This is a genomic window from Mycobacterium sp. DL (assembly GCF_039729195.1).
Lineage (GTDB): Bacteria > Actinomycetota > Actinomycetes > Mycobacteriales > Mycobacteriaceae > Mycobacterium > Mycobacterium hippocampi_A.
In genome coordinates this window covers 6,166,254-6,223,924 of sequence record NZ_CP155796.1, presented here as the reverse complement: position 1 = coordinate 6,223,924, position 57,671 = coordinate 6,166,254, and the positions used below count along the sequence as shown (strand labels likewise).

The following is a 57,671-nucleotide window of genomic DNA, read 5'->3' as shown; positions in this document are numbered from 1 at the left end:
GGCCGATGTCGAGGCGGCACTGGAACGGCTGTTGCAGAGCGCCCAGCTCCAGCAACCGGTGGGTGCCGGGGCGAACCCCTGCAGTTAGGCCTGGCGGGCCTGCTCGACGGAGAGCTCGTGGGCCAGCAGCTCGGCGAAAGTGAAAGTGCCGGTTGGCCGGTCGTTCTTGCCCAGCAGATACAACCGTTTGACCGCGGCGAGCATGCCCTCGGCGATCGAGTCGCGGGAAGCCGAGGACAGCAGCGTGGCGCGGTCCTTCGGGTTGGTGATGTAGCCGACGTCGACCTGAACAGTCGGCATCCGGGTCAACCGCAGCAGGTCCCAGGTCCGGCCGTGCACGCGGCAGTCCTGCAATCCGGTGCGTGCCACCACTTCTCGCTGGATGAAGTCGGCCAGATTGCGCCCGATGGTGGACACCGACCCGTGCGAGTTCCCGAAATGGAACGACGCGACGCCGTCGGCGGACGGTGTCGGGTGGGTCGCGCAGCGCAGGCTGATCATCAGGTCGGCGCCAACGGAATTGGCGGTCGCCGCGCGCTCGGCGTCCGAGGGCGCGCGGTTGGCCGGGCGGGACAAGAAGGTCTCCATGCCGATCGCCGTCATGCGCCCTTCAAGCCGACTTGCCAAGTCCCACAGGATGTCCGCTTCGCTGATCGGGCCGGCGGGACCGTTCATGATCAGGCCGTGATCACCGCCACCGCGGCCCGGGTCAATGATGATCCGCTTGCCGGACAGTCGGGGGCCGGAACTGCGGACCAACTCCTCCTCGCGGATCGCGTGTGGGGAGCCGCCGGTGACCCGGGACCCGAGAAAGTACAAGGAGCGCAACGTCTCCGGACCGCAGATACCGTCCGGGTACAGGCCGTACTCCCGCTGATAGGACGACAGCGCGTTGTGGGTCTGCATGCCGAAATGACCGTCGACGAGATTGGTGTAGAACCCGAGATCCTGAAGCCGCGCCTGCAGCGTGGCGACGTCGTCGCCGTACATCGGTGCGCCGAACTGGTGATTGAGCGTTCGGGCGCCCAGTCGGTAGGAGGCTTCCTTGAGTGCCCGGTAGGTGGCCTCGCCGACGACACCGTCGACCAACAGACCGCGGTGCTGCTGGAATGCGCGCACGGCGTGGTCGAGCTCACCGTCGAACATGTCCACCGCCACATGCTTGCCGGTGGTCAGGTCCTCGTCCGGGTTGTCGATCATGCCCAGCGCGGCCAACGCGGCCCGGATCTCGGTGACCGCACTTCCGCGGTCACCGCGACGCACACTCGACATAGGCAGCATTCTCTCAGACCCGATGGGGAATCGGGAAAACCCCAGGCTGGTGTCAGCGCCGCGAAATGCGGCGTCAGACCATGTCAGAGATTTTCTGAGAGCTCCCGCAGCAACGCGGCCTTGCCCTTGGCTCCGACGATGCGTTTGACCGGTGCACCGTCCTTGAACAGGATCATCGTCGGGATCGACACCACCTGGAAGTCCCGGGCAGTCCCCGGATTCTCGTCGACGTCGATCTTGGCGACGGTCAACGAACCGGCCTTCTCGGCGGCGATCTCCTCGAGCACCGGGGCGACCATCTTGCACGGGCCGCACCAGGTGGCCCAGAAGTCCACCAGTACCGGCGTGCTGCTCGACAGCACATCCTGGGAGAACGAATCGTCGGTCACCGCCACCGTGGATTTTTCAGCGGATCCGGAATCGCTCATTGCTGTGCTCCTATCAGGTCAGTGTCTTCCGTTGTGGTGGAAGTTCTCTCGCCGGGCTCAGCGTGGTCGGCGAGCCAGCGTTCCGCGTCGATCGATGCGGCGCAACCACTTCCGGCCGCTGTGATGGCCTGCCGGTAGGTGTGGTCGACGAGATCGCCTGCGGCGAAGACGCCTTCGACGGAGGTGTAGGTCGTACGGCCCTGCACCGTCACGTAGCCCGCATCGTCCAGGTCGACCTGGCCACGGACCAGCTCCGAACGGGGGTCGTGGCCGATGGCCACGAACACGCCCGTGACCGCCAGCTCCGACTCCTCGCCGGTGACCGAATTGCGCAACCGGATCCCGGTCACCTTGGGGTCACCCACGATGGACGTCACATCGGTGTTGGTCAGGAAGCGGATCTTCTCGTTGGTCTGGGCCCGTTCGAGCATGATCTTCGACGCGCGGAACTCCTCGCGCCGGTGGATCAGCGTGACGCTGCGGGCGAAGCGGGTCAGGAAGGTCGCTTCCTCCATCGCCGAGTCACCACCACCGACGACCGCGATGTCCTGGTCCCGGAAGAAGAAGCCGTCACAGGTGGCACACGTACTCACACCCATGCCGAGCATCTCGGCCTCCCCGGGAACGCCGAGGTGGCGGGCGGCGGCGCCCATGGCGAGGATCACCGCGCGGGCGTGATGGACCTCGTCGCCGACGGTGACGGTCTTGACCGGTCCGGACAGATCGACGGAGTCGACGTCCTCCATGCGCAGGTCCGCGCCGAAGCGCAGCGCCTGCTCCCGCATCTGGTCCATCAGCTCGGGTCCGGTGATGCCGTCACGGAATCCGGGGTAGTTCTCCACCTCAGTGGTGGTCATCAGCGCTCCACCGAACTGGGTGCCTTCGAACACCAGCGGTTCGAGCTGGGCACGGGCTGCATACACGGCCGCGGTGTAGCCGGCCGGACCGGAACCGATGACGATGACGTCATGGACGGTGGGTGAGGTCATGAGAGCCTTTCTGCCTGCGGCGAGAGTCCAAACAACCGCGCTGTTAGAACACCAGGGTAAGCCGAGGTGTTCCCGTCGACGATCCCGGCGCGGGTCACGGCGCGGCCGGCACGGTTTCGACCAGCAACCCCGGGTGGGTGGTTGTGCAGGTCGGCTCGACCACCACGGCCCGGATCTGCTGAGGCGCGGCGGCGGCGATCAGCAGCAGCACGATGACGGCGGCCACCACGCAGATCCCGGCGATGACGCCCGCCCGCTTCCCACGGGACAGCGTCGGACGCGCCGGCGCATGCCCGCCAGGTCCGGGTGAGGGCGGTGGTGGTGCCGCACGCAGTGCGGCACCGACACGGGCGGTGACCGCCGCCGGTACCTCGGGCGCGGACCGCTCGTCGGAGGCCAGGCGCGCCAGGTCGCGGCGCACCGCGTCGAGGTCGGCGAGGGTCCGCGCCGCATCGGGGTCCGAGCGGGCGTGTCTGCGGACCCGCGCCGCGGTGGCGTCGTCGAGGAGTCCGGCCTGCAGGTCGGCGAGCAGTTCGGGCGTGACGTGCAGTTCGGGCTCGGGACGGGATTCAGGTCCGCGGCCCGCACCGCTGTCCATCGCTGCCTCCGCCGGTCGATGCCCGCACGATCGGTTCGAGGCTAACCGACTCTCACTCGGCGGTCGCGTTGCCCGCGGCGAAGGAGGCCAGGGATTCGGCGAGTTTGCCCCGTGCGCGCGAGCATCGACTCTTCACCGTGCCCTCGGCGACCCCCAGCATCCGCGCGGTCTCGGCCACCGAATACCCCTGCATGTCCACGGCGACGACGGCGGCGCGCTGCTCCACGGGAAGGCGCATCAGCGCGCGTTCCACCATGATCGCCGTGTCGACGCGGGCGGTCGGGTCGACTACCCCGCAGCGCTCCTCGACGAGCTCGTCGCACGCGCGGGACTTGTTGCGGCGCAACCGGTCCAGGCAAGCATTGACCACGATCCGATGCAGCCAGCTGCTGACGGCCGAGTCGTGCCGAAACGCGCGGGCCGTGCGGTGCGCCGCCAGTAGCGCGTCCTGCAGCGCGTCGGCGGCGTCGTCGCGGTCACGACTGGTGAGCAGTGCCAGCCGATAGAGCTGGCGGTGGTGCCGGTAGAACAGCTCCTCGAACGCGTACCGGTCTCCGCTGACGTGTGCGGTGAGCAACTCGGCGTCGGTGCGCGCCTGTCCGGGTTGCCCCCGTGTTCCCCCGAATATCCCCACAGGCGAACACTAAGCGGCGCCCGGGGTGGCTCCCCGCACCAGTTTTCGGACCGCACCGCGACATGCGAAGACACCGGGCGGTGGCTGGGGAGAGGGTGTCAGGACGCGGCCCGGAGAGTGATCTCCGAGATGTCGGTGCGGCTCTCACCGCTCACCGAGCCGAGGGTCGAGATCCAGACGAGGACGTACGACGTCGGTGACGCGTCGTCCACCTCGATGGTGTTGGACCCCGGCCGCATCGTGGCGGGCTGGGTGAGAGCCGTGGTGTCCTCCAGCGAGGACGGCGACGCCGTATCCGACGACCGGATCTGCACGGCGGTGCCGGTGCTGTTGAGGTTCACGGTGACCGAGCCGACGGTGGCCGGCTCCGACAGCTGCAACATCAGGCCGACCCCGTTCTTGAACCCGGGGAAGGGCACCGCGTCCGAGTAGGTGTCGCTGGCCCACACCGTCGACGGGTTGCCGTCGATCGCCAAGTCGGCCAGTTCCGGAGCGTCGGCTTCACCTTCGGGTGAGAACACGGTCACGGCAACGGGTTCGAGGACCCCACCGGCAGCTCCCGGCGCGGCGGACTCCGAAGTGGTGGGCGCGTTCAGGCCGAGTTCGTCGCCACCGAGTCCGCTGCCGACATCGCCGAAGATGCGGCCCAGCACGGATGCCAGCAGAACCACAGCGACAACCACGATGACCGCCGCGACCGCCAACCCGATGATGAGGCCTCTGCGTCGTCGCGTGTCCGATTCGGCGTCGTCGGAGGGCGTACCGAGCCAGCCCCCGGACCGTGTCTCGGGCACCGCGTCCGCGACCGGCGCGATGTGATCGGTGCGGTCGGCGATGGCGGTGGCCTGCTGAAGCAGGTTGAGCAGCGTTGGCGCGCTGCGGATTCCGCCGCCCTCCTGGACGGCGTGTGATGCGGCAGCCGAGATCTGGAAGGGGATGTCGCGGTCGATGGCCCGGGGTTCGACGGGCTGGCCGGCCGCGTCGAGATCCGCCGGTGCCAGGCCGCTGGACTCGCCCGATTCGGGCAGCGGCCACCGATCGATCAGCAGCGCGTAGAGCGCTGCGCCGATTCCACGGATGTCGTCCTCGGGCGTGGCGTCGCGCAGTGTCGCCGGGAATGCCAGCGCCACATCACCTTCGATGCTGACCCGGATCCGGCCGGGATGGTCCACCGACAGTGCCACCCCGTTGCGATGGGCGACCTCGGCGGCCGCGGCGAGCGACTGGATGGCGCGGGCGCCGCCGATCGGTGACGGTGTGGTGTCGGCGACTTCGGCCAGCGAGCCGCCACGAATCCACTCCGAGACCACCAGACCGCTGGTTCCGGTGGCCACGACGTCGAGCACGCGCGCCACGCCGGGCATGTCGATGCGGCTGAGCTTCTGGGTGCGCGACAGGATGTCCTGCACCTCGCGCTCGGTCATCGTCCCGTCGGGGCTGACGAAGGTCAGTGCCACCTGACGGTCGAGTGCGGTGTCGAGCGCCTGCCAGAACTGCAGATGCGGGGGACCGCCGTGGAAGACCAGCAGCCGGTAACGCCCGTTGGAGATCATCGCACCGGGTATCAGGTGCACGTTCTCGGTCGCGGTCGCCGTCTCCAGCGGCGGCTCCCGCGGCGGGTCGAACGCCAGGGGTTCGCGGGAGGGGTCGCCGCCGTACTCCGAGGGCGGCCGGGTCGACTCGGAGGTCGGCGGGCGGCCGGTGCTCGACGACGGCAGCACCGCGGTCTCGGAATCGGGCTGCGGCGGGTGCGCGGACGTGTCGGGAACGTCCGGCTGGAAGTCGTCGGCCGACGGCCGGTCGATCCGGGTGGTGGAATCAGCGTCCGAGGGGGAACCGCCGGCGGGTTTGTCGCTCACCGCTGATCCTTTCCCCCTCCAGTCGTCGGCAACCTTCGCCGGCGGAATTCTGGGTTCAGGGTACGTGAGGCCGCCGCTGCGACGTGGCGGGACGGACGGCGAAGCCGCTGATGCGGCCACCTGAGCGCCGGGCCGCAGGCGCCTGCGCACCGCGGCGAGTGCAGCCTGGGCTTCGGGCACCTTCGCGCCGAGTAGCACCGCGCCGATGATCGGCACCATGACCGCGCCCAGCACCGCCAACCGCAGCAGCGACCCGCCGCCGCCCCAGTGGGCGGTCAGTTCCTCGAGCCCGAGCAGCTGGTCGACGACGTGGGCGGTCAGGCCGGCGGCCAGCGACGCCGTGATCGTCACCAGGATGGTGCGGACCACGTCGAGGCCGACCAGGCGACCGCCCGGGGGATCGAGGCGGGCGCGCAGCAGCAGATGGCCGACGGTGGCCCCGGCGAGGAACCCCAGCCCGTTGGCCAGCCCCAGGTAGCCGGCCACAAGGTCCGGGTCGTCGGTGAGGTGCGGCGCCGCCAGCGACGCAGCGATCTTGACCGCGGTGATGACGATGATCAGCACGATCGGTGTCCACGGCTCCTGGCGCGCATAGAACACCCGCAACTGCAGCAGCACCAGCGTGTAGGGGATCAGCGTGAACGCCGACAGCGTGATCGCCATGCCGAGATAACCGGCGTCGACCGAGCCGAAGTTGCCGTAGGCGAACAGCGCGCTGCCGATCGCCGGACCGCCGACCGTCATGATCGCCACGATCGGGATGAGCGTGACCATGGTCAGCCGGGTGGCAAGCGACAGATCGGCGAGCACGGCGGGGCCGTCCTCGGCGGCGGCGTTGCGGGACAGCCGCGGCATCACCACGGTCAGCACCGTGACGCCGATGATGCCGAACGGCAGTTGCAGCACCAGCCAGGTGTAGTTGTAGATGGCGGGCCCGGATGCCGATGCGGCGCTGGCGATCTGGTTGCCCACGATCATGCCCACCTGGCTGACGAGAACGTAGAGCACCATCGCCAGGGCCATCATGCCGAACTTCTTCAGGCGATCGTCGATACCCCACAGCGGGCGCAGGCTGATCCGTTCGGCCCGGATCGCGACGAACAGCACCGTAGCCTGCGCGACGACGCCGAGGGTGGTCCCGATCCCGAGCACCAGCAGCTTGGCGTTGCCCATCTCGACGGGGTTGATCGAGAGTTCGCCCGGGACAAGGACATACAACCCGAGCGTGAGGATCGCGACCACGTTGTTCACCACCGGGGCCCACGCGGGCGGCCCGAAGATGTTGCGGGTGTTCAGGATTGCCATGAAGACCGAGGACAAGCCGTAGAAGATGATCTGCGGCAGCAGCAGGAACGCGAACGCCGTGGTCAGTGGCCGGTTCACCAGGGGCTCGGATCCCAGCATCAGGTCGACCAGCAGCGGCGCCGCCAGCGTGGAGACGATGGTGACCACCAGCAGCAACGTCACGGCGAGCGTGAGCAGCCGCCGGATGAAAGCGGACCCGCCGTCGGGGTCGTCGCGCTCGGCACGGGCGAGCACCGGGACGAAGATCGCGGTGAACGTCGCCTCCAGAACCAGTGCGGCGATCATGTTGGGCAGCTGGTTGGCCACGGTGAACGCGCTCGACAGCGCGGCCCCGAGGATCGTGGCGAGCAGTACGATCCGGGCGAACCCGGTGAGCCGGCTGACCAGCGTGGCCACGGCCATTCCCCACGACCGGGAGACGACGGCGGCGTCCGACAGTTCCGGGCGCGTGGTCGGTTGGTGCGGCACGGGCTGGGGTGGCACCCGCGGTGCCGGATGCGGGGTGCGCGCACGCTGACGCGGTGGTTCGGTCGGGCGAGGCTTCGTTCGGCCCCGCCGACCGGGGTCACTCACTGCGGCCGCCGGTGACCGGACCCGCCGGTCGCGGCTGGACACTGTCGCGCTCCTGTTGGTGTGCGGGGTCGTCATGGCCGTACGCCAGCGCGACTTCGATGGGGTCGGGACGGTCCAGGTCGGCCCGGTCAGGCTGACCGCGGAAGCGGTGCCACAGCCGTCGGCCCGCCAACAGGACCAGCACCGCGCCTGCGGACAGCGTGATGAAGAACAGCACCTGTCCGTAGGCGTTGGAGTGCACCGAGAGCCGCACCGGTTCGCCCAGCGGCAACCCCTCGGCGGTGCTCAGCGCGACGTCGACGGCGACCCGCTGGGTGAAGTGCACCTCGATCGGCACCTTGAGCGGCAGGAAGCCCGGCGGCAACACGATCTCTCCCATGTCGGTGACGGTCATGCCGGGCGGCGCGTCGATGTCCAGGCGCACCCGGATCGGCACCGGAAGGTCGTTGCGCAGCGCCAGGGGAAGCGGGCTGCGTTCGGTGGCCAGCGTGTAGGAGCCGCCCGGGTTGACGATCGACACCGCGTTGAACAGATCCTCGACGGTGCGGCCCACCGTGGTCAGTCGCTGCTGCGCCAACCCGTTGCGGGCGTCGGGCGGCACCGAGAGACTCAGTGCGCGAAGCAGATCCTCGCGCAGCGGCGCGGTGTACTGGTAGCCGGTCTGGCCGGTGCGCTCGTCGGTGGTCAGGGCGGCGGTCAACCCCCAGAGCCGGCCGGTCACCGCGGCGATGCCCGAGACCACGCCGTCGTCGAACCGACCGCGGGGGTTGCCGAGCGGTCCCGAGGGCAGCGGTGCGGTTTCGGTCACCGCGGTGGCTTCGGTGATGACGGCATCCAGCGGACGTGGCACCGAGAGGCCGGCACGGATGCTGGTGGCCACAGCGGTCAGGATCGCCTGCGCGTCCCGCGGCGTCAGGTTCCACATCAGCGGCGGCATCAGGATCTGGGTCCGGGGAGTGGTGTCGGGCTGCAGACTCCGCCACAGCAGCGAGGCGAGCGCGTCCTGGCGACGCGCCACCTCGGAGTCCTGTTTGAGCGCGAAGTCCAGGGACGGGTCGAGGTAGGACGGCGACTCGGGGACGGTGCCCGCACCGGCGAGTGCCGCGCCCACCGCGGGGTCGAACGGCGCTGCGACCACGTCGGAGGTGTAGCGCACCGCCGCGGTGTCAGCGTTCTCGGGTGCGCCGCCGTCTGAGACGTCCGGCCCGATCAGCTCGGCGGCGCCGATTGCCACGGTCGGGCCCTTTCCGGTGAGCAACTGCACGGCGGGTCCGGTCAGCGGTCCGTCGCCGATCAACGTGGCGCCACGGATGGAGGTGATGCCGAGGATCTGGTCGACGATGGCGCCGGCGCCGGTGGTGGCGATCGTCGACAGGCCGGGGTCGGCGACGCGGTGCAGCGCGTCGAGGTCGGCCTGGGCGTAGGTCGTCGGCGCCACACACATCCGCTGCGCCACCGCTCTGAGCCTGCCGAGCCAGTCGATGGCGGCCTGCTGACCGGTACCGGTGTGGGTGGGGGTACCCGGGCCCGCGTCAGAGGCGTTGTTGACGACGTAGCCGTTCGTCATCGCGTTGACGGTGACCAGAAGGTCGGGGTCGACGGCCAGACACAGCGCCCGGGTGACCTGCCCGCCGGGATCGACCTCAGGGTCGATCGCGAACTCCACCGCGGACAGCATGCTGTCGAGGCGCCCGCCGGTGGCCAGCGAGGTGGCGAGTTCGTCGTCGGTCAGCCGCACCGGGGTGGTGCCGCCTGGTGCGCCGGCGGCCAGTCGCGGGCGGTCGGCCAGCGGCCAGAACATCGTCAAGCCGACCGGGCGGGTGATGTCCGGTGGCACCGCGGAGTCGAGCGCCTCGCTGGCGGTGGCGTCGGATCCCGCGTCCGGCGGAACCCCGAGCACCGGCAGCAGGAAACGCGAGTCGTCGAGTCTGGCGGGCGCACCGTAGTCAGGGGTGCCGTTGACGTTGACCATCACGGGGTAGACGCCGGGCTCCTCGATGTTCAGCGAGGGCCGGTCCGTCGCGCGCAGCGGGTAGGTCAACCGGAACGGAACATCTTGGCCGCGAGCCATTTCCGGTGCGACGGTGATGAAGTCGGCCACCGCTTGGTACTGGTCGACGTTGCCGGACAGGTCGGTGCGAAGCGCGGTCGACGACGTGACGGCCGGGCCGTGTTCGAGCCGGACCACGACGTCGCGTACCGGGCGGTCACCGATGTTGCGGACCGTGCCGGTGACGGTCACCATCGGCTCGCTGGTGGTGGTGACGACGTCGGGGGTCACCTCGTCGATCTGCACCTGCAGGAAGTCGGTGGTGCCCGGTTGGGCGTCGGCGACGCGGATGCCGGCGACGGGCAGCACGGCCAGCAGCAGCGCGACCACTGCACCGAGCAGCCGAGCGGACGGCCCGCTCACGGTCCCTGTCCGCAGCCGTTCGTCCGCCGGCCGGGCTGGGGTTGAGCGGTGGGATCAGGACGGTGGTTGCGGGTGTGCGAGTGGGTCTGCCCCCGCCGCCGGGGTGTCGATCGCGGCAGCGGCGGCAGCGCGTCGGGACCGTCGGAGTGCAGCTTGTCGATCAGTTCGTCGGCGACCTCGGCCAGGCGCCGTTCGTCGGCGTAGGCCAGCCGCGCCGGCAGCTCACCCAGCGGCACCCAGGCCACCTCGGTGACTTCGACGTCCTCGTCGGACAGCTCGCCGCCGAGGAACCGCAAGAGATAGTGGTGGACGGTTTTGTGGACCCGCCGGCCCTCGGTGACGAACCAGTAGTCGATGCTGCCCAGCGCGGCGAGCACGCTGCCCTGGATCCCGGTCTCCTCGGCGACTTCGCGGATCGCGGTCTGTTCGGCGGTCTCACCCATCTCGATGTGCCCCTTGGGCAGCGACCACAGCATCCGGCCGCGCCGGTCGAGGCGACCGATCAATGCCGCGACCTGGCCGTCCTTGGGTCCGTCGAGGCCATCGATCACCAGGCCACCCGCGGACGTCTCGTGCACGGTGCGGAGCCGGTCGGGCGGACGTCGGGGACGCGCCTTCTGCGGTTTGGGTGCTGCGACGGACTGGTCACTCCCGACGTTCGACGGACTGCGCTGGCGGTGTCCGCCGGACTGCTCGGCTCCCGCCTCGGGCGGGCCTGCAGCGCGTCGGCCGCGACGCCGCCCCCGGCGCCGTCGCGGTTTGGGCTGTTCGCCGTCCGACACCCAAGCGATAGTAGTTGGCGTGAACAGCAGGCCTCGCCGCACTCGCCGGACGGTGACACGGCTGTGACCAGTAGGCTCACCTGACGTGCCCGACCCCACGTCCGACGCCGAACTGCTGGCCGCTGCGCAGGTATCGCTGCAGCAGCACGGCGAGGTGCTGCGAGAACTGGGCGGGCTGTTCGCGGATCACGGCCACGAGTTGTACCTCGTCGGCGGCAGCGTCCGGGACGCGATCCTGGGCCGGCTGGGCACCGACCTCGACTTCACCACCGATGCCCGTCCGGAGCAGATGCAGAAGATTCTGCGCGGGTGGGCGGACGCGCTGTGGGACACCGGCATCGAGTTCGGCACGATCGGTGTCGGCAAAGGCGCAGAGCGGTTGGAGCTGACCACCTTTCGCGCCGACAGCTACGACCAGGTGTCCCGCAATCCCGAGGTCCGCTTCGGTGACAACCTGGCCGCCGATCTCGTGCGCCGGGATTTCACGGTCAACGCCATGGCGGTGCGGATCGACCCCGGGGCGCCCGCGGGCCTCGGTGCGTTCCTGGATCCGCTCGGCGGGCTGACCGCGTTGGGTGCCGGTCTGCTGGACACGCCGTCGGCGCCGGAGGTGTCATTCGGCGACGATCCGCTGCGGATGCTGCGCGCGGCCAGGTTCGTCTCCCAGCTGGGATTCACCGTGGCGCCGCGCGTCCGGCGGGCGCTGGAGGAGATGGCGCCCCAACTGGGCAGGATCACCGCCGAACGCGTCGCCGCCGAACTGGACAAGCTGCTGCTCGGCGCTGATCCGGTCGCCGGGGTGGACCTGATGGTGCAGACGGGTCTGGGGGAGGTGGTGCTCCCCGAGGTCGGCGCGATGCGGATGGCGATCGACGAGCATCACCAGCACAAGGACGTCTACCAGCATTCCCTGACGGTGCTGCGGCAGGCCATCGATTTGGAAGCCGGGGACCCTGACCTGGTGCTGCGCTGGGCCGCTCTGCTGCACGACATCGGCAAGCCCGCGACGCGCAGGCACGAACCCGACGGCGGGGTCAGCTTCCACCACCATGAGGTGGTCGGGGCGAAGATGACCCGCAAGCGGATGCGCGCGCTGAAGTACTCCAAGCAGATGGTCGAGGACGTATCGCAGCTGGTGTATCTGCATCTGCGTTTCCACGGCTACGGCGATGGCCGGTGGACCGACTCCGCGGTGCGGCGTTACGTCACAGACGCCGGGCCGCTGGTGGACCGGCTGCACAAGCTGGTCCGCGCCGACTGCACGACCCGCAACAAGCGGCGCGCGGCGCGGCTGCAGGCGAACTACGACGACCTCGAGCACCGCATCGACGAGCTCGCGGCCAAGGAGGATCTCGCCCGGGTCCGCCCGGATCTCGACGGCAACGAGATCATGCGGATTCTCGACATCCCGGGTGGTCCGATGGTGGGCAAGGCCTGGAACCACCTCAAGGAGCTGCGGTTGGATCGCGGCCCGCTGAGCCATGACGAGGCCGTCGAGGAATTGCTGAAATGGTGGAACGAGAACGGCTCCCCGCGCGTCTGATCGTGTGTGGAGTACTGCCTGGGGGATCCCGACGGCTCGGCGACCATGTGGACGATCGACGGCGGTCCGCACGTCGACGGCGTGGATGTCGACGGTGACGGGCTGACCGACGACGTGCTGTTCGACCTCGACGGCGACGGCATCGCCGATCACGCCTTGCTCGACGGCGACGACGATGACGTAGCCGAGACCTATGTCAGCGACGACGGCACGGGAACCTGGGCGGTCAGCGCGGACCGGGGCGGGGGACTGCGCTGGTTCGGACTCGACGGGGTCGAGCATCCGGGTGCCGGGCCTGCGGTGCCGGTCGACCTCGACGGCGACGGTGCGATTGCGGAGTGGTTGGTGGACGCGGACGGCAACGGTCTGGCCGATCGGGCCTTCGGCACCGGGGCGGCCTGGGTGGACACCGACGGTGACGGTCGCTGGGATGTCCGGCTCGCCGACGATGATGGAGACGGCCTTGCCGACAGCGCCGGTCAGCTCCAGTAGCCCCGCGAGGGCGCGCGTCTGTACGTCGACGCGCCGCAAATGCTGTGCAACAACGCGCCTTCACTACGGCCGAGGGCGACCGAAGTGTCAGTCGCGGCCGGGACCGGGTGGGCCCGCGAATGCCTGGGCGATCGTCAGCCAGTGCTCGGCGTCCGGGCCGACCGCGACGACGTCCAACGTCGACCGGGGCCGGCGCTGCGTGACCAGCATGCAGAAGTGCTCGGCCGACCCGCTGACCTGTTGGGTGGCGTCCTCGGGTCCCCACGCCCACGCTGAGCCGTCCGGCGCGGACAGTTTCACGTGGAACGTCTCCGTCGGCGGGGTCAGCCCGTGCACCACATAGGCATAGTCACGGGTGCGGACGCCGATGTGGGCGATCGAGCGCAACCGCGCGGTCGGGGTGCGGGTCACCCCGAGCGCGTCGGCGACATCGAGGCCGTGCGCCCACGTCTCCATCAGCCGCGCGGTGGCCATCGACGGCGCGCTCATCGGCGGCCCGAACCACGGCAGCTTGCGGCCGTCGGCCACGGTCAGCAGTTCGTCGTGCAGCGCGGCCCGCGTCGTGCGCCACTCGGCCAGCAGCTGCACCGGCGGCAGCGCGGCGAGCTCCTCGGCGCCGGCGTCGACGAAGCCGGTCGGGTTGTCCGCCGCTCGGCCGAGGATCTCGGCGAACCCGGCCTCGTCGGTGACGGAGGTCAGCGCGACCTGATCGGTCCACAGCAGGTGAGCGATCTGGTGGGCGATCGTCCAGCCCGCGGCGGGGGTGTCGGTCGCCCAGTGCTCGGCTGACAGATCACCGACGAGCGCATCGAGATCATCGCTCTCGGCGCGCAGATCGGCGACCATGGGGGCTGCTCCGGCCATGCCGGACACTGTATCCGCGGCACGCGCGTTCATCGCCTCCGTCTGCTCTTCGCGCGCGCGCTCATCGCCGCCTCCGCACGCGGTGCCCCAATGTCGCATGCACCCCCAGCCCCACCAGATAGATGCCCGTCCCGGCGACTGCGAGCGCCGGCGCGTGCCCATCCGGCGGGATCACCGCCGCACCCGCCGCGATCGCGGTGATGAACGTCATCCAGAACAGCGAATCCTGGACCGTGAAGACGTGCCCACGCAGCGCGTCGTCGACGTCGACCTGCATCGCAGCATCGGCACACAGCTTGACCACCTGGCCGGCCACGCCCAAGAGGAATCCGCAGGCGACCATCACCGGCAGCAGCAGCGTCGCACCGAACAGTTGAACCACGGCCGCAAACGCCAGCGCCCCGTTGGGCGCGGTGTAGCGGCCCCATCTCTTGATCGCCGCGGGCGTCATCAGCGTGGCGAGGAACGAGCCGCTGCCGGTGGCGGCAACGAACAGTACTGCTGTACCAAGCCCGGCAACCGCCGTGGTGCCGCTCTCGCGGACGATCACCAGCACCAGCAGTGTGTTGAGCCCGAACACCATGCGGTGTGCGGACAGCCCGGCGAGCGTGGCGGTGACGGTCGGGACCGCCAACACCGTGCGCGCGCCGTGCAGCCAACCGGTGGCCACCGCGTACGCGACCGACCCCTGCACCGCACGCGCACTGTCGTCGGGGCCCAGCATGCGAGGCGGGAACCGGAACGACAGCAACAGCGCCAACGCCACCGGTGCGGTGGCGATGAAAATGATTGCCGCAGCACCGGAGTCGTCCGCCCCGAACAGCCAGCGCGGCAGCAGCATGAAATTGGCGCCCAGGAACGCGGCCGCCGCGCCGGTGGCCGTCGCGACCGAGTTCATCGCGACCACCTGCCCGCGCGGAACCACATGCGGTAACGCGGCAGACAGTCCCGAGGAGACGAACCGGGTGAAGCCGTTGACGATCAACGCGCCCAACAGGATTGGTAGATCGCCCACGCCGGCGGCCAGCAGTGCGCCGACCCCGATCACGAGCACGAGCCGACCGCAGTTCGCACCGATCAGCACCACCCGCCGGTCCCAGCGGTCGAGGAGCGCTCCGGCGAACGGACCGAGAAGCGAGTAGGGCAGGAAGAGCACCGCGAATGCTCCGGCGATCGCCCACGGGTCGGCGGCGCGTTGCGGATTGAACAGGATCGCCCCCGCCAGACCGGCCTGGAAGAGCCCATCACCGAACTGGCTCACCGCCCGCAGCTCCAGCAGCCGCCAGAACTCGGGTAGGGCTCGCACCGAGCGCCACAGGGCAAGCGGTGCGCGGGCGTCGGCCACGGGGTTCACGTCCTGTTGACGGGTGGAGCTGCGAGTCTGTCTGGAACCCGACCACACTACAAATATCGACGGAGGCGGCGCTTGTTCGCCACCATCGAGCAACGGTGATGACATGATGGTCGGGTGGCTCAGCCAGAGGATCCGGAGGACTTCAGAGAGGGAGTCGCACCCGTGGCGCACCGGGTGCGGGCCGGCACACTGCTGTTGGCGAACACCGACCTGATGGAGCCCACGTTCCGGCGCAGCGTCATCTACGTCGTCGAGCACAATGACGGCGGCACTCTCGGGGTCGTGCTGAACCGGGCCAGTGAGACGGCGGTCTACAACGTGCTGCCGCAGTGGGCGAAGCTGGCCACCAAGCCCAAGACGATGTACATCGGCGGTCCGGTCAAACGCGACGCCGCGTTGTGCCTGGCGACGCTACGGGCCGGGATGGATCCTGCCGGGGTGCCGGGACTGAGGCACGTGCAGGGCCGCATCGTGATGGTGGACCTCGACGGAGATCCCGACACGATCGCGCCGATGATCGAAGGCGTGCGAATCTTTGCGGGCTATTCGGGGTGGACGATCGGTCAGCTCGAGGGCGAGATCGAGCGCGACGACTGGATCGTGCTGTCCGCTTTGCCCACCGATGTACTCAGCGAACCGCGCATCGATCTGTGGTCCAAGGTGCTACGGCGCCAGCCGATGCCGTTGTCGCTGTTGGCCACACACCCGATCGACATCAGCCGCAACTAACTCTTGCAGGACAGCGTGCATGTCGCGCAGGCACCGCCGCCGCAGCTCGCCGCGGTCGTGTCCTGCTGCCTGAGCTGCTCGTCGCGAAGCACGGCCTTGGCGCTCTGCCAGCACCCCGCCGCGACGGTGGCCACGGCGCCGACGATGCACACCACGAGCGCCACCGTGGAGATCGGCGGGCCGGCCGACAGCGCGACCACGGCTCCCGCGGCGAGCATGACCGCGGCAGCCAGTTGGGTCGGCGCCACTGCGCGCAACACCTGGCGGACGTAGTCGGCTGACGGCGGCCGCGTCAGCGACCACACCGCCTGGGCACCGGTCACGACGGCCGCGCACAGACACAACACCGCGGCGACCAGCATGCGCCCAGAATACGGTGTGCGAATTGGGTCGTCCCCCGGGCGCCAGGCTTCGCCCGGGGGACGGCGTCTTATCCCTGCAGTCCCAGCGGCTGAGGTGGCGGGGCCACCGGTGCGACGGCGGGAGCTGCGGGTGCAGGGGGTCCGGGCGGGGCCACGCCGGGCGGCGGAACCGGCGCGGCCGGGGCAGCCGAGGGGGGGCTGACCTTGAAGCCGTTGACGATCGCGTCGGTGGCGGCGGCGGCGGGCAGCACCTGGTCGACGCTGGTGGTCACCGCCAGCGACACGAGGTACTGGTCGGGTCCGGAGGCAGCGATCACGTGGCGCCGCGACGTGTTCAGCGTCATGGACCCTTCGCGGTAGGTGCCCTCGATCAGCGAGGACGGCATCCCGCCGTGCGGGGCGAGGGACGCGTCGGTGGACCGCCAGGCCGGCAACTGCTGGCTGTCGATGAACCCGTGACTGATGGCTTCGTTCGGGTCGAACTGACCGACCAGCTTGTAGACCACCACCTGGGCGTTCGACGAGTAGAGCCCGTTACCGCCGACCCGGTCGGCGATCACCGCGAACGCGTCGGGAACGTTCGGGTCGGGGATGTGTGCCCAGCCCCGAGGCATCGGCAGCACGATGTTGAGCGCCCGGAAGTCGCGGCTGGTCTGAGGTTCGAGCGCAACGCCCTTGGAGGCGAAGTAGTCGGTCAACGTGCCCGACGTCGCCGGGGTGATCGTGGGTGCCGGTGGGGGGGTGGCCGCCGGCATCGGCACGCCGGCGGGAACACCCGCGGCGACGCCCGCCGGGACCGCTGCGGGGCCGGTGGCCGATGTCACACCCGGTTGACCGACGGCGACGGGCGCGGCATTGGGGGCCACCGTGACGGTCTGGGTGACCGTCGCCGGGGCGGGCTGCGGCGGTTGCGGCAGGATCGGCTGGGCCGACGCGGTGGTGCCCGCGAAGCCCAGAACGCAGGCCGCACCGGTTGCCGTGGCACCGATGCCGACTGCCAGAACCCGCCACTGGCGGGCGATTTCGCTCATGTACTGCTGTCCTCCGAGTCACTCTCCCCGACGTTCCGGGATGGTCGGTCCCGTGTCAGGCGACGAATGTATCCACGGCGGCGACCCGGTTACCAGGTCCGGGATCGACCTGGAACCAACCCCTGATGCATCCGCAACGGAACCGAGACCAACCCGACGCCGGGAAATCGGCGATCGGCGGGCTTATACCCTGGTGGCGTGACCGAAACGCCGACTCAGTCCTCGCGCGAGCACTCGTCCGCGCCTCCGGCCGCCGCCGCAGACACCCCGCAGCACCGCTACACCGCGCAGCTGGCGGGGGAGATCGAGCAGTCGTGGCAGCAGCGGTGGGTGCAGTCGGGGACCTTCGACGTCGCCAACCCGGTCGGCTCGCTGGCCCCCGCAGACGGCGCTTCGGTACCTGCCGACAAGATGTTCGTCCAGGACATGTTCCCGTACCCGTCCGGCGAGGGACTGCACGTCGGGCATCCGCTGGGATACATCGCGACCGACGTGTACGCGCGGTACTACCGGATGACCGGCCGTAATGTGCTGCACGCCTTGGGGTTTGACGCTTTCGGTTTGCCGGCCGAGCAGTACGCGATCCAGACCGGCACGCATCCGCGCACCCGAACCGAGGCCAACATCGTCAACTTCCGTCGACAGCTGGGCAGGTTGGGCCTCGGCCACGATTCGCGGCGGAGCTTTTCCACCACCGATGTGGACTACTACAAGTGGACGCAGTGGATCTTCCTGCAGATCTTCAACGCATGGTTCGACACGGCCGCGGGCAAGGCGCGTCCGGTCGCCGAACTGGTCGCCGAGTTCGAGGCCGGGACCCGGTCCGTGGGCGATGGACGGCAGTGGTCGGAGCTCGACGCCGCGGCCCGCGCGGATGTGGTCGACGCCCACCGCCTGGTCTACCTCGCCGACTCGGTGGTGAACTGGTGCCCGGGGCTGGGCACGGTGCTGGCGAACGAGGAAGTCACCGCGGACGGCCGCAGTGAGCGCGGCAATTTTCCGGTGTTCCGGAAACGCTTGCGCCAGTGGATGATGCGGATCACCGCCTACTCCGACCGGCTGCTCGAGGATCTCGACGTGCTGGACTGGCCGGAGAAGGTCAAGACCATGCAGCGCAACTGGATCGGCCGTTCCACGGGCGCCGCCGTCCTGTTCGGTACCGACGCGGGTGACATCGAGGTGTTCACCACCCGCCCGGACACGCTGTTCGGCGCGACGTACATGGTGCTGGCTCCCGAACACGAACTGGTCGATGACCTGGTCGCCGAGGAGTGGCCCGCCGACGTGGATGCGCGATGGACCTTCGGTGCGCCGACGCCGGCCGAGGCGGTGGCGACCTACCGTGCGGCGATCCGCGCCAAGTCCGACCTGGAGCGTCAGGAGAACAAATCCAAGACCGGGGTGTTCGTCGGCGCCTATGCGACGAATCCTGCCAATAGGCAACAGATTCCGGTGTTCATCGCCGACTATGTGCTGGCCGGCTACGGCACGGGCGCGATCATGGCGGTGCCCAGCGGCGACCAGCGCGACTGGGACTTCGCCACCGAGTTCGGCCTCCCGATCGTGGAAGTTGTTGCCGGCGGCAATGTTTCGCAAGAGGCCTACAGCGGCGACGGGGAACTGGTCAACTCCGGTTTCCTGAACGGCATGGACGTCCCCGCCGCCAAGGCGGCCATCACGGAGCGGCTGATCGCCGACGGCCGCGGACAGGAGCGGGTCGAATACAAGCTGCGTGACTGGCTGTTCGCCAGGCAGCGGTACTGGGGCGAGCCGTTCCCGGTGGTGTACGACGCCACGGGCCGCGCTCACGGGCTGCCGGAGTCGCTGCTGCCCGTGGAACTGCCTGACGTACCGGACTATTCGCCGGTGTCGTTCGATCCCGACGACGCCGACAGCGAGCCCTCGCCCCCGCTGGGGAAGGTCATCGACTGGGTCAACGTCGAACTCGACCTCGGCGACGGCCTCAAGCCCTACACCCGCGACACCAACGTGATGCCGCAGTGGGCGGGCAGTTCCTGGTACGAGCTGCGCTACACCGATCCGTACAACGAAGAAGAGTTGTGCGCCAAGGAGAACGAGGCGTACTGGATGGGCCCGCGGCCGGCCGAGCACGGGCCCGACGACCCGGGCGGTGTGGACCTCTACGTGGGCGGCGTCGAGCACGCGGTGCTGCACCTGCTGTACTCGCGGTTCTGGCACAAGGTGCTGTTCGACCTCGGCTACGTGAGCTCGCGTGAGCCCTATCGCCGGCTGGTGAACCAGGGCTACATCCAGGCGTTCGCCTACACCGATGCCCGCGGTGCCTACGTTCCGGCGGCCGAGGTCGTCGAGCGGGACGGCACGTTCTACTGGCCCGGCCCCGACGGCGAGATCGAGGTCAATCAGGAGTTCGGCAAGATCGGCAAGAGCCTCAAGAACTCGGTGTCGCCCGACGAGATCTGCGACAACTACGGTGCCGACACGCTGCGGGTGTACGAGATGTCGATGGGACCGATCGAGGCGTCACGTCCGTGGGCGACCAAGGATGTCGTCGGCGCGCACCGGTTCCTGCAGCGGGTGTGGCGGTTGGTCGTGGACGAAGAGACCGGCGCGGCCCGGGTCACCGACGACGCACTCGACGAGGAGACGCTGCGACTGCTCCACCGCACCATCGCCGGCACGGCCGACGATTACGCCGCGCTGCGCAACAACACCGCGGCCGCCAAGCTCATCGAGTACACCAACCATCTGACCAAGCAGGCGGTGACCGCGCGCGCGGCGCTGGAACCCCTCGTCTTGATGGTCGCCCCGCTTGCCCCGCATCTGGCCGAGGAGCTGTGGACCCGACTGGGCCACGGCACCTCGCTGGCGCACGGCCCGTTCCCGGTCGCCGATGAGCAGTACCTGGTCGAGGACACCGTCGAGTACCCGGTACAGGTCAACGGCAAGGTCCGCGGCCGCGTCACGGTGGCGGCCGACGCTGACACCGCCACCGTGGAGGCTGCCGCGCTGGCGGAGGAGAAGGTCGTCGCGTTCATCGACGGCAGGACGCCCAAGAAGGTGATCGTCGTCGCGGGCCGCCTCGTCAACGTCGTCCTGTAGTCCTCCCGGAGATCACGGTCACCGGGGGCGGACGATGACCTCGCGGACATGGCCGTCGCGCGGGGTGTTGATCGCGTCGACGGTGACCTTGGCGACGGTCTCCGGGCTCAGGAACTGTGCGGGGTCGTACTCGCGGCCCTCGTAGGCGACGAGGTCCTCCTGCATCGCCGTCGCGATCCGCCCCGGGTGCACCGACGTCACGCGCAGGGCGGGTTCGTCGTTGCGCAGCGAGTCCGCGAATCCGCGCAATGCGAACTTGCTGGCCGTGTAGGACGCCAGCCCGGCGGACGCGTTGATCCCGGAACCCGAGTTGATGAACACCACGTGCCCCTCGGCGGCACGCAGCGCGGGCAGCAACTCCAGTGTGAGGGCGACTGCCCCAATCAGGTTGACCGCCATGGTGGCTCGCCATTCGTCGACCGTGGATTCGGCGACCCGGCCGGGATAGGCCACCCCGGCGTTGTGGATCAGCACGTCGAGTTCCACCAGGGGTTCGACGACGGCGGCCATCGAGTCCGGATCGGCCAGATCGACGGGCCAGGTGGTGGCGCCGAAACGCTCGGCGACGGCGTCCAGGCGCGACGAGGGCCGCCCGGCCAGCAGCAGGGTGTGTGTCGGGGCCAATGCCTCGGCGAGGGCGGTTCCCAGCCCTCCGGTGGCCCCTGTGATCATCGCGGTCGGCACCCTCGAACCCTACCGACACTGCAAGTCGGCCCGAGAAGTCGCATCATGGGAGGCGATGCCCCACGACCCCAGCTTCGCCCCCACGCAACTCGCGGCCCGCGCCGCGTATCTGCTGCGCGGAAACGACCTCGGTGTGATGACCACCGCGGCGCCGTTGCTGTACCCCCACATGTGGAGCTGGGACGCCGCCTTCGTGTCGATCGGGCTCGCGCCGCTGTCGGTGGAGCGGGCCGTCGTCGAACTCGACACGTTGCTCTCGGCGCAGTGGCGTAACGGCATGATCCCGCACATCGTGTTCGCCAACGGTGCCGACGGCTACTTTCCCGGGCCGGCAAGGTGGGCGTGTTCAGCGTTGTCGGCCGATGCGCCGCGCGCCCGCCACACCTCCGGCATCACGCAACCGCCCGTGCACGCCATCGCGGTACAGCGCATCCTCGACCACGCCCGCACCCGCGGCCGATCCACCCGCGCAGTCGCCGAGTCCTTCCTGGACCGGCGATGGGACGACCTGGTTTCGTGGCATCGCTGGTTGGCGGAATGCCGTGATCAGAACGAACACGGCCGCGTCACCGTCTACCACGGCTGGGAGTCGGGGATGGACAACTCCCCGCGATGGGACAGCGCTTACGCCAACGTGATTCCCGGCGAGGTGCCGGAGTATCAGCGTGAGGACAACAAGATCAACACCGACGCCACTCAGCGGCCCAGCGACCTGGAGTACGACCGGTACCTGTGGCTGGTCGAGGAGATGAAGACCGCCCGCTACGACGACGAACTGCTGTCGAAGTCGGTCAGCTTCGCCGTCGAGGACGTCTTCGTCTCCGCCATCCTGTCGGTGGCGTGTCAGGTACTGGCCGAGATCGGCGAAGACCACAAACGCCCGCACGCCGACGTCAAGGATCTGTATGCGTGGGCCGACCGGTTCCGCGGCGGAGTCATCGCCACGACCGACCAACGTACCGGCGCGGCAAAGGATTTCGACGTCCGAGCCGACAGGTGGATCGCCACCGAAACCGTGGCGCAGTTCGCGCCGCTGCTCTGCGGGGGCCTCCCGCACGATCGCGAGCGGGCGCTGCTGCGGCTGCTGGAAGGCCCGCGGTTCTGCGGCCACCCGGACCTGGCCTACGCGCTGATCCCGTCGACGTCGCCGGTGTCGCGCGACTTCCGCCCGCGTGAGTACTGGCGCGGCCCGGTGTGGCCGGTGATGACGTGGTTGTTCTCGTGGTGTTTCGCCAGGCGCGGGTGGGCTGAGCGTTCGGCGGCCCTGCGCCGGGAGGGTTTGCGTCAGGCCAGCGACGGCACTTTCGCCGAGTATTACGAGCCGTTCACCGGGGAGCCGCTGGGCAGCATGCAGCAGTCCTGGACCGCGGCCGCGGTGCTGGACTGGTTGGGCTGAGGAGCTACTCGGCGATCCGCTCGAGCGGGGCCAGCCCCTTGGCCAGCGCGTCGAGTTCCTCTTCGCTGAGCTTGCTGAGCAGCGCGGCGAGATGAGCCTGCCTGGAGGCCAGCGCATCCCGGTGTTGAGCGTGCCCCTCGGGGGTGATGTCGACCAGCACCGCTCTCAGGTCGGAGGGATCGCGGGAGCGTTTGACCAGCCCCAGCTTCTCGAGCCTGCGGATGGCCACCGTGGTGGTGGGTGTGCGGACCCGCTCGTGGGCGGCCAGATCGGTCATCCGGATGGGGCCCTGGTCGAGCAGGGTGAGCAGGATGGACAGCTGGGCCAGGGTCAGATCTCCGGTGGTGGATGTCCTGCCGGTGTGCCGGAGAACAGACAGCACCTTGGAGAGCACACGCTGCAGTTCACCTGCGAGCTCGCTGACCTGCGGTTCGGCCTCCACCATAATCAGCCAGTCTAACCTCTGCCTTGCTGTGAAGTTGCGCGGACGACAGTTATAGCGCAATAAACTTTTGGAGAGTCTTTGCCCGGGGCCGACGGTCTCCGGTCACTCGGCGCGCAACGCGCACAGCACCCCGCGCCGCACCAGCTCCGAGAGCAGGATCTGCGCCATCGTGTCCGAACGCTGCATGCATGCGGCCCGCGCTGCCTCCGGCCGGCCCTCTCGGATCGCGTTCAACTCCGCCTCATAGGACGGCAGCAGCGCATCACGGTGCTCGAGGTAGCCGGCCCAGAAAGCCGGCGGAATCAAGGTCTGCGACGAGTCGATGGCTGCCTGCAGCCGAGGGCCCGCGTACTCGGTGTTGACGACCCCGCGGAACCGCCGGGCATGGTGATCGAACAGCCGGGAGTCCCTGCCGCCGCCCATCAGCGACAACAGCTCGGCGAGCTCCGCAGTGATCATCGGGTCCGCGGCGGCGGCTGCCCGCGCGGACGCGGTTCCGCTCAGCAGACCGTAGAGCTCGTGATGCTCGCGCACCGTCGCCTCGTCGAACCGCTCGACGAAGGCGCCGCGGTGATATTGAGTGGACAGGATTCCGTCGTGCTCGAGCTGCACGACCGCTTCCTGCACCGGCACCCTACTGAGTCCGAGCTCGTGCGCGATCTCGTTGCGGTCCAATCGATCTCCCGACCGGAGCTTGCCGGTCAGGACCAGATTGACGACGTGCGAGACCACGAGGTCTTTCTCTTTGACCCCATACTTCTTGGGCATGGCGGCGCCAGTCTCTCACGGCGCCGGAGTCCCCGGAGCGCTTCGGCGGGTTCAGCCGGCGACGCGCCGGTCCCGCCAACGACACAGAGCTTCGGCCTGGGAAAGGTCGTAGTCGGGTCCGTTGACGCCGACCGTCAGCATCGTGACGCCGAGGCCGGCCAGTGCGTCGGCGTCCGCGAGCAGCGAGTCCAGATCTTTGCCGTTGGCTCCTGCCGAGTGCTCGATGAGCGCCGGGTCGCGGCCGACGTCGGCGCAGTGGCGGGCGAGCACGTCGGCCTTGTGCGGGTAGCTTTCACGGTCGGAGAACGAGTGCCAGATGTCGGCGTATTCGGCCACCAGGCGAAGCGTCTTACGTTCGCCGCCGCCGCCGATCAGGACCGGGATGTCGCGCAGCGGCTGCGGGTTGAGCTTGCTCAGTCTCGACTCGATGCGCGGCATGGCCTCGGCAAGGTCGTCGAGCCGGCTGCCCGCGGTCCCGAACTCGTAGCCGTACTCGTCGTAATCCTTCTGCTTCCAACCGGATCCGAGACCGAGGATGAGCCGGCCGTCGGAGATGTGGTCGACGGTGCGGGCCATGTCGGCGAGCAGTTCGGGGTTGCGGTAGGAGTTGCACGTGACGAGCGCGCCGATCTCGATGCGCGAAGTCTGCTCGGCCCAGGCGCCCAGCATCGTCCAGCACTCGTAGTGAGCGCCGTCCGGGTCGCCGTAAAGCGGGAAGAAGTGATCCCAGTTGAAGGCGACATCGACGCCGATGTCCTCACAGCGACGCAGCGCGTCGCGCAGGTGGCTGTACTGCGGCGCGTGCTGAGGCTGAAGTTGGACGCCGATACGGACGGGACGGTCAGTGGAAGAGGTCATGGCTCCACGTTAGGCGCGCCGCGCTACACGCCGATCTGGCCGCCGTCTTTCCACACCGCCACGACCGCGGGCCGCGCGGTGCCGTTACCGCCTTCGGGCCAGCGCGACAGCGGGTTGTCGATGCTGTTGTCGTCGTTCTCGCCCGGGTGTTGCACGCACACGGTGACCAGATCATCGGTGATCACCGGCCCGCACGTCTCGGCACCGAGAGGCACAGTCAGGAACTGTTTCGTCTCGCCGCGGTTCGGCCCCTCGAGTGCGACGGCGAACAGGCCGTCGTTGGAGTCGAGGGCGTTGCCGTCGGTGGAGATCCACAGGTTGCCGTGGCTGTCGAAGGCCAGGTTGTCCGGGCAGGAGATCGGACTGACCTTGGTCTTGTCGAAACCGCCGTAGTACGTATCGGCGGCCGCCGGATCCCCGCAGACCAACAGCAGGTCCCAGGTGAAGCTCGTGCCTGCGTGGTCGTCGGTGATCTCGAGGACCTGGCCGCTCTTGTTGTCGTTGCGGGGGTTGGCGGCGTCGGGTCCCGGCTCGCCGTCCACCCCGCGCACGTCGTTGTTGGTCAACGCGACGTAGACCTTGCCGGTTGTGGGATTGGCCTCAAAATCCTCGGGCCGGTCCATCTTCGTTGCGCCGGCCTTGTCCGCCGCCATCCGGGTGAACACCGCGGCTTCCTGGGCGGTCACGCCGGCCACAAGCGACTCGGCCTGACCGTCGGGCCCGCTGCGCAGCAACGGGATCCAGGTCCCGGTCCCCATGAAGCTGCCCGAGGCGGGAAGCGTGCCGGAGCCGTCGATCTCGGACGCCGGGATGTCACTGGAGAGCTTGGCGACGTACAGCGTGCCCTCGTCGAGCAGCGTCATGTTGTACGCCATCGCCGCGGGATCGGTTCCGGGCTGCATCTTCTTGGCCGAGACGAACTTGTACATGTAGTCGAAGCGTTCGTCGTCGCCCGTGTAGGCGACAACGGTGCCATCGTCGGTGATGTAGATGTTGGCACCCTCGTGCTTGAGCCGTCCCAGCGCGGAGTGCTTGATCGGGGTGGAGTTCGGGTCCCACGGGTTGAGTTCCACGACGTACCCGAAGCGGTTCGGCTCGTTCGGCGTCCGGGTGAGGTCGAACCGGGGGTCGAATGTCTCCCATTTGAGCTCACTGGGTTCCATCGACACGCCGTAGCGGTCCAGTCGGTCGGCATCAACCGGGCCAGGCGCGGCAGCGCCGTCGGCGGCACCGAAGTAGTCCTGGAAGTTCTCCTCACCGGAGAGCACTGTGCCCCAGGGGGTGACGCCCCCGGCGCAGTTGGCGAAGGTGCCCGCGACCGTGCGGCCGGTCGGGTCGGCGGGTGTCTTGACGAAGTCGCTGCCGGCCGCCGGCCCCGTCAGGGTCATCGGTGAGTCGGCGGTGATGCGACGGTTGTAGGTGCCCATGACGGGCCGCAGGCCCTCGGGGGTGCGCTCGACCTCGACGACGCCCATGCCGATCGCGGCGATCTCGACGTCGAACTGCTCCCGGGTGGGGGCGTCGGCGTTGTAGCCGGCGAACATGAACTGCGGTGAGACGTACTCGAAGTTGGTGACGAGCAGGAAGCGATTCTGCTGCCCTGGGATCGGCAGCAATCCGGCGAAGTCGTTGTTGAAGCCGAACTGCTGGCGTTGCGCGGCACCTGTCTGGTTGGCGATGTCGAACTGCGGCGCATCGGGCAGGACGGGGTCACCCCAGCCGATGACCACCGACTGCCGGTAACCGTCCGGGATGATGACCGCGTCGTCGCTGTTGGGTGCGACGGAGGCGAAGTCCATGCCCGGTGGTGGTTCGGCGGGCGCGGTGGACGTCGTCGAGGTGGCTACCGGTGCGGAATCCTGGGAGCAGGCAGCCAACACCGAACCCGCACCCACGGCCAGCACGGCGACGCCGCCGGCCTGCAGCATCGAGCGCCGAGACACCGATTTGACGACATCGCCGAAGTATTCGTTGTCGCTGCGGTTCGGAACCGGTTTCGAGCACGCATCACCACACTTGTAGACGCAGGTCACGTGCTGTCGCTTGGACTTCCCGTTGTGAGCGACAAAGAGATTCAGCGGCACAAGCGCCATGAGTTCCTGTTCCTTCCGACACGTCTTCGGCCGGGGGCTGGGCGGCCGGACCCGCGAGAAGTTACGGCAGCAGGGCAATCAAAAGGCAAGCAGAAGGTGAACAGCAGTCGACCGCAGTCACCATGCGCGCGGCCCCGCCACAGTGGTAAGGGATAACTGGTGAGCACGTTTGCCAATGCGATCCGCTCCCCTCGGGATACTGTGCAGCAAAGCCTAGCCGGGGGGTCAAGTGTGATGGGCGAGAATCAAGATCAATTGTCGCGGAGGAAATCTCGGCACACGCGCCGGTCCGAGAACTTCGCGGTCAGGCGATGGCTCCAGGCCGGGTTGGCGTCGGCGGGGATGGGTGCGGCTTTGCTGGGCTTTTCGCTGATGACGCCGGAGATCGGCGTCGCATCGGCAAACACGAACGACTCGTCTGTGTCCTCAGACACTTCCAGCGCAGCCGGCCGCGTGACGAAACGGGACACACGAGAGGTGGACGCCGACACCGAGAGTGATGCCGATGCCGACACTGCCGCCGACACCGACAGTGACCCCGACGCCGACAGTGACCCCTACGCCGACAGTGCCGCCGACGCGGACGCTGACGCCGACAGTGACACCGATACCGACGCCGACGCCGACGCCGACGCCGACAGTGACACCGACACTGATGATGAGGACACCGCTACCCACGACAGCGGCGATGGCGCGTCCCACAGCGTATCCACCGCAGATGTCCCTCAAAGGCTGGAGGACGCCACCGACGAAAGGGCCCACGCGTCGCTGCTGACAGAACCCGCCGCGGTCGAACTGACCAGCGCCGCCGTCACGGACGCGGTCGAGTCGGCTGCCGATCCGGTCCCCGCGCCGCCGTGGCTGGCTCCGCGGCGGACCTGGAACGACGTTGTCGCAGAGATCATGACCAACTGGACAACCAGACATGAGGCGTGGGTCGAGTCGTTGGATGTCAGCGATGAGAGAAAGGAGGAACTGACCGCTTCGTTCTTGGCGATGCGGCGCGGGCTGTTCAACCAGGCACCGACGGTCGCACCGATTCAGCTGAGCGGCTTGGTGAGTGGCCCCATCACCGGCGACATCAATGGAGTCGACGCCGAGGGTGACGCCATCGTCTACCGACTGATCCGCGGACCCCGGCAGGGCTCGGTGGTCATCAACGCCGACGGGACCTACACCTACACACCGGATGCGGAATTCGACGGTGTCGACACCTTCTCCGTCCGCGCGATCGACGTCGGCTTGCACATCAACTTGCTGAACCTCCTACGCCCGATCGGGACGCGCTCCACCAACCTGATCAACCAGGGGGCGATCACGTTCGACTTCGCCTTCACCGGCGACGGCTGGACCGATGAGCGGCGAGAAGCGTTGCAACAAGTGGCGAGCCGACTTCAGGAGTACTTCCGGGTCGACAGGGCGGTGACGCTGTCCTACGACGTCAACGTCGAGCTCCAGGAGGGCAGCCTCGCTTCGGCATTCAGCCCGTACATCTCCGAGCTGCCGGGGTACTGGCCCACGGTGGTCCAGTACAAGCTGCAGACCGGTCGAGACGCGAACGGATCGACAGCAGATGGTGAGATCACCTGGAATTTCAAGGACTACGAGTGGGGCTTGGGTGAGACCGTCTCGGACGATGAATACGACTTCGTGTCGACGGCGATCCACGAGCTGATGCACTCATTCGGGTTCCTCTCCTCGCTGGACGCGCCAGGAGAGAACGACGACAGGAACCGGGCGTACTTCGACAGATTCGTCGTGACCGCCCGCGGAGTGCGACCCTTCACGCTGTTCGGCGGATGGCCCGCCGCCAACGACCCGAAACTCGGCGGCGAGGACGGCGGCTTGTTCTTCGGGGGCAGGAATGCAATCGCGGCCCACGGCGGGCTGGTACCCCTCTACACCCCGATGCCGTTCGAGCCGGGAAGCTCGATCGCCCACCTCGACGATGTCACCTTCACCGGCGACGATCAGCAGATCATGAACGCGCAGACCGGTAAGGGTCTGATCGTGCGGGTGTTCAGCGATCTGGAGTTGGGCTTGCTCGAGGATCTCGGATACCGCGTCGTGATGCCGCAGGCACCGCCATACGGGATGGCACTGATCGGGTCGATATTCCTGGCCCGTCCGCGGCGCAAGGACAAGTCGGCCGCGCGTTAGGCGCCGAGCACTCCTCGCAGGAGTTCGACCAAAGCGCGCGGCTGGTCGCTCTGTACCGAGTGCCCGGAGTCTTCGACGATGTGGATCTGCTGGAAACCCGGTGCGGCACGGGCGAACTCGGCGGCATCCTCGTCGTTGACGAAGAAGGAGTTGGCGCCGCGGATCAGCGTGGTGGGGGTGGTGAGCCGCGGCACGTCATCCCACAGGTTCTCGAACCCCTCGCCCTTGCGGATGGAGTCGTACCGCCACGTCCAGGTCCCGTCGTCGAGGCGTTTGGCGTTGTGGAAAACACCTCGCCGCAACGATTCCCGGTCACGGTGCGGCGCTGCAGCGACGGTGACCTCGAGCATCGAGTCGAACGTCGGGAAGGTGCGCGCGCCCTGAACCAAGGCAACAGTGCCCTTCTGGGCGTCGGTCATCTCGGTGTGGCGTTCCGGTGCCGACGGCGTGACGTCGACCATCACCAGGTTGCGCACGAGTTCCGGGGCCGCTACTGCCATCCGCATCGCTGTCAGTCCGCCGAGCGACATTCCGACGACGAGATCGGCGTCGCCGGCGAGGTCGCGGACCACCGGTTCGACGGCGTCCGCATTGAGCTTGGGTCCGTAGTCACCGTCCTCGCGCCACGCCGAACGGCCGTGCCCGGGCAGGTCGACCGCCAGTGCGGGCACGCCCAGACCGATGATGACGGTGTCCCAGGTGTGGGCGTTCTGACCGCCGCCGTGCAGGAACACCACCCGCGGCGCGTCGTCACCGAACTTGAGTGCGCTGACCGGGCCGGCGTCGATGCGGGTGGCGCTCGGCAGGGGACCGGTCACCCCGGACTGGCGGGCGTTTTCCCTGAGGAAGACGAACTCCGACAGGCCGGCCAGCTCGTCATCGGCGTCGCTCATGGTGCGACAGTACCGCTGATATTCACGTGCGAGTGGGGGTACCCGTGTGTCACGGTCGGAGGGTGGCACACACAACTGCATTGACGATCCGCGGCGCCCAGGAGGCGGACTGGCCGGCCATGGTGCTGCTTGGCGCAACATGTTTCGGGGTCTGGCGACCGCAGGAGACCGCCGAGATGTGGCGATCGATGATGCCCGCCGACGGTGCCGTCGTCGCGTGCGACGGACCGGATGTCGTCGGGATGGCGCTGTTTCTCGATCTGAGGCTGACGGTCCCCGGCGGTGCGGTGCTCCCGATGGCCGGAGTGTCGTGGGTTGCGGTGGCACCGACGCATCGGCGGCGCGGCGCGCTGCGGGGCATGTTCGACGAGTTGCACGCCCGCATGGAGGCCAAGCGTTATCCGCTCGCCGGTCTGGAGGCCAGCGAAGCCGCCATCTACGGCAGATTCGGCTACGGCGCCGCCACCGCGGTGCATCGGCTGTCCGTCGACCGGCGGACGGCCCGGTTCCACGACGACGTGCCCGACCCCGGCGGCGTCCGGGTGGTGCGCCTCGCCGAACACCGCGGGCAGCTCGAGGACATCTTCGAGCGGTGGCGGTTGCAGAACCCCGGTGGCCTGTACAGCCCGCCCCGGCTGTGGGACGAGGTGCTGGCTGACCGCGAATACTCGCGGCACGGCGGCAGCGCCTTCTTCTGCCTGCTTCATGACGACGGCTTCGCGCTCTATCGCGTCCACGACGGCGAGGGCAAGGGCACCGTCGAGATCACCGACCTCACCGCTGTCACGCCGGAGGCGCACATCGCCCTGTGGCGGGTCCTTCTCGGGATGGATCTGATGGCGACGATCACCGTCGAATCCCACCCGGGGGAGGTGCTGCCGTATCTGTTGACCGATCAGCGACTGGTGCGCACCGTCGGCGTCGATGACGGGCTGTGGCTGCGGATGCTGGACATTCCCACGGTGCTGCAGGCGCGCAGTTATGCCGCGGACGTGTCGGTGGTGCTCGACATCGCCGATGCGGTATTGGGTGGCGGCGGAAGATTCGCACTCGATGTCAGCGGCGGCCGAGCGCGGTGCGCGCCCACCGATGCCCCCGCCGATGTGCACACCGACCTGTCGGTGCTCGGCTCCATTTATCTGGGCGCGCACCGCGCGTCGGCATTCGCGACCGCACAACGACTGCGGTGCAACGACTCCGGGCTCGCCGCGAAGCTGGACGCGGCGTTCGCCGTCGACGTTCCCGCGGAGCTCGGCTTCGGGTTCTGATGTCGCCGGAATTGCGTTCCAGCAGAGACTCTCTCGCGATTCTCCGGCTGGAATGCAATTCCGGCGGACGAGAATGGTCCGGCGTCAGCGCTTCGCGGGGACCGTCCTGATGTCCTCCGCGACCGCTGCCGCGTCCGGAACGCTGACGATCAACGTGTGGTACTTGCCCTCGTCGAGGTCGATCCGGACAGCGGCCTGCCGCGCCCGCGCGACGGCGAAGGTGCGTCGCCCCGAGGCGCGCCATGTGCCGATCTTGGTGCGCGACGGGATGTGCAGTCCCGGCGCACGGAAGCCCTGCACCTCGTCCAACGGCCGCTCGACCACGTTGATGGCCGTGACGGATGCCAGGGGCACTCGGATGTCTCGGTGTAGCGCCGCCAACTTCTCGAGGGGTGTCAGCACGATGTCGAGGTACGCGCCGGTGCGCTGAATCTTCGCCACAAAAATCTCCTCTCGGTCATACGTTATCAATATTGATAATATAACAGAAGGCGATACTGGTCAGGTGGCGTCCGCCGATCTCCTCCTGCACCCCATCCGGTTTCGTGTCGTCCAGGCATTGCTCGATGGCGGTGAACTCACCACAGGGGAACTCCGCGCGCTGCTCGCCGACGTGCCGGTCGCCACCCTCTACCGACATGTCGGCAGGCTCGCGGACGGCGGCGTGCTCACGGTGGTCAGCGAGACGCGGGTCCGCGGGGCCGTCGAACGGCGCTACAAGCTCGACTTCGCCAACGCGGTCGTCGGCGATGACGAACTTCGCGCCATGACTGTCGACGAGCATCGGCAGGCGTTCACGGTGTTTGTCGCGACGCTCCTGGTGCACTTCAACCGATACCTCGACGGTCCGGACGTCGACGTGGTTCGCGACCGCGCCTCGTTCAGCCAGGTGGCGCTGTGGCTGAGCGACGAGGAACTGGATCAGATGCGCAGCGAAATCGTCGAGGCCATCAACAGCCGGTTGTCGCACAAGAACTCTCCTGGGCGAAGGAGACGAATGCTGACGACGATCCTGATGCCGGATCCGTGATGAGTGCCCAGAAACGACACTGCGGACAGGTCCGAGATTCTCGCGAATCCCGACCTGTCCGCAGTGTCGATGACGGCGGAAGCGGTTAGCCCTCGATGAAGTCTTCCAGCTGGGCGCGCGCGACGTCGTCGGCCAGCTGCTTCGGCGGGCTCTTCATCAGGTAGGCCGAGGCGGCTTCGACGGGTCCACCGATGCCACGGTCCAGCGCGATCTTCGCGGCACGGACCGCGTCGATGATGACGCCGGCCGAGTTGGGCGAATCCCACACCTCGAGCTTGTACTCCAGGTTCAGCGGCACGTCACCGAAGGCGCGGCCTTCCAGACGGACGTAGGCCCACTTGCGGTCGTCGAGCCAGCCGACGTGGTCGGACGGGCCGATGTGCACGTCTTTGGTGTTGAACTCGCGCTGCAGATTGCTGGTGACGGCCTGGGTCTTGGAGATCTTCTTCGACTCCAGCCGCGAGCGCTCGAGCATGTTGAGGAAGTCCATGTTGCCGCCGACGTTGAGCTGCATGGTGCGGTCGAGCTGCACGCCACGATCCTCGAACAGCTTGGCCATCACGCGGTGGGTGATGGTGGCGCCGACCTGGCTCTTGATGTCGTCGCCGACGATCGGCACGCCTGCGTCTTCGAACTTCTTGGCCCACACCGGATCCGAGGCGATGAAGACGGGCAGGGCGTTGACGAAGGCCACGCCGGCGTCGATCGCGCACTGGGCGTAGAACTTGTCAGCCTCTTCGGAGCCCACCGGCAGGTAGGACACCAGGACGTCGACCTTGGCGTCTTTGAGCGCCTTGACGACATCGGCGGGCTCGACGTCGGAGATCTCGATCGTCTCGGCGTAGTACTTGCCGATGCCGTCGAGGGTCGGTCCGCGCTGCACGACGACGTCGGTCGGCGGTACGTCGGCGATCTTGATGGTGTTGTTCTCCGAGGCGAAGATGGCCTCGGAGAGGTCGAAGCCGACCTTCTTGGCGTCCACGTCGAATGCGGCGACGAACTTCACGTCGCGCACGTGGTACTGGCCGAGCTTGACGTGCATCAGGCCGGGAACGGTGGCGTTCTCGTCTGCGTCCTTGTAGTACTGAACGCCCTGCACCAGCGAGGACGCGCAGTTGCCCACGCCGACGATCGCGACCCGGACGTCATTGCTTGCGGTCATGACGACTTCTCCCTTTGTCCTACTCCGATTGCTGTATCACTCATTACGCACTCGACCCGGTCAGGCCTGGTCTGCGCGGTCTTGCGCCGATTTCTCGGCCGCGATCAATTCGTTGAGCCATTTGACTTCTCGCTCGCTGGACTCGAGACCCAGCTGGTGGAGCTGACGGGTGTAGCGATCCAACGAGTTACTTGCCCGCGCGACGGCTTCACGAAGGCCTTCTCGACGTTCCTCCACCTGGCGACGACGTCCCTCGAGGATTCTCATCCGCGCCTCGGCAGGAGTGCGGTTGAAGAATGCGAGGTGGACGCCGAAGCCGTCGTCGGAGAAGTTCTGTGGGCCGGTGTCGGCCACCAGTTCGGTGAAGCGCTTCTTGCCGGCGTCGGTGAGCTGGTAGACGCGGCGGGCCCGGCGAACCTTCACGGTGCCCTCGGGGGCGGCGTCCTCGACGATCAGGCCATCGGCCTGCATGCGCCGCAGCGCCGGGTAGAGCGAACCGTACGAAAAGGCGCGGAACGCACCGAGCAGACCCGTCAGACGTTTACGCAGCTCGTAGCCGTGCATCGGGGATTCCTGGAGGAGACCCAGAACAGCCAGTTCCAGCATTCGGGCCACCTCCTCACATCTACCGATCGTCGCTACGACGACTCAACACGTCGGGCAAGTGTATCGCGCCGATATATTCGCCGTCATATCGGTGGCGGGAAAATGACGCGGAGGTGTCAGTTGCTGGGGTAGTTGATCTGCTTGACGGAGCCGTCGCCGTTCAGCTCGATGTAGCCGCTGCCGAACTCGCTGGACACATAAATAGCCAGGTCAATGGCGCCCGGAGGGGCGGTCTCGTCACTGTTCGGGCCGATCGACAGGTAGACGTTGTCGACGTCGTCGGCCTTGATGCCCAGTGTCTCGGGGGCGCCGCGCATGATGCCGACAACGGTCGGCACATCGAACGCGGCGAGGTCGACGAGCACATCGCGGTCATCCTTGGCCGACGACGACGGGTCACCCCAGCCGCCGCGATAGACGTACTGCAGCGCGCGTCGGTCGTCGGCCGGGTCGGGCCGCTGCAGAGCGGCGTAATCCGGGTAGACGGTCAGCGAGTACCCCCGGGTGTCACCCCACTTCTGCCGCATCTGCTCGAGCAGCCCGGTCAGCCCGCCCAACGAGTGGAGTTGCCGCGGCGGAGTGAGCACCTTGGCGGGAACCCCGTCGGACTTGGCGCCCGGGTCCGAGGTGAAGTTCAGCGGCGACGGGGTGTTGCCGTAGGGCCCCAGCCGATCGCGATTCCGAGCACTACCAGCACGCCGGCCATCGCGGCACGCAGGACCCAGCCGTTGCCGATGGCCGGCGCCCGCCGGTTGACCACCCGGGTGATGACCGGCGCCGACGAGTTGGCGGTCTGCAGATCGGAGACCAGGGACTGCAGCTCGCCCAGGGTGGCAGCGGTGGTCGCCTTCTTGACCCGCTCGCCGTGTTCGGCCATCGACAGCTGGCCCTCCGCCAGCGCGGTGTCGAGGATCTGGCAGGTGTCGTTGCGGTCGCTGTCCTTTGCGCGCGTCCCTGCACCACGTCGCGCTGAGCTGCCCGAAGCCACGTCGATGATCGTAAGAGTTCCCCCGGTGATGTCGCAGGCCAGCCTTGATCTTGACTCTCGATTTGAGAGGACCGGCCGCAGGTCGCGCCTCGGTGGTCATGGCGCCGACGTACTCTGGTCCTCGTGCGATTGCAGCGACAGGTGGTGGACTACGCCCTGCGGCGCCGGTCCCTGCTGGCCGAGGTCTATTCGGGGCGCACCGGCGTCACCGAGGTCTGCGACGCGAATCCCTACCTGCTTCGGGCCGCCAAGTTCCACGGCAAGTCGAGCTCGGTGATCTGCCCGATCTGCCGCAAGGAACAGCTGACCCTGGTGTCGTGGGTGTTCGGTGATCACCTCGGCGCGGTGTCGGGTTCGGCCCGCACCGCGGAGGAGCTGGTCATGCTGGCCACCCGTTACGACGAGTTCTCGGTACACGTGGTGGAGGTATGTCGCACCTGCAGTTGGAATCACCTGGTCAAGTCGTACAAGCTCGGCGCGGTACCGCCCCCACAGGGTTCGCCCAAGCCACGACGCACTCAGACGGCGCGCGGTCGTGCGCGCACGGCCAGTGAATAACGAAGGGCGCCACGACCGGTCAGCCAGAGACGCCCGGGAGGGCCAGATGACCGACGGCGTGAGCCCGAGACCACCCCAACGACCCAACGGTCCGCCTCAGCGGTCCGCCGACAGCGGTAGACACCGGCCACCGCCCCAGGGTGCTGCGCAGCGCCCACGTCCCGGCGCCCCGGATGACCGGGCGACCGCGATCCTGCCCCCGGTGCGCGACGACAAGCCCGCCCATCTGCGGGATCCGGTCGACGCGGTCAAGCGGGCCATGGACGGCCGTCCGCCTCAGCAGCCACCACCTCCGCCGCCGGGCCGCCCGCCGCGCGGGCCGGGTGGGGGAGGGCCGTCCGAACGCCCCCCGGGCTCGGGTCGACAGGTCAACTGGAAGTGGGTGCGCCGCGGTCTGGCCGCGACGGTGGCGATCCTGATCGTGCTGCCGCTGCTCACCTTCGGCATGGCCTACATGATCGTCGACGTGCCCAAGCCGGGCGACATCCGCACCGCTCAGGTGTCGACCATCCTGGCAAGCGACGGCTCCGAGATATCGAAGATCGTTCCGCCCGAAGGCAACCGGATCGACGTCAGCATCGACCAGATTCCGGTGCATGTCCGCGATGCGGTGATGGCCGCCGAAGACCGGGACTTCTACTCCAATCCCGGCTTCTCGTTCACCGGGTTCCTGCGCGCCGCCAAGAACAACGTCTTCGGCGGCGACTTGCAGGGTGGCTCGACGATCACCCAGCAGTACGTGAAGAACGCCCTGGTGGGTGACGCCCGCTCCGGGGTCGGCGGCGTGATCCGCAAGGCCAAGGAACTGGTGATCTCCACCAAGATGTCCGGTGAATGGTCCAAGGACCAGGTGCTGGAGTCGTACCTGAACATCATCTACTTCGGTCGCGGCGCCTACGGCGTGGCGGCTGCCTCTCAGGCCTACTTCGCCAAGCCCGTCGAAGAACTCAACGTCGCCGAGGGCGCGCTGCTGGCCGCATTGATTCAACGGCCGTCGGTGCTCGACCCGGCCGTCGACCCGGAAGCCTCCGGCGTGCGGTGGAGTTGGGTGCTCGACGGCATGGTGGAGATCGGTGCGCTGTCACCCGAAGACCGCGCAGCGCAGGTGTACCCACCGACGATCGCGCCGGATGCGGCGAGCACGCAGAACCAGACCACCGGGCCCAACGGTCTGATCGAGCGGCAGGTGATCGACGAACTGCTCGAGATCTTCAACATCACCGAGCAGACGCTGAACACCGAGGGACTGCAGATCACCACCACGATCGACCCGCAGGCGCAGGCCGCCGCGGTGGAGTCGGTCGAGGAGTACCTGGACGGCCAGGATCCCGACATGCGCTCGGCGGTGGTGTCGATCGACCCGAGGTCCGGCGGGATCAAGGCGTACTACGGCGGCTCGGACGCCACCGGGTTCGACTTCGCGCAGGCAGGTCTGCCCACCGGATCGTCGTTCAAGGTGTTCGCGTTGGTCGCTGCGCTGCAGCAGGGGATGGGCCTGGGCTATCAGGTGGACAGCTCGCCCGTCACCGTCAACGGCATCGAGATCAGCAACGTCGAAGGCGGCAGCTGCGGGACGTGCAACATCGCCGAGGCGTTGAAGCGGTCGTTGAACACCAGTTACTACCGTCTGATGCTGCAGCTGAACAACGGGCCGCAGGACGTCGCCGACGCCGCGCACGAGGCGGGCATCGCCGAGAGCTTCCCGGGTGTCGAGCACACGCTGTCCGAGGACGGCCAGGGCGGCCCGCCGAACAACGGCATCGTTCTGGGCCAGTACCAGTCGCGGGTGCTCGACATGGCCTCGGCGTACGCGACGCTCGCCGCGTCGGGGGTCTACCACACCCCACACTTCGTGCAGAAGGTCGTCAACGCCGAGGGTGATGTCCTCTTCGACGCCGGTCAGGAGGACAACGCCGGCGAGCAGCGCCTCGACAAGACGGTCGCCGACAACGTCACCGCGGCGATGCAGCCGATCGCCGGATACTCCGGCAGATCGCTCGCGGGTGGGCGCCCGTCGGCCGCCAAGACCGGCACCAACCAGCTCGGCGACACCGGCGAGAACCGGGACGCATGGATGGTCGGCTTCACGCCGTCGCTGTCCACCGCGGTGTGGGTGGGCACCACCGACGGCACCAAACCGCTTGTCAACGCGTCGGGCTCGTCGGTGTACGGCTCCGGACTGCCCGGCCAGATCTGGAAGTCCACGATGGACGGCGCCCTCGACGGCACCGACAACGAGACGTTCCCGAAGCCCGACGAGATCGGCGGTTACGCCGGGGTGCCGCAGGCGCCTCCGCCGCCCCCGTCGCCGACTGAGACCGTGCCGCCGCCACCGTCGGAGTCGGTGATCCAGCCGACGCTGGAGATCGCCCCGGGCATCACGATTCCCTGGGGCCCGCCGACGACCGTGCCCGTGGGCCCGCCGCCTCCCGGCGGTGCGGCTCCGGTGACTGAGGTCCCGCCGGGCGCGCCGCCCCCCGAAGTGCCGCCACCGGGGGTGCCCCCGCCAGGAGTTCCGCCGCCGGGTCCCCTGCCGCCCCCGTGACCGAACGGGACGAGACAGCGCCGGATCTGGCTGAATCACCGGCGCCACCGGCCGTGCCCGAATCGCCGGCGCCGTTGGCACAGGATCTGCGGAGCCTCGACGATCGCGACATGCCCAGTCGCACCGACACCGTCGGCGCCGCGCTGTCGGGCACCATCGGCGGACCCGTCGGCCGCCACGCGCTGATCGGCCGGACCCGGTTCCTGACCCCGCTGCGGGTGATGCTGCTCATCGCGCTGGTGTTCCTGGCGCTGGGTTATTCGACCAAGGCGGCATGCCTGCAGACCACCGGAACCGGCGCGGCCGATCAGCGGGTGGGCAACTGGGAGAACCAGCGTGCCTACTTCCAGCTGTGCTATTCGGACACGGTGCCTCTCTACACGGCAGAGTTGTTGAACCAGGGCAAGTTTCCGTACAAGTCCAGCTGGATCGAGACCGACGCCGAGGGCAAGCCCCACGTTCAGTACGACGGCACCCCGGCCGTGCGCTACATGGAGTATCCGGTTCTGACGGGGATCTACCAGTACCTGTCGATGACGCTGGCGAAGACCTACACGGCTCTGACGAAGGTGGTGTCGATACCGATCGTCGCCGAGGTGGTGATGTTCTTCAACATCGCCGCTTTCGGTCTGGCGCTGGCGTGGTTGACGACCTTGTGGGCGACCGCGATGCTGGCCGGCCCGCGGCGCATCTGGGATGCCGCGCTGGTCGGCGCGTCACCGATCGTGATCTTCCAGATCTTCACCAACTTCGACGCGCTGGCAACGGCTTTCGCCGCAGGCGCACTGCTGGCGTGGGCGCGACGAAGACCCGCGCTGGCCGGCGTGCTGATCGGGCTGGGCGTGGCGGCGAAGCTCTACCCGCTGCTGCTGCTCATCCCGCTGGCCCTGCTGGCGATCCGGACCGGACGGCTGCGTGAGGTCACCCGCACCGCGGTGGTGGCCGTGGGGGTGTGGCTGGCGGTGAACCTGCCGATCATGGTGTTGTTCCCGCGGGGCTGGTCGGAGTTCTTCCGGCTCAACACCCGCCGCGGCGACGACATGGACTCGATCTACAACGTCGTGAAGTCCTTCACCGGCTGGCAGGGGTTCGACCCGAACCTGGGGTTCTGGGAGCCGCCGGTGGTGCTGAACGCGATGACCGCCGGGCTCTTCGCGGCCTGCTTGATCGGCATCGGCTACATCGTGCTGACGGCGGCCCGGCGGCCGCGGGTGGCCCAGGTCGCGTTCCTGGTGGTGGCGGCGTTCCTGCTGACCAACAAGGTGTGGAGTCCGCAGTTCTCGCTGTGGCTGGTCCCGTTGGCGGTGCTGGCACTGCCGCAGCGGCGGATCCTGCTCGCCTGGATGACGATCGACATGCTGGTCTGGGTTCCGCGGATGCTGTATCTGTTCGGCGAGGAGAACATGGGCCTGCCCGAACAGGCCTTCACCGCGACCATCCTGCTGCGTGACATCGCGGTGATCACCCTGTGCGCGTTGGTGATTCGCCAGATCTACCGTCCCGAGCTGGATCCGGTGCGGCGCGGCGGCCTCGATGACGATCCCGCGGGCGGGTTCTTCGACCGGGCGCCCGACGCGCCACCGCGCTGGCTACCCGAGTGGCTGCGGCCTCGACCCCGGATCGTCACGGTCGCGGAGCCCGACCGCGGTGTGCTGATCGGACGCCCCGGTCAGTAGGAGTCGCCCGGCTTGGGCTTGGCGGTGATCCAAGCGGTCGTGGACGGCACCACAACCAGCACCAGCGTTGCGATCGGCATGATGAAGCCCAGGAGGGCGAATGCTCCGCCGCTCACGTAGGAGCCCATCGCAGACGCGGCGTATCCGAGGCTGAGGAGGTTGCCCGCGATCGTGACCGCGCATCCGCCGACGACGAACCAGCGACCGGTCATCTTGCGTTGCGCCAGTGTCACGGTTCCGGCGGTCAGGAGGAGACCGGCCACGAACGTCAGCACGATTCCCAGGATCAGCACCGGTCGTATTCCACCGGCTATGCCGACGGAGGTCTGGACCCGCGAGTCGGTATCGAGTGCGTTGATCCCGACCACGCCGAGAATTCCGAGAACACTGCCGCCGAGGCACGCGACTGCACCGAGTCCGGCCAGGACAGCCGCGATGATCCCGGTGGCACCGCTGCGGGATGGCGGCGGTGCCGACTGCGGGAATCGATAGGGCGCGAAACCCGGCCGTGGCTGTTGCCCCGGTGGGGGCTGGGGTTCCTGTGGATGGTCCACCCGACCCCCTCCCACGACGTGAATGCCCCTGGATGACCAAGCCTAGCCGCGGGGGGCGGCGACCCGGCGTGACGATTTCGCAGATCAGCGCAGGTTCCGGTAACCTAGCCCGGTTGCCGACGCAGGCGACCCTCCTGCCACGGACAGTCCGTGGCCGCACACGACCATAGGAGGTGATGGGTTCCTTATGCGTCCATACGAAATCATGGTCATCCTCGACCCCACTCTCGACGAACGAACTGTTGCACCGTCGCTCGAGACGTTCCTCAACGTGATCCGCAAGGATGGCGGCAGTGTCGACAAAGTCGACATCTGGGGACGCCGGCGGCTCGCCTACGAGATCGCCAAGCATGCCGAGGGCATCTACGCGATCGTCGATGTGAAGGCCGAGCCCGCGACCGTGTCCGAGCTCGATCGTCAGCTGAACCTGAACGAGTCCGTGCTGCGGACCAAGGTGATGCGGACCGACAAGCACTAAGTCGCTTGACGGCCTGTGCACGTCGGGGTAGTTCCGTAGGCTCGCCTGCGACTGCTATCCCGGCAGCGCATGCCGCTGCACACCGCCGACATCCAGGAGGACCTCGTGGCTGGTGACACCATCATCACGGTCATCGGAAACCTGACCGCTGACCCCGAACTGCGGTTCACGCCGTCGGGCGCTGCCGTCGCGAACTTCACAGTCGCGTCGACGCCCCGCATGTTCGACCGTCAGACCAATGAGTGGAAGGACGGCGAAGCGCTGTTCCTCCGCTGCAACATCTGGCGCGAAGCTGCCGAGAACGTGGCCGAGAGCCTCGTTCGCGGATCGCGGGTGATCGTCAGCGGCCGGCTCAAGCAGCGTTCCTTCGAAACCCGCGAGGGCGAGAAGCGCACGGTGGTCGAGCTCGAGGTCGACGAGATCGGCCCGTCGTTGAAGTACGCGACGGCCAAGGTCAACAAGGCCAGCCGCAGTGGCGGCGGTGGCGGCGGCTTCGGTGGCGGCGGTGGGGGCAACAGCTCTCGTCCCGCGGAGCAGCCGAAGGAGGACCCGTGGGGCAGTGCGCCCGCGTCGGGCTCGTTCGGTGGCGGCGACGACGAACCGCCTTTCTGATCAACCCAATTCATCAGATTTCTAGAAAGAGATAGACATGGCCAAGTCCTCCACGAAGAGGCGTCCGGCTCCGGAAAAGCCGGTCAAGACCCGTAAGTGCGTGTTCTGCTCCAAAAAGGGCAAGCTGCAGAACATCGATTACAAGGACACGCAGCTGCTGCGTACCTACATCAGCGAGCGCGGCAAGATCCGCGCCCGCCGCGTGACCGGCAATTGCGTTCAGCACCAGCGTGACATCGCGATCGCGGTCAAGAACGCCCGCGAGGTCGCGTTGCTGCCGTTCAGCTCGGCGACGCGATAGTCAGGACAGGACCAAGAATATGAAGCTCATTCTGACCACCGAGGTGGAGAACCTCGGCGCGCCCGGCGACGCCGTCGAGGTGAAGGACGGCTACGGCCGCAACTACCTGCTGCCCCGCGGCATGGCGATCGTGGCCACCCGCGGTGCGGAGCGCCAGGCCGAGGAGATCCGTCGTGCCCAGGAGCTCAAGAGCGTCAAGAGCCTGGAGCACGCCAACGAGCTGAAGCAGGCTCTCGAGGATCTGGGTGCCGTCGAGCTGTCCGTCAAGACGGCCAGCGACTCCGGCAAGCTGTTCGGCTCGGTCACCGCAGCCGACGTCGTCGGTGCCATCAAGAAGGCCGGCGGCCCGAACCTCGACAAGCGGACCGTCAGCCTTCCCAAGGCGCACATCAAGGCGACCGGCACGCACGCGGTGGAGGTGCGGCTGCACCCGAGCGTCGGCGCCGAGGTGTCGCTGAACGTGGTCGCCCGCTGATCGCGGACTGACAGCACCAGCCCTGAAACGGCCGGGTGGAGACCAAGAGTCTTCACCCGGCCGTTGCTGTGCGCTGTGGCGAACACATCTGCGCAAAGCACTCACAGCGAACCTAACCGGCTGTTAACCTCTGCGGCCCCGGGGCGAAACACAACACGCCCGAAGAGGCAACCATCGGCGACACGCCGACCAATTTCCCATCCACAGACTTTCCACCGTCCTATGGTGCGTTCATCTGGTCAAACGCGGTTGACAACGGCAGTTATCCACAGGTTCTCCCCAGCGGTTCAACACCTCCCACCGGACCTATGCACAATCCATCCACAAGTCCACTAACAGGGTCGACTTGATTCCCCCTCAGCAACGTCTACCGTTGGCCGTCGCGGGTGAAGATCCGAGGCCGGCACGGGGGACTTGTCGGCATCCGGGTTTAGCATCGCGGCATGCCATTTCGAACGTCAGTTCGAGGTACGAGGAGGGGTGGGGTACTGCATGGCTGTCGTAGATGACCTGGGTCGGTCCGGCGGATCGTCCGACCGGCAGGACGCTCCTCCGAGTGAGGACTTCGGGCGCCAACCCCCGCAGGACGCCGCCGCCGAGCAGGCGGTCCTGGGCGGCATGCTGCTGAGCAAGGACGCCGTCGCCGACGTGCTGGAGAAGCTGCGGCCGGGTGACTTCTACAAGCCGGGAAACCAGCTCGTCTACGACGCGATCCTGGATCTGTACGGACGCGGGGAGCCGGCCGATGCGGTCACCGTCGCCGCGGAACTCGATCGCCGCGGGTTGCTGCGACGCGTCGGCGGAGCGCCTTATCTGCACACGCTGATCTCCACGGTGCCGACCGCCGCCAACGCCGGCTACTACGCGGAGATCGTGGCCGAGAAGGCACTGCTGCGTCGCCTCGTGGAGGCCGGCACGCGTGTCGTGCAGTACGGGTACGCGGGCGCCGACGGAGCGGACGTCAACGACGTCGTCGACCGTGCGCAGGCCGAGATCTACGACGTCACCGAGCGCCGCGCGTCCGAGGACTTCGTGGTGCTCGAGGAACTGCTTCAGCCCACGATGGACGAGATCGACGCGATCGCCTCATCCGGTGGCATCTCCCGCGGGGTACCCACCGGGTTCGTCGAACTCGACGAGGTGACCAACGGCCTGCACGCCGGGCAGATGATCATCATCGCGGCCCGACCCGGTGTCGGGAAGGCGTTGGCCCTCGACACTCCACTGCCGACACCCAATGGCTGGACGACGATGGGCGACGTCGCGGTCGGTGACGAGCTGATCGGAGCCGATGGATTGCCCACTCGAGTGGTGGCGGCAACCGATGTCATGGTCGGAAGGCCGTGCTACGAAGTCGAATTCTCTGATGGAACCGTCATCGTCGCCGATGAGAAGCATCAGTGGTTGACCGAGTCTCGGGCGTCGCGAAGGTCTGCCCAGGCCGCCGCAGCGGGTTACAACCGCTACAAGAACCAGCGCACGTTCGCGGAGATCCGTACCACGGGTGAGATTGCCAGCACGCTGCGTTGCGCGACTGCGGATCAACGACTGAACCACTCGATCACCAACGCAGCAGCCATCCAGGCTGCAGAGCGGGACCTGCTCGTGCCGCCGTACACCCTCGGTGCATGGTTGGGCGACGGCACCACCGCGGCTGCCCAGATCACATCGGCCGATCCCGAGATCGTCATGCGCATCGAGGCCGAGGGTCTCGTGGCGCGGAAGTCTGAATCAACGCTCCTACGTTATCAATTGATGCTGCCCGAGGCGCCGGCAATTTGTACCCGAGTTTGTGTGGTGTGCGGTCGGGACTTCATTCCGCGGACGAGCCAGGTGCGCACCTGTGGACAGAGCTGCGGAGGCCGCGCGCGCCATGTGTCCGAGCCAGTCCCCGGCCCAACATGCCCCCGCTGTGGAGTTCAGTCCTCCGGCCTCAGGATGTGCCAGTCGTGCCGAAACGCCGTCGGCACTGTGCAGGGGCGACTGCGAACGATCGGAGTGCTTGGGAACAAGCACATTCCGGTGCACTATCTGCGTGCATCGGAAACGCAGCGCCGCGCTCTTCTGGCCGGGCTGCTCGATACTGACGGCACTGTTACCGCCGGGGGCTCGGTGCAGTTTTCCGTCACCGACCCACGACTTGCCGCGGATGTGGCCGAATTGATTGTCAGCCTCGGCTACCGGTGCCAAACGACCACCAAGCGCGTTCGCGGCCGCAGTGAGGCGACGTCAACGGCATACACGCTCAACTTCACGACTGACGACGTCGTATTCGGCCTGGAACGAAAGGCGATCCTGCACAAAGAGCGTCGCGCTCAGGGGTCTTCGGCGCGCCATTGCTCGCGGTTCATCGTGGACGTACGACCCGTTGCGGGCGTGCCGGTGCGGTGCGTCGAAGTGGACAACGTCGACCATATGTACCTGGCCGGTCGCTCGATGGTCCCGACGCACAACTCCACTCTGGGACTGGATTTCATGCGCTCGTGCTCGATCAAGAATCAATTGCCCAGTGTCATCTTCAGCCTCGAGATGAGCAAATCCGAGATCGTCATGCGGCTCTTGTCGGCAGAGGCAAAGATCAAACTGGCTGACATGCGCTCAGGCCGGATGAGCGACGACGACTGGACGCGTCTCGCGCGCCGCATGAGCGAGATCAGCGAAGCCCCTTTGTTCATAGACGATTCGCCGAACCTGACGATGATGGAGATCCGCGCCAAGGCGCGACGGTTGTCGCAGAAAGCCGGCCTGCGGTTGATCGTCGTCGACTACATGCAGCTGATGTCGTCAGGAAAGAAATACGAGTCACGCCAGCAGGAAGTCTCGGACTTCTCCCGCAGCCTCAAGTTGATGGCCAAGGAACTCGAAGTGCCTGTGGTGGCGATCAGCCAGCTGAACCGTGGCCCCGAACAGCGCACCGACAAGAAGCCGATGGTCTCCGATCTTCGCGAGTCGGGATCGCTAGAACAGGATGCGGACATGGTCATACTCCTGCATCGGCCGGATGCGTTCGATCGGGACGACCCGCGCGGTGGTGAAGCGGACCTGATTCTCGGCAAGCACCGCAACGGTCCAACCAAAACGATAACCGTTGCGCACCAACTGCATTTGTCGCGATTCGCGAATATGGCCAAGCAGTAGACGGATAATGTAGGTTCTCAAATCTGACTGCACTTTCTCACGACTGACTGCACCACCGTTGCACTTGTGCAGGAAGACTGAGACACGCCGTCCGGAATCCGCAGATCGACATTTCGGAGATGCGATGGTGGCGGTATGCCGGAAGCGGGGGCACCGCCACTCCCGAACATCTCGGTGCGCTCGAAGGATTCCCTGGAGGAAGTCTGCACTGAGTGGGACCGCGCCCCACTTGATCTGATCGGAAATGCGGCGCCTTGGCGGACATTCCGCTGGCGTCACGGTCAGAAGCACTACTCGGGTACCTACTGGTCGGCGACCGAGCAGGCGCACGTCATCTACGAATCTCGTCTCGAACTCGCGCGGCTACTCTTCGCGGACTTCGATACCGCGGTATGTCGAATCATTGCGCAGCCGTTCCTGTTTCGCGCCCGCATCGACAGGCGTGTGCGTAGGCACGTGCCCGACTACCTCCTACTGACACACAGTGGACCTGTAGTCGTCGATGTGAAACCGAGCTCCCAACTCGACGATCCGAAAGTCAGGTTCACACTGGACTGGACGAGGATACTTGTCGAACGGCGCGGGTGGCGTTACGAGGTATGGAGCGAACCCCCGGTGACCGAGCTCGAGACAATCCGCTTCCTGGCGGGATTCCGCAACGCTGCACGATTTGACCCTGAACTTGTGAACGCGCTGAAGGCCCGAGCAGACCTGAAAGGTGCTGCATCTGTTGTGGTGCAACCACTTTGCAGTAAGCACTGACCAACCTCTGAGCCCTCGAACGGTCCTGACTTAATGAGCACGCCATGAGCGACGGCCTTGTTCGTGGCTTCAATTGGGACGAGCGTGTCGCGGCCTTCAACTCTAATGACGGCTCCCCCGACCCGTATTCCATACTTTGGGGTATGTCGCCCCGCGGTGGGGCGGGCAACGTCAGGACGCAGTCGAACTTCGGGTACGAAGTCGACGCTGTAACTGCTTATGCCGCAATGGGCGCCGCGATGCAATCTGCTAGATTGAAGACCGACCGAGAAGATCCACGCTTGGGAGTTTTCGAATTCCCTGCTATTGCATGGTCTTACTACGATGGAGTCGTGTTGGCATGCATCCTCCGTTGGTGCGGACCGCAGGAAGCATGGTGGGGTCGGTCTGGCAGACAAGCAGCCAACGTGATGAGCGAACTGATTGCTCGCACAGCAGATGCGTCTGATCAACAGGTCTTGTTTCCAGAGTTGCTCTTGGCAGCCTCGCAAGGAAAAATCCCTTGGCAAGCTGTGGAAGTGCTCGTGAGCGAGGCGGCGACCGCGGCAGCACAATGGCCGGAATCTCGTAGAGGGCCAGTCGAACTCGGGACTGCGCTGTGGCGCGCGGCATCGATTCAGGGCCCACCTCAACCGTTGGCAACGTAGCGGTTGCGCGCCGAGGCGCTCGATGTCACCGGCCGCGTCGACATTCTGATTAACAACGCTGCCATCGGCACGTTCGGAGCCACCGCTGCCATCCCGGAGGCCGACTTCGACGCCTGCTACGCGCTCAACGTCAAAGCACCGTTCTATCTGGTCGGCGCGCTTGCCCCGGCCATGGTTGCGCGCGGGCGTGGCGTCATCGTGAACGTCACCACAATGGTGGCGTCCTTCGGCACGGCAGGCTCAGCGGTGTATGCATCGAGCAAGGCCGCGCTGAATCACTTGACGAAATGCTGGGCCGCCAAGTTTGGGCCGCAAGGCATTCGGGTCAATGCCGTCGCCCCAGGTCCGACCCTGACCGAAAACGCCAAAGCAGCCTTCGGTGAAGACGGGCTCACCAAGATGATGCGTCAAGCCCCAGCACGACGCGTAGCAACTCCCGACGAGATCGCCGAAACCATCGCCTATCTGGCCAGCGATCAAGCCAGTTTCATCCACGGCGCGATCCTGCCTGCAGACGGCGGACGCACCGCCACCTGAAGGTGCTGCCGCGTTCTGCTTCGAGACAGGATCTGATCGATCTCGATCTGACCGAGGAAACTGGTCGTGGCTGAGTCAGGTAGATGGCAGCCGGTCAAGCACTGCGGTGACCAGGACATGGGTGGCGTTGATGAGCTCGGATCGTGGGCGGCGGCGGTGGTCGAGCAGCCATATCGTGGCGGTGGTGGTAACAGCGCCGATGATTCCTTGGGCGAGCAGGTGGAGTTGAGTTTCCGGCAGCGTGCTGGTGCCGAATGCGGCAGGGGCTAAGGCGTGGATCGAGTCGGCGAAGCGTGCAGTCTGGGTTGAGTAGGCGGAATCGACGGCGGGACTGACTCCGAGGATCTCCAACAGGGTGATCCGGGCACGGCGTTGGTCGTCATCGATCGCGCCGAAATAGGCAGCCAGAGCTGCGTATACCTGTGAATCGATACTGTCGCCGCTGGCGTCGAGGAATGCCGACACCATCGCTGCGTGGATTTCATCGGCACACCGCTGGTAGCACGCGAGCAGCAGTGCCTCGCTGTCGGCGAAGGACTCATAAAAGTAGCGTTTCGAAAGTCCAGCTTTGGCGCAGATCTGGTCGATAGTGGCCGTGCGGTACCCGATGGTGCCGAACACATCGACCGCTGCGTCGAGGAGTTGCGCGCGGCGCTGCTCAACGCGATCGGAAGGAGCAACGCCCTTGTAGGGGCGGGAGAGCTGACGCACACACTAAATGTTGACACATGGCAGTTCACAATACGAAACTAGAACTCGATGGTTCCTAACTCAGGGGGTTCGATGGACCTAGCTGACCACGAGACGCCGCTTGGCCGCACGTATGACTGGGGGACACTATGACCGGGCAATATCTGCGGCCGCAGTCGACGGTGGCCCATTACGCCCGACTCCTGACCCCGGATGCGTTGGTGGCCGGCCGATTATCGCTCGATCGGGATGTCGGGATGCGGGCACGCCGCATCGCTGGAGTGGTTCGTGCGGCCCGGAAACCCGCCCGTTCGCGGATGCGCGCGCTGGTGGCCTCGCCTGGCGGTGCGCCGGCATGGAAATCGGTCACCCGGCCGTCGCTTCCCGGCCCCCAGGGAGCGTTGGTGCGACCCATCGCCGTCGCAACGTGCGATGTCGACCGTGCGATGATGTTGGGCCGCAGCATCTTTCCACTGCCGTTGCATCTCGGGCACGAATGCGTCGCCGAGGTCGTCGAGGTCGGCTCTCAGGTGGCCTCAGTTGGCATCGGTGACCGTGTCGTCGTTCCTTTCCAGATTAGCTGCGGATGCTGTGCACCCTGCCGACGCGGCCACACCGCCAACTGTTTGTCCGTGCCGCCGACCTCCATGTACGGGTTCGGCCTGGCGGGTGGCCTCTGGGGGGGTGCGCTTACTGATCTGATGGCGGTGCCCTTCGCTGAGGCAATGCTGGTGCCTCTGCCGAAGGGTGTTGACCCAGCCGCCGCAGCCGGTGTCGCCGACAACGTCAGCGACTGCTATCGCCAGGTCGCGCCTCACCTGCCGGCGCTACTGGCCGCTGACGGCAATGCCGAGACCTTGATAGTGGGCCGCCTCAATGCTGGGCATCCCTTCACCCCCAGCGCAGTGCTGATAACAGCCCTGATCGCTCGCGCGCTGGGGGGCCGACGCATCAGCGTCGTTGACGGGCGCCCGGCCCTACAACGCCGCGCCGAGGCGCTTGGATTCACCGCGCTGGATCCGCGACGACCACGAGAGTGGCCAGTAGCCCCGTTGACTGTCGACGCCACCGGCACACCTGCGGGACTGCGGGCGGTGCTGAAACACACTGCACCCGAAGGCATCTGCTCTTGCGTGTGGTCACTTCACCGGCGCGGATCAATTCGACTGAGCGCCGCTTACATCCGCAACGTGACCCTGCATATCGGTCGCGCCCACGTCCGCGCCCTGATACCGGCCGTGCTGGATCTCATCGCCAGCGGCAAACTGCAGCCTGAGCTTGTCACCACCAACGTGGCCAACTTCGACGAGGCGCCCCAAGCCCTCGACGAGCACTGTCACGGCGAAGCGCTGAAGACCGTACTGCTCGCCGACGCGTGAACCGGTAGGCGGTTTCCGAATCGAGGCTGTAGCTCCGCGATCTGTGGCCGCGTCGCCGCTACACAGATGGATGCCGTCTCGACGGGCAAGCTCCGCCAGTTGCCACGCTGCTTAAGCGGACAACCGCATCAGCCGAACGGGTGTCGCGCTGAAGGTCACCACCCGGGAATACCGGCTCGGGGCGTGGCGGACGCGCAGTCGAGAAGACACAATCGCTCGGGCGATCCGACGATGTGAGCCGCGGTCATGGAGTTGGTCGGACGGATTCACCGTTGGCGACCAGCCATTGCTCGGTAGCCTTCCCGGACGCTGGGGTAGCGGGGGCACCAGTCAGAGGTAGCGACGAATCGGGCGTTGCTGACCCGTAGTGATCGGGTCAGTGAGGTGAGCCGATTTCCGAATATGAGTGCCAGTGGGCCGGGCCCACTGATCCATTGCCGGGTTTGGGCTGCGTCGCAACAAGCGCTTGCGTACTCGCGCTTGGTGAGGGGGTTGTCGTCGACGATGTTGTAAAGGCCGCCTGGACTTTCCAGTGCTGCGGTGACAGCAGCTGCCGCGTCGGACACTTCAATCGACGAGAGGTAGGAGCCGGGGCGGCCGGGGACGAATCCGACGTGGTGGCGTGCCAGCCCGAGGATCTGTTCGCTGTGGGCGGCACCGTGGCCGTAGAACACCCCGAACCGCAGGATGGTCGCGGTGCCGCCGGACTCGGCGAATCGTCGGGCGCTGGCTTCGGCGCCGTGATTGCCGGTGGTGATCGGATAGTGGTCGACGGGGTGGTCCTCGTCGATCCAGTCACTGCCGCCGTCGGTGTAGAGCATGACGACCGATTCCTGGATGATCATGGGCACGCCCGCCGCCAGGGCGGCGTCGACGACTGTCGCCGATCCGTGGATCCGTACCCGGTCGCATTCCTGCCACGCGGAGCGTCGCAGAAACGAGGTCGTCGACGGCAGCGCGGAGGCGAGGTTGACGACTGCGTCATGGCCGACGAACGCAGAGCTCAGGGCATCTCGGTCGAAGAGGGACACCAAAACCGGTGTCGCACCGTGCTTGTCGAGGGTCCGCGCTTTGGCGTCGCTGCGTGCCAGCGCTGATACCGAGTGTCCGGCTGCGATGAGTGCCGGGACTGCGTAGCTACCGATCGCGCCGGTGCCGCCGGTGACGAAGACCCGCATCGAAGTTCGAACCTCCTGTCTACGTGGTGCTAGTCGTTGGTGAAGACGATGGGGACGCTGTGCGGTCCCCGGATGGCGGGAGTGTCGCGCCACGTCACCGCTCCGGCGAGTTCGGGTCGCCGGTCCAGAACGCGACGGAGTGCGGCGGTGATTTCCAGCCGCGCCAGGGCAGCGCCGAGGCAGTAGTGCGCGCCGTAGCCGAACGACAACGGAGCGGGACCCGCACGGCGGGGTCGGAAGATCTCGGGCTGGTCAAAGACCTTGGGGTCGCGGTTGGCCGCGGCCACGGCGACGAGAGCGCTCTGGCCGGCGGCTATGGCGGTACCTGCGATGTGGTGGTCGTGGGTGGCCGTGCGCACCGTCGACTGGACAGGCGCGTCAAGCCGTAACAGTTCAGTGATGGTGGCTGGGTCGGCCGGATCGATCGCATCGGCGAGCCGGACGCCGTCGACTGTGGTGGTGAGCAGCCGAACCAGGCCTGCGCCAAGCAGGTTGGCGGTTGTCTCGTGTCCGGCAACGGCGATGAGGATGGCGGTCATCGCGACCTCGTCCAGATCCAGGGCGGGGTCGGCGGCGAGAAAGCTCAGCAGATCATCGCCAGGGTGTGCGCGGCGGTCAGCCGCCAGCGGCAGAAACTCCGCCATCAGTGCTGCGGACGCAGCGGCGCCCGCGCGTACCTCATCGGCGTCAGCCAACGCGCCCAGCATCCGGACGATGACCGGTGACTGCTCGCGCAGCACCGCCGAGGTCTCCGGGCTCAGGTTCAGCCATTCGGCGATTACGGCCAGCGGGATGGGCAGAGCGATCTCGGACATGAAATCGAAGGATGTGCCGGTGCAGGGATGAGAGGTCACGGCGGCCACCACCGATTCCACACCGCGGGTGAGGGCTTCGATGAATGAGCGTGTGAAGACGTCTCGCACCGAGCCGCGGATCCGTTGGTGGGCGGCGCCGTCGGCGAACAACATCGAGCTGCCGGTGAAATCCGCACTGATGGGGTCCATCGCATCGCGACTGCCGGGATTGGCCAGGGGATCGCTGGTCCAGCCGGGCCCACCGAGGACCTGTCGGGCCGCGTCGTATCCCAGAATGAGCCAGGCCCCGGCGGTGTCGTCCCACACCACATCCCCTGTCGCGCGGCTCTGTCGGTAGAACGGGTAGGGATTCGCGGCTTCCCATGGAAGGCGTGGTGCGACCGTGTCATGGCGTGTCATGGTGATCCATCCCGTAGGGCAGGCCACGCTGGCGTACCCACGCGTCGTGTGTCTTGCCGAGGTCGGTGACCGGCGGCGCGACACCGTCCATGTCGTCGAGCAGCGAGCGGGCGTAGATGGTGGCGTTGAGGGCGGTGAATACCGCGTTCATGGACAGGTTGAGTCGGGAGAAGAAGACGAAGTCCGGTGGTACTTGCATTCGGCGGACGGGATGGTCGGCGGCGCGGAGGTCGATGAGCGAACCGATGGCCCGCTCAGCGGCTTCGGGTGTGTAGGTGGCTGGCTGGGGTGCCAGCAGCTCGTGCAGGACGGTGGCCCACCATTGGTAGGCCTCATCGGCGGTCAGGGACGAGTCCGTTGCGAGGAATCCGCTGTCGACCATCGTGGCGCGCAGATCGTCGCGGCGGCCGTCAACGGCGGCGCGTGCCATCACCACGATCCTGCGGCGCTGTGTTTCCGACAGGCGTTTCACGCAGCCGAAGTCGACAAAGCCCACTGAGCCGTCGAGCCCGAATCGGTAGTTGCCGGGGTGCGGGTCGGCGTGAAAGAGGTTGGCGTGCCGGTAGGAACCGGTCACCATCCGCGAAATCACCTCCGCCCAGGTGTCCTTGAGGTCCTGATCGGCGCGCCGCGCCGCGTCCCAGTCCCACCCCTCCACGAACGTCATGGTCAACACACGGTCTCCCGAGGCGCCGTGGACGACGTCGGGAATGCGGATGAACGGATGCTCTCGGTAGAGGTCGCTGAACGCCCGGATGTTGTCGGCCTCGTGCCGGTAGTCGACCTCTTCGGAGATGCGTGTCGCAATCTCCCGCGCAGCCTCGCGTAGGTCCAGAAGTGTGGCGCCGACAAACCGCGAAAACGTCACTAGCAGTTCGCTATTGGCAAGATCATTGCGAATCGCCGCCGCCACACCGGGATATTGAATTTTGACCGCGACTTCGCGCCCGTCGTGCAACACCGCCCGGTGGACCTGGCCGATCGAGGCCGCCGCCATCGGTTCGTCACTGAATTCGGCGAACACTTCACCGGTGCGCTGCCCCAGATCGGCTTCGAGCACCTCGCGCGCCAGATCAGGGTGCATCGGGGGAGCGTCGGCCTGCAACCGGGTCAACGCCTGCTGATACGGCGACAGCTCGCCTGCGCCCACCGCGCCGGCGTCGATCATCGATATCATCTGACCGGCCTTCATCAGCACACCTTTGGAATGGCCGAGTAGTTCGGTGTAGCGCTCGGCGGTCCGTTCATGGAACCGCGCCACCGCGGTCGGGTCGCCCGCCTTCTCACGCAGCGCCGCTACCACCCGCCCACCGGTTGCTCGCGCGGTGAAACCCGCCAACGGCATGGTGCGGCGAACCCGGCCCCTCGGGACCGGGCGGTCCGGACCGTTCATCCCAGCCCCCAAACAGTCGGTGCTAAAGTATCTGCTTGGCAAGACTAAGTGCTTACTTGGGAGCAGTCAATGGTGGACACCACGACTCGGGAACGATTGGTCACCGAGGCGATGAAGCTGTTCAGCCAGCAGGGATTCAAGGCCACCAGCGTGGCCCAGATCGAGGCGGCCGCAGGGTTGGCGCCGGGCTCGGGTGCGCTCTACCACCACTTCAAGTCCAAAGAAGCGCTGTTAGAAGCCGGTATTGATCGTCAACTCGATCGCCGCGGCGCTATGCGCGACATCCGCGCCCTGTTCGCCGGCCTCAACGACCTCGACACCGAACTCACCCTGCTGGGTCGGTACCTGCTCGCCGTGCTCGACGAGGAAACACAGCTGCTGCAGGTCGCCGCCCGCACACCGGCCGGACACGCTGCCCGACTCCAGGACGCCTACGCCGCACTCATTGAGGGTCTCTATGCCGAACTCGGCGACTGGCTGCGCAACTGGTTGCCCAAACCCGCCGACGACATGGCCACGAACATCGCCATGTTAGGAGTCGACGCCCTCGTCGGGCATCGAGCCACCCGCGTCCTGTTCCACACCACCGAGATTCAACTGCCTGATGCGCGTTACCTGACCGAGTGGACATCACTCATCGCCGCGCGAATTCAACAAGCCGATCAAAACCGCGATGCAACTGCGTAGTTCGGGATGCTCACCGAAATCCAGGCGGCGCGTCCGCTGCACTGTCCCAAGTTCGACTTCAGCAAGACTGCATTGATTCAGGGGCGTGAGGCCTACCGGGTGGGTGCGGCCCAGAAGGGCAGAGACCGCCGGCGGGTGGCTAAGCACCGCTACGGTGTTCCATCACGAACTGACGGATAGCGGCGTTCACCTCGCCTGGGACTTCTGCGTGCAAAGCGTGTGACGTATTTGGCCACAGGTGATGTCGCCATGTGGGCACCACCGATTCGATCCGTTGAAGAGCCTTATCTGAATCGTGAACAGTATTGCCCGCCAGAAGAACTTGGGTCGAAACAGGCACTGAACGAAGCACACGATTGCTCGGGACGAGGAGTGGCGCCGCGCGTAGGGGTGGCGTGAAGGCAGCAAATCCGGCTACGAACAGCCTGGTGAGCAGATCGACGGTGCTGCCCAATGGAGGATGCCCCATGATCCAAGCCCCGGCGTGTTCAGCGTGCACGGATCGCGGACGCGAAATCAGGAGCGCGAAGCTGCGCCAACATGTTCCAGAGAGTCCAGTGACCGTGCTGGCCGGATCGATCAGCGTCAGCGTCGCCAGCCGGCGCGGCGCACGTGCCGCCGTATGTGTGGCAAGCCAACCCCCATAGGAATGGGCGACCAGATGCACACCGTGCAGCCCTAACCCCTCCAGAACCGCAGCAACATTTCGCGCGCAGTCGGCGGGGGTGAGCATCGGTTTCGACTGGGTGCTTGCGCCGGGTTGGCCCAACATGTCCATCGCGTAAACGGTGAAATCGCCTGTTAAGCCCGCAACTTGGTCCCACCACATAGCCGACGTCAGGAAGTAGCCGTGTATCAGCACAACGGGCACACCGCGGTCTGGTCCGTGCTGGTATACCCGCACGGTGCCGAACTCTGTTGAAACATCGTGCACGACATCCGGACGGAGACTCAATTCCCGCAGCTCGTCATACTCTGCGAGATACCGGCTTCGTGCGCTCGCGCTCCTGAACCCACCGTCAGCCAAGCTCAAAAGGATTCCCTCCGGGCCAGCGTGACAACGGACCACCGAAATCCCGGTAGGCGAGGCTGCGGCGGTCGGTCAACGGAAGCCGGCAAATACGAGCACAGGAAACGAAGCGTTGAGTGAGACACAGCCTTGGCCCGTGTTGGTCCGGGGGCCGTGCTCACGAACAGATCGCCACGCGGATCGCCCCCGGCCTAGGTCAACAGTGGGGTGGTGCGTGAGACTGGACGGGTGTGGAGTGTGCGCGAGTGGGCGCGAGCGGAGCGTCTAGAGTTTCGCCGACCTGCTTGACGAGCTGACTGCCGACCAGTGGCGTGCATCGAGTCTCTGCGACGGTTGGCGGGTCTGTGATGTGGTCGCGCATACGGTCGCCTATCTCGGTCAGAGTCGCGTCGGCCTGGCCGTTGAGATGGTTCGGGTGAGAGGCGATGTCGATCGGCTCAACGAACGTGCACTCGAGGCATTCTCCCGTGACGATCCGAACGCGCTGGCTGTGTTGATGCGCTTGGGCGCCGAGCCTGCCGGTGCTGGTGGGCTCTATGGCTGTCGGGTGGCGCTGATCGAGTGCCTGGTCCATCAGCAGGATGTGCGCCGGCCGCTAGGTCTGTCTCGGCGTATCCCCCATCAGCGGCTGACGGCGGCGCTGCAGTTCGCTTGGTGGAGCCCTGTCATTGGCGGCGCGCGCCGCGTGCGAGGAATCCGACTGCAGGCCAATGACGTCGGATGGTCAGCCGGCCGAGGACAGCATCTGACCGGGTCCGGGGAGGCGCTGCTGTTGGCGATGACCGGTCGCGCCCCCGCGGTCACGGACGATCTCACCGGGCCAGGTCTCGACCTCCTTATGCAGAGCCCCCGATGAGACGGCGGTGTCACGACGGAACGCCCAGGGTGCGTGCAGGCGAAGTCGTGCTGATCACGGGAGCCGCTCGCGGTATCGGCGCCAGCGTGGCGCGGCTGTTGCATCAGAGCGGCGCGCGACTGGTGCTCATCGACCGAGATGAGCACGCGCTCACCAAACTTGTAACTGACCTGGGGGACCCGGACATTGTTTGGATCGCTTGTGACGTCGGCGATTTCGACGAGATGCAGGACGCGGCCACTACTGCGGTAGCGCGTTTCGGGGCGATCGACGTGGTGGTCGCCAACGCGGGTATTGAGCACTGGGCTCCTGTTCGCACTGTCGCACCTCAAGCGTTTCGGCAGGTGATCGAGACCAACGTGGTCGGCGTCTTCAACACCGTCCGGGCCGGCGTGCCCTCGCTCCTCGACCAGCGTGGATACGTCCTGGTGGTGGCGTCGGTGTCGTCTTATACCGCGGTGCCGGGGATGGCGGCCTACGCCGCGAGTAAGGCTGGTGTCGAGCACTTCGCGAACGTTCTGCGAATCGAGCTCGCCGACCACGGTGTGGATGTCGGCACCGCACACATGTCGCTGGTTGACAGTCCCATGCTGCGCGACACCCAAGCCGCGTCACCGGAGTTCAGGGCATTGCTCGCAGGCTTTACCGGCCCCGATGCGCCGCCCGGTGACCGCTGATATGTGCGCGGCCCGCCTCGTGCGGGCGATCGAATATCGCCAACGCCACGTCGACGTTCCCCGGTGGGTTGCTGCGGCACGCTGGCTCAAGCCGCTGCTGTCGACGTCACAGGCGCAGCGGTTCCATGCGAAGGTTGATCAGACAGATCGAGGCGCCACGACCCGACCAGAGCGTCGACCGAGCGTGGAAGTTGTTTCGCGTCTGGTGTTCGTACCGCAGCTTGAGCACCGTCTGTCCCGATAGACGGTAACGACGCATCCGCTATGGTCGCCTGCTTTTCCTCGTCGACCCCCGCGCTGCTCGCGACTTTGAACGGCCTCCGGTCCGAACCGACGTCACGCTCTGTTTAGAGTGCTGCGAGACAGTGATCGGCCTGTCGGGTCGCAAGTGCGACGACACGTGCCGCCGGGGCGTTGGTTCAGTCCGTGTCGGTGTGAGGTTGAGTAACGTCGACGGTGTTTTCGAGGGCGCCGAGGAGCGCGCCGACGCAGATGTCACGCAATTGGACACGCGAGACGGCGTTGTTGGCGAGCCAGTCCACGCTCATCACGCGCACGAAGACAAGCCAGCTCATCAGTATGGTCGAAACGATCTGGTGCGTCGGGTCGTCGAGACCCGCGGCGCTCACCATGCGACTGCGCAGCGCCTCCAACTCGCCGTTGATGACCGCTTGGATGGTTGGATCGCCCGCGAGGGTGCGGTTGGCAGCCAGCACCGTGTAGCGGTTGGCCTCGAAGTAGTCGAAGTGGGCGTCGAGCCCAATTTTGATCTGATGGGCGAGGGGGACGCCGGCATCGAACGCGGTCTCGTGCAGGAGCCGATCGGCGGCCTGTTGGTACATGGCCGCGAACAGCTTTGGCTTGCTGGGGAAGTGGCGGTAGAGCAGCGCTCTCGACACACCGCCGCGGGCGGCCACGTCCTCCATCGAGACGTCGTCGTAGGGACGCTCGGCGAATAGCTGCGCGGCGACCTCGAGCAGACTCGCCCGACGGTCGTCGGAAGCGAGTCGGCGGTTCGCGGTCACCAGGGCATGCTAGTTGACATCTGTCTACCACGGACATACGGTGCCTAAGTAGACAACTGTCAACTTGGGTGGTGTCGGACATGATTACTCGGATACTGCGTGGCTTTTTGTGGTTGATGGGAGTGACACTCGTCGCGATCGGGATTTACCACCTGGTGGGCGGCATGTGGTCGGTGCCGGGTGCCGGCGCGATCGAGGGCGAGGCGCGGGCCACGGTCGACAGCCGCGAGCGGTTCTACGCCGCGATCTTCATCGGGTACGGGCTCGCCTACATCTGGGCCGCCCGTCAACCCAGCATCCCCCTAACGGCGGTGAACTGGCTGGCCGCGGTGTTCCTGCTCGGCGGCTTGGGCCGGGTGCTGTCGGTGGGGGTGTACGGATGGCCGCACTGGTTCCAAATCCCCCTGCTTACTCTTGAGCTGGTGATCCCGCTGGTCTTCTTCGCACTCACCGCAGCAGAACGACGCAGCCACACGACAGCGCACGGGGAACGTAAGTTGGGCGTAGGCGCCACTGGAGCCAAACCTTCGACGACGTAGCGGGATTGACTGTGTAGCTACAGTCCGCGTGGCGCAGCACGTCGGCGGCAGGTCTAACCA

General features: G+C 67.1%; 54 protein-coding genes and 1 pseudogene (1 of these 55 only partly in view). 25 read left to right on the top strand and 30 right to left on the bottom strand.

Annotation, left to right across the window (positions count from 1 at the left end):
- Positions 1–88 carry the 3' end of an acetyltransferase gene (locus tag ABDC78_RS29640; RefSeq protein WP_178357770.1) on the top strand. Its footprint begins 662 nt before the window's first position, so the window shows 88 of its 750 coding nt (coding positions 663–750); its start codon lies off the left edge, out of view; the stop codon is at positions 86–88.
- Here ABDC78_RS29640 and ABDC78_RS29635 read toward each other — a convergent pair.
- The 8 genes from ABDC78_RS29635 to ABDC78_RS29600 all read right to left on the bottom strand — a co-directional run bounded on the left by ABDC78_RS29635 (position 85) and on the right by ABDC78_RS29600 (position 10,853).
- Positions 85–1,272: an N-acetylmuramoyl-L-alanine amidase gene (locus ABDC78_RS29635; RefSeq protein ID WP_178357769.1), complete on the bottom strand. Its 1,188-nt coding sequence runs from the start codon at positions 1,270–1,272 to the stop codon at positions 85–87. The genes ABDC78_RS29640 and ABDC78_RS29635 overlap by 4 nt on opposite strands.
- An 83-nt stretch (positions 1,273–1,355) precedes the next feature.
- Positions 1,356–1,700, bottom strand: coding sequence for a thioredoxin (gene trxA / locus ABDC78_RS29630; protein WP_178357768.1), 345 nt, complete (start codon positions 1,698–1,700; stop codon positions 1,356–1,358).
- Entirely contained in the window at positions 1,697–2,689 is a 993-nt protein-coding gene (gene trxB / locus ABDC78_RS29625; RefSeq protein ID WP_178357767.1) for a thioredoxin-disulfide reductase, read from the bottom strand. Before trxB ends, trxA begins: the two co-directional genes overlap by 4 nt.
- Positions 2,690–2,783: 94 nt before the next feature.
- A complete protein-coding gene (locus ABDC78_RS29620) occupies positions 2,784–3,287 on the bottom strand; it encodes a hypothetical protein (protein WP_178357766.1) in 504 nt (167 codons plus the stop codon).
- Positions 3,288–3,339: 52 nt separating this feature from the next.
- Positions 3,340–3,921: an RNA polymerase sigma factor SigM gene (gene sigM, locus ABDC78_RS29615; protein WP_178357765.1), complete on the bottom strand. Its 582-nt coding sequence runs from the start codon at positions 3,919–3,921 to the stop codon at positions 3,340–3,342.
- A 98-nt stretch (positions 3,922–4,019) separates the two neighbouring features.
- Complete coding sequence (gene murJ / locus ABDC78_RS29610) at positions 4,020–7,487, bottom strand: murein biosynthesis integral membrane protein MurJ (protein ID WP_178357808.1); 3,468 nt, start codon at positions 7,485–7,487, stop codon at positions 4,020–4,022.
- Between the two features lie 163 nt (positions 7,488–7,650).
- Complete coding sequence (locus tag ABDC78_RS29605; protein WP_347133280.1) at positions 7,651–10,071, bottom strand: DUF6049 family protein; 2,421 nt, start codon at positions 10,069–10,071, stop codon at positions 7,651–7,653.
- Complete coding sequence (locus ABDC78_RS29600; protein WP_178357764.1) at positions 10,068–10,853, bottom strand: NUDIX hydrolase; 786 nt, start codon at positions 10,851–10,853, stop codon at positions 10,068–10,070. Before ABDC78_RS29600 ends, ABDC78_RS29605 begins: the two co-directional genes overlap by 4 nt.
- An 85-nt stretch (positions 10,854–10,938) precedes the next feature.
- Here ABDC78_RS29600 and ABDC78_RS29595 point away from each other — a divergent pair, with 85 nt between their 5' ends.
- The gene (locus ABDC78_RS29595) at positions 10,939–12,396 is read left to right on the top strand and encodes a CCA tRNA nucleotidyltransferase (protein WP_178357763.1); all 1,458 of its coding nucleotides are present in this window, start codon (positions 10,939–10,941) and stop codon (positions 12,394–12,396) included.
- 6 nt (positions 12,397–12,402) lie between these two features.
- Positions 12,403–12,888 (top strand): pullulanase, encoded by a 486-nt coding sequence (locus tag ABDC78_RS29590; protein ID WP_178357762.1) that lies wholly within the window; start codon positions 12,403–12,405, stop codon positions 12,886–12,888.
- An 87-nt stretch (positions 12,889–12,975) separates the two neighbouring features.
- Here the strand turns inward: ABDC78_RS29590 and ABDC78_RS29585 are convergent, their stop codons facing one another.
- On the bottom strand, positions 12,976–13,752 hold the full coding sequence (locus tag ABDC78_RS29585; protein ID WP_178357761.1) for a TIGR03084 family metal-binding protein: 777 nt from the start codon (positions 13,750–13,752) through the stop codon (positions 12,976–12,978).
- A 61-nt stretch (positions 13,753–13,813) separates the two neighbouring features.
- Positions 13,814–15,097 (bottom strand): MFS transporter, encoded by a 1,284-nt coding sequence (locus tag ABDC78_RS29580; RefSeq protein ID WP_178357760.1) that lies wholly within the window; start codon positions 15,095–15,097, stop codon positions 13,814–13,816.
- Positions 15,098–15,220: 123 nt separating this feature from the next.
- Between ABDC78_RS29580 and ABDC78_RS29575 the strand changes: the two genes are divergently transcribed.
- On the top strand, positions 15,221–15,835 hold the full coding sequence (locus tag ABDC78_RS29575) for a YqgE/AlgH family protein (RefSeq protein ID WP_178357759.1): 615 nt from the start codon (positions 15,221–15,223) through the stop codon (positions 15,833–15,835).
- On the opposite strand, the gene ABDC78_RS29570 is transcribed toward ABDC78_RS29575, so the two are convergent.
- Entirely contained in the window at positions 15,832–16,197 is a 366-nt protein-coding gene (locus ABDC78_RS29570; protein ID WP_178357758.1) for a hypothetical protein, read from the bottom strand. The genes ABDC78_RS29575 and ABDC78_RS29570 overlap by 4 nt on opposite strands.
- 68 nt (positions 16,198–16,265) lie before the next feature.
- Positions 16,266–17,228: an LpqN/LpqT family lipoprotein gene (locus ABDC78_RS29565; RefSeq protein ID WP_178357757.1), complete on the bottom strand. Its 963-nt coding sequence runs from the start codon at positions 17,226–17,228 to the stop codon at positions 16,266–16,268.
- A gap of 198 nt (positions 17,229–17,426) precedes the next feature.
- Here ABDC78_RS29565 and leuS point away from each other — a divergent pair, with 198 nt between their 5' ends.
- A complete protein-coding gene (leuS, locus tag ABDC78_RS29560; protein ID WP_178357756.1) occupies positions 17,427–20,309 on the top strand; it encodes a leucine--tRNA ligase in 2,883 nt (960 codons plus the stop codon).
- Between the two features lie 18 nt (positions 20,310–20,327).
- Here the strand turns inward: leuS and ABDC78_RS29555 are convergent, their stop codons facing one another.
- On the bottom strand, positions 20,328–20,993 hold the full coding sequence (locus tag ABDC78_RS29555) for an SDR family oxidoreductase (protein ID WP_347133279.1): 666 nt from the start codon (positions 20,991–20,993) through the stop codon (positions 20,328–20,330).
- A 55-nt stretch (positions 20,994–21,048) separates the two neighbouring features.
- Between ABDC78_RS29555 and ABDC78_RS29550 the strand changes: the two genes are divergently transcribed.
- A complete protein-coding gene (locus tag ABDC78_RS29550; protein WP_178357755.1) occupies positions 21,049–22,389 on the top strand; it encodes a glycogen debranching protein in 1,341 nt (446 codons plus the stop codon).
- Between the two features lie 4 nt (positions 22,390–22,393).
- On the opposite strand, the gene ABDC78_RS29545 is transcribed toward ABDC78_RS29550, so the two are convergent.
- From ABDC78_RS29545 to ABDC78_RS29525, 5 genes are all read right to left on the bottom strand, one after another.
- On the bottom strand, positions 22,394–22,834 hold the full coding sequence (locus ABDC78_RS29545) for a MarR family transcriptional regulator (RefSeq protein ID WP_178357754.1): 441 nt from the start codon (positions 22,832–22,834) through the stop codon (positions 22,394–22,396).
- Positions 22,835–22,936: 102 nt separating this feature from the next.
- On the bottom strand, positions 22,937–23,602 hold the full coding sequence (locus ABDC78_RS29540) for a GntR family transcriptional regulator (protein WP_178357753.1): 666 nt from the start codon (positions 23,600–23,602) through the stop codon (positions 22,937–22,939).
- A gap of 51 nt (positions 23,603–23,653) precedes the next feature.
- Positions 23,654–24,460 carry an LLM class F420-dependent oxidoreductase gene (locus ABDC78_RS29535; protein ID WP_178357752.1) on the bottom strand — a complete coding sequence of 269 codons (807 nt, stop codon included), beginning with the start codon at positions 24,458–24,460 and terminating at the stop codon, positions 23,654–23,656.
- 23 nt (positions 24,461–24,483) lie between these two features.
- Entirely contained in the window at positions 24,484–26,553 is a 2,070-nt protein-coding gene (locus tag ABDC78_RS29530; RefSeq protein WP_178357751.1) for a PhoX family phosphatase, read from the bottom strand.
- 251 nt (positions 26,554–26,804) lie between these two features.
- On the bottom strand, positions 26,805–27,023 hold the full coding sequence (locus tag ABDC78_RS29525) for a hypothetical protein (protein WP_347133278.1): 219 nt from the start codon (positions 27,021–27,023) through the stop codon (positions 26,805–26,807).
- Between the two features lie 7 nt (positions 27,024–27,030).
- On the opposite strand from ABDC78_RS29525, the gene ABDC78_RS29520 reads away from it, so the two are divergent.
- The gene (locus ABDC78_RS29520) at positions 27,031–28,713 is read left to right on the top strand and encodes an Ig-like domain-containing protein (protein WP_347133277.1); all 1,683 of its coding nucleotides are present in this window, start codon (positions 27,031–27,033) and stop codon (positions 28,711–28,713) included.
- Here ABDC78_RS29520 and ABDC78_RS29515 read toward each other — a convergent pair.
- Positions 28,710–29,606: an alpha/beta hydrolase gene (locus ABDC78_RS29515; RefSeq protein WP_178357749.1), complete on the bottom strand. Its 897-nt coding sequence runs from the start codon at positions 29,604–29,606 to the stop codon at positions 28,710–28,712. The two genes, ABDC78_RS29520 and ABDC78_RS29515, sit on opposite strands and share 4 nt — an antisense overlap.
- 119 nt (positions 29,607–29,725) lie before the next feature.
- On the opposite strand from ABDC78_RS29515, the gene ABDC78_RS29510 reads away from it, so the two are divergent.
- On the top strand, positions 29,726–30,874 hold the full coding sequence (locus ABDC78_RS29510; RefSeq protein WP_347133551.1) for an enhanced intracellular survival protein Eis: 1,149 nt from the start codon (positions 29,726–29,728) through the stop codon (positions 30,872–30,874).
- Between the two features lie 84 nt (positions 30,875–30,958).
- Here ABDC78_RS29510 and ABDC78_RS29505 read toward each other — a convergent pair whose 3' ends face one another.
- The gene (locus ABDC78_RS29505; protein ID WP_178357747.1) at positions 30,959–31,315 is read right to left on the bottom strand and encodes a hypothetical protein; all 357 of its coding nucleotides are present in this window, start codon (positions 31,313–31,315) and stop codon (positions 30,959–30,961) included.
- Between the two features lie 64 nt (positions 31,316–31,379).
- Between ABDC78_RS29505 and ABDC78_RS29500 the strand changes: the two genes are divergently transcribed.
- Positions 31,380–31,904 (top strand): helix-turn-helix domain-containing protein, encoded by a 525-nt coding sequence (locus tag ABDC78_RS29500; protein ID WP_178357746.1) that lies wholly within the window; start codon positions 31,380–31,382, stop codon positions 31,902–31,904.
- 85 nt (positions 31,905–31,989) lie between these two features.
- On the opposite strand, the gene ABDC78_RS29495 is transcribed toward ABDC78_RS29500, so the two are convergent.
- The 3 genes and pseudogenes from ABDC78_RS29495 to ABDC78_RS29485 all read right to left on the bottom strand — a co-directional run bounded on the left by ABDC78_RS29495 (position 31,990) and on the right by ABDC78_RS29485 (position 34,660).
- Positions 31,990–33,066: an inositol-3-phosphate synthase gene (locus ABDC78_RS29495; RefSeq protein WP_178357745.1), complete on the bottom strand. Its 1,077-nt coding sequence runs from the start codon at positions 33,064–33,066 to the stop codon at positions 31,990–31,992.
- Positions 33,067–33,126: 60 nt separating this feature from the next.
- Positions 33,127–33,672: a PadR family transcriptional regulator gene (locus ABDC78_RS29490; RefSeq protein ID WP_178357744.1), complete on the bottom strand. Its 546-nt coding sequence runs from the start codon at positions 33,670–33,672 to the stop codon at positions 33,127–33,129.
- A 116-nt stretch (positions 33,673–33,788) separates the two neighbouring features.
- A pseudogene (locus tag ABDC78_RS29485) lies at positions 33,789–34,660 on the bottom strand (DUF1707 domain-containing protein).
- Between the two features lie 123 nt (positions 34,661–34,783).
- On the opposite strand from ABDC78_RS29485, the gene ABDC78_RS29480 reads away from it, so the two are divergent.
- The 3 genes from ABDC78_RS29480 (at position 34,784) to ABDC78_RS29470 (ending at position 39,439) form a co-directional block, all read left to right on the top strand.
- Positions 34,784–35,218, top strand: coding sequence for a DUF5318 family protein (locus tag ABDC78_RS29480; RefSeq protein WP_178357743.1), 435 nt, complete (start codon positions 34,784–34,786; stop codon positions 35,216–35,218).
- Between the two features lie 46 nt (positions 35,219–35,264).
- Complete coding sequence (locus tag ABDC78_RS29475; protein WP_178357742.1) at positions 35,265–37,763, top strand: transglycosylase domain-containing protein; 2,499 nt, start codon at positions 35,265–35,267, stop codon at positions 37,761–37,763.
- A gap of 110 nt (positions 37,764–37,873) precedes the next feature.
- Positions 37,874–39,439: a glycosyltransferase family 87 protein gene (locus ABDC78_RS29470; RefSeq protein WP_178357806.1), complete on the top strand. Its 1,566-nt coding sequence runs from the start codon at positions 37,874–37,876 to the stop codon at positions 39,437–39,439.
- On the opposite strand, the gene ABDC78_RS29465 is transcribed toward ABDC78_RS29470, so the two are convergent.
- Entirely contained in the window at positions 39,433–39,993 is a 561-nt protein-coding gene (locus ABDC78_RS29465; protein ID WP_178357741.1) for a hypothetical protein, read from the bottom strand. The genes ABDC78_RS29470 and ABDC78_RS29465 overlap by 7 nt on opposite strands.
- Positions 39,994–40,180: 187 nt before the next feature.
- Between ABDC78_RS29465 and rpsF the strand changes: the two genes are divergently transcribed.
- From rpsF to ABDC78_RS29425, 8 genes are all read left to right on the top strand, one after another.
- Positions 40,181–40,471, top strand: a complete 291-nt coding sequence (gene rpsF, locus ABDC78_RS29460; RefSeq protein WP_003931678.1) for a 30S ribosomal protein S6 — start codon at positions 40,181–40,183, stop codon at positions 40,469–40,471.
- A gap of 105 nt (positions 40,472–40,576) precedes the next feature.
- Positions 40,577–41,083: a single-stranded DNA-binding protein gene (locus tag ABDC78_RS29455; protein WP_178357805.1), complete on the top strand. Its 507-nt coding sequence runs from the start codon at positions 40,577–40,579 to the stop codon at positions 41,081–41,083.
- A 37-nt stretch (positions 41,084–41,120) separates the two neighbouring features.
- Positions 41,121–41,384 (top strand): 30S ribosomal protein S18, encoded by a 264-nt coding sequence (rpsR, locus tag ABDC78_RS29450; protein ID WP_137146425.1) that lies wholly within the window; start codon positions 41,121–41,123, stop codon positions 41,382–41,384.
- Positions 41,385–41,403: 19 nt separating this feature from the next.
- The gene (rplI, locus tag ABDC78_RS29445) at positions 41,404–41,859 is read left to right on the top strand and encodes a 50S ribosomal protein L9 (protein WP_178357740.1); all 456 of its coding nucleotides are present in this window, start codon (positions 41,404–41,406) and stop codon (positions 41,857–41,859) included.
- Positions 41,860–42,351: 492 nt separating this feature from the next.
- Positions 42,352–44,997, top strand: a complete 2,646-nt coding sequence (dnaB, locus tag ABDC78_RS29440; RefSeq protein ID WP_178357739.1) for a replicative DNA helicase — start codon at positions 42,352–42,354, stop codon at positions 44,995–44,997.
- Between the two features lie 135 nt (positions 44,998–45,132).
- Positions 45,133–45,759: a TnsA-like heteromeric transposase endonuclease subunit gene (locus ABDC78_RS29435; RefSeq protein WP_256735914.1), complete on the top strand. Its 627-nt coding sequence runs from the start codon at positions 45,133–45,135 to the stop codon at positions 45,757–45,759.
- A gap of 44 nt (positions 45,760–45,803) precedes the next feature.
- A complete protein-coding gene (locus ABDC78_RS29430; protein ID WP_178357738.1) occupies positions 45,804–46,406 on the top strand; it encodes a hypothetical protein in 603 nt (200 codons plus the stop codon).
- A gap of 3 nt (positions 46,407–46,409) precedes the next feature.
- Positions 46,410–46,943: an SDR family oxidoreductase gene (locus tag ABDC78_RS29425; RefSeq protein WP_178357737.1), complete on the top strand. Its 534-nt coding sequence runs from the start codon at positions 46,410–46,412 to the stop codon at positions 46,941–46,943.
- 75 nt (positions 46,944–47,018) lie between these two features.
- Here the strand turns inward: ABDC78_RS29425 and ABDC78_RS29420 are convergent, their stop codons facing one another.
- Positions 47,019–47,654, bottom strand: a complete 636-nt coding sequence (locus ABDC78_RS29420; RefSeq protein ID WP_178357736.1) for a TetR/AcrR family transcriptional regulator — start codon at positions 47,652–47,654, stop codon at positions 47,019–47,021.
- 128 nt (positions 47,655–47,782) lie between these two features.
- On the opposite strand from ABDC78_RS29420, the gene ABDC78_RS29415 reads away from it, so the two are divergent.
- Complete coding sequence (locus ABDC78_RS29415) at positions 47,783–49,012, top strand: alcohol dehydrogenase catalytic domain-containing protein (protein ID WP_178357735.1); 1,230 nt, start codon at positions 47,783–47,785, stop codon at positions 49,010–49,012.
- Between the two features lie 266 nt (positions 49,013–49,278).
- Here ABDC78_RS29415 and ABDC78_RS29410 read toward each other — a convergent pair whose 3' ends face one another.
- The 3 genes from ABDC78_RS29410 to ABDC78_RS29400 are packed head-to-tail and all read right to left on the bottom strand — an operon-like array spanning position 49,279 to position 52,797.
- A complete protein-coding gene (locus ABDC78_RS29410; protein WP_178357734.1) occupies positions 49,279–50,190 on the bottom strand; it encodes an NAD(P)-dependent oxidoreductase in 912 nt (303 codons plus the stop codon).
- A 29-nt stretch (positions 50,191–50,219) separates the two neighbouring features.
- Positions 50,220–51,404 carry a cytochrome P450 gene (locus tag ABDC78_RS29405; protein WP_178357733.1) on the bottom strand — a complete coding sequence of 395 codons (1,185 nt, stop codon included), beginning with the start codon at positions 51,402–51,404 and terminating at the stop codon, positions 50,220–50,222.
- Entirely contained in the window at positions 51,391–52,797 is a 1,407-nt protein-coding gene (locus tag ABDC78_RS29400; RefSeq protein ID WP_178357732.1) for an AarF/ABC1/UbiB kinase family protein, read from the bottom strand. Before ABDC78_RS29400 ends, ABDC78_RS29405 begins: the two co-directional genes overlap by 14 nt.
- Before the next feature lie 69 nt (positions 52,798–52,866).
- On the opposite strand from ABDC78_RS29400, the gene ABDC78_RS29395 reads away from it, so the two are divergent.
- The gene (locus ABDC78_RS29395) at positions 52,867–53,484 is read left to right on the top strand and encodes a TetR/AcrR family transcriptional regulator (protein WP_178357731.1); all 618 of its coding nucleotides are present in this window, start codon (positions 52,867–52,869) and stop codon (positions 53,482–53,484) included.
- A 139-nt stretch (positions 53,485–53,623) separates the two neighbouring features.
- On the opposite strand, the gene ABDC78_RS29390 is transcribed toward ABDC78_RS29395, so the two are convergent.
- Complete coding sequence (locus ABDC78_RS29390) at positions 53,624–54,511, bottom strand: alpha/beta hydrolase (RefSeq protein WP_256735913.1); 888 nt, start codon at positions 54,509–54,511, stop codon at positions 53,624–53,626.
- A gap of 283 nt (positions 54,512–54,794) precedes the next feature.
- Between ABDC78_RS29390 and ABDC78_RS29385 the strand changes: the two genes are divergently transcribed.
- Together ABDC78_RS29385 and ABDC78_RS29380 are read left to right on the top strand one after the other, a co-directional pair.
- Entirely contained in the window at positions 54,795–55,370 is a 576-nt protein-coding gene (locus tag ABDC78_RS29385; protein ID WP_178357804.1) for a maleylpyruvate isomerase family mycothiol-dependent enzyme, read from the top strand.
- 47 nt (positions 55,371–55,417) lie between these two features.
- Entirely contained in the window at positions 55,418–56,047 is a 630-nt protein-coding gene (locus ABDC78_RS29380) for an SDR family NAD(P)-dependent oxidoreductase (protein ID WP_178357729.1), read from the top strand.
- Positions 56,048–56,466: 419 nt separating this feature from the next.
- Here the strand turns inward: ABDC78_RS29380 and ABDC78_RS29375 are convergent, their stop codons facing one another.
- Positions 56,467–57,072 (bottom strand): TetR/AcrR family transcriptional regulator, encoded by a 606-nt coding sequence (locus ABDC78_RS29375; RefSeq protein ID WP_178357728.1) that lies wholly within the window; start codon positions 57,070–57,072, stop codon positions 56,467–56,469.
- Positions 57,073–57,188: 116 nt separating this feature from the next.
- On the opposite strand from ABDC78_RS29375, the gene ABDC78_RS29370 reads away from it, so the two are divergent.
- Positions 57,189–57,611, top strand: coding sequence for a DUF4345 domain-containing protein (locus tag ABDC78_RS29370; protein WP_347133550.1), 423 nt, complete (start codon positions 57,189–57,191; stop codon positions 57,609–57,611).
- Positions 57,612–57,671 lie beyond the last annotated feature (60 nt).

Coding starts and splice junctions, on each gene's coding strand:
- ABDC78_RS29635 (WP_178357769.1), bottom strand. CDS start 1,272: ATGTCGAGTGTGCGTCGCGGTGACCGCGGAAGTGCGGTCACCGAGATC.
- trxA (WP_178357768.1), bottom strand. CDS start 1,700: ATGAGCGATTCCGGATCCGCTGAAAAATCCACGGTGGCGGTGACCGAC.
- trxB (WP_178357767.1), bottom strand. CDS start 2,689: ATGACCTCACCCACCGTCCATGACGTCATCGTCATCGGTTCCGGTCCG.
- ABDC78_RS29620 (WP_178357766.1), bottom strand. CDS start 3,287: ATGGACAGCGGTGCGGGCCGCGGACCTGAATCCCGTCCCGAGCCCGAA.
- murJ (WP_178357808.1), bottom strand. CDS start 7,487: ATGGCCGTGGCCACGCTGGTCAGCCGGCTCACCGGGTTCGCCCGGATC.
- ABDC78_RS29585 (WP_178357761.1), bottom strand. CDS start 13,752: ATGGCCGGAGCAGCCCCCATGGTCGCCGATCTGCGCGCCGAGAGCGAT.
- ABDC78_RS29570 (WP_178357758.1), bottom strand. CDS start 16,197: ATGCTGGTCGCCGCGGTGTTGTGTCTGTGCGCGGCCGTCGTGACCGGT.
- ABDC78_RS29565 (WP_178357757.1), bottom strand. CDS start 17,228: ATGAGCGAAATCGCCCGCCAGTGGCGGGTTCTGGCAGTCGGCATCGGT.
- ABDC78_RS29550 (WP_178357755.1), top strand. CDS start 21,049: ATGCCCCACGACCCCAGCTTCGCCCCCACGCAACTCGCGGCCCGCGCC.
- ABDC78_RS29545 (WP_178357754.1), bottom strand. CDS start 22,834: ATGGTGGAGGCCGAACCGCAGGTCAGCGAGCTCGCAGGTGAACTGCAG.
- ABDC78_RS29540 (WP_178357753.1), bottom strand. CDS start 23,602: ATGCCCAAGAAGTATGGGGTCAAAGAGAAAGACCTCGTGGTCTCGCAC.
- ABDC78_RS29535 (WP_178357752.1), bottom strand. CDS start 24,460: ATGACCTCTTCCACTGACCGTCCCGTCCGTATCGGCGTCCAACTTCAG.
- ABDC78_RS29530 (WP_178357751.1), bottom strand. CDS start 26,553: ATGGCGCTTGTGCCGCTGAATCTCTTTGTCGCTCACAACGGGAAGTCC.
- ABDC78_RS29515 (WP_178357749.1), bottom strand. CDS start 29,606: ATGAGCGACGCCGATGACGAGCTGGCCGGCCTGTCGGAGTTCGTCTTC.
- ABDC78_RS29510 (WP_347133551.1), top strand. CDS start 29,726: ATGGTGCTGCTTGGCGCAACATGTTTCGGGGTCTGGCGACCGCAGGAG.
- ABDC78_RS29495 (WP_178357745.1), bottom strand. CDS start 33,066: ATGACCGCAAGCAATGACGTCCGGGTCGCGATCGTCGGCGTGGGCAAC.
- ABDC78_RS29490 (WP_178357744.1), bottom strand. CDS start 33,672: ATGCTGGAACTGGCTGTTCTGGGTCTCCTCCAGGAATCCCCGATGCAC.
- ABDC78_RS29475 (WP_178357742.1), top strand. CDS start 35,265: ATGACCGACGGCGTGAGCCCGAGACCACCCCAACGACCCAACGGTCCG.
- ABDC78_RS29470 (WP_178357806.1), top strand. CDS start 37,874: ATGCCCAGTCGCACCGACACCGTCGGCGCCGCGCTGTCGGGCACCATC.
- rpsF (WP_003931678.1), top strand. CDS start 40,181: ATGCGTCCATACGAAATCATGGTCATCCTCGACCCCACTCTCGACGAA.
- rpsR (WP_137146425.1), top strand. CDS start 41,121: ATGGCCAAGTCCTCCACGAAGAGGCGTCCGGCTCCGGAAAAGCCGGTC.
- rplI (WP_178357740.1), top strand. CDS start 41,404: ATGAAGCTCATTCTGACCACCGAGGTGGAGAACCTCGGCGCGCCCGGC.
- dnaB (WP_178357739.1), top strand. CDS start 42,352: ATGGCTGTCGTAGATGACCTGGGTCGGTCCGGCGGATCGTCCGACCGG.
- ABDC78_RS29435 (WP_256735914.1), top strand. CDS start 45,133: ATGCCGGAAGCGGGGGCACCGCCACTCCCGAACATCTCGGTGCGCTCG.
- ABDC78_RS29430 (WP_178357738.1), top strand. CDS start 45,804: ATGAGCGACGGCCTTGTTCGTGGCTTCAATTGGGACGAGCGTGTCGCG.
- ABDC78_RS29415 (WP_178357735.1), top strand. CDS start 47,783: ATGACCGGGCAATATCTGCGGCCGCAGTCGACGGTGGCCCATTACGCC.
- ABDC78_RS29410 (WP_178357734.1), bottom strand. CDS start 50,190: ATGCGGGTCTTCGTCACCGGCGGCACCGGCGCGATCGGTAGCTACGCA.
- ABDC78_RS29405 (WP_178357733.1), bottom strand. CDS start 51,404: ATGACACGCCATGACACGGTCGCACCACGCCTTCCATGGGAAGCCGCG.
- ABDC78_RS29400 (WP_178357732.1), bottom strand. CDS start 52,797: ATGAACGGTCCGGACCGCCCGGTCCCGAGGGGCCGGGTTCGCCGCACC.
- ABDC78_RS29395 (WP_178357731.1), top strand. CDS start 52,867: ATGGTGGACACCACGACTCGGGAACGATTGGTCACCGAGGCGATGAAG.
- ABDC78_RS29370 (WP_347133550.1), top strand. CDS start 57,189: ATGGGAGTGACACTCGTCGCGATCGGGATTTACCACCTGGTGGGCGGC.